Genomic DNA, 55513 nt, shown 5'->3' on the forward strand with positions numbered 1-55513 from the left:
AGCGAGAACGCGATGATCGCGAGCCCGGTGCCGCCGATCACCATGCGCATGACGCCGATCGACAGGGGAGTGGTGCCCTCGGGGCCGAGCGCCTGCGAGGTGCCGGTCGTGCCGAACAGCAGCGCGGCGGCGAGGACGGCGAGCACATGCACCCTACTGTTCTATCCCGACTCGGCGCCTGCGCCCGTCCACCCGTCTCTCAGGGGTCGTCCCGGTGCCCGCCGGTAGGCTGGTGCGGTGACGGTTCAGCTGTACGACACCAAGGCGCAGACCCTGCGCGATTTCGTGCCCCTCGACCCCGGAAACGTCACGATCTACGTGTGCGGTCCGACCGTTCAGTCCGGCCCTCACATCGGGCACCTGCGGGGCGCGCTGAGCTTCGACATCCTCCGACGATGGCTCACCCATCGGTACGGCCGCGTCACCTTCGTGCGCAACGTCACCGACATCGACGACAAGGTGCTCGCGAACGCGACCGACGGCGAGCCGTGGTGGGCGCTCGCGTACCGCATGGAGCTCGAGTTCACCCGCGCCTACACCGCGATCGGCATCCTCCCGCCGACGTACGAGCCGCGCGCGACGGCGTCGATCCCGCAGATGCAGGAGCTCATCCAGCGGCTCATCGAGGCGGGTCACGCATATGCCGCGCCGGAGGGAACGGATGCCGCGGGCGACGTATACTTCGATGTCCGGTCCTGGGCGGACTACGGGTCGCTCACGAACCAGTCGATCGACGCGATGGAGCCGGCCGCCGACGCCGACCCGCGCGGCAAGCGCGACCCCCGCGACTTCGCGCTCTGGAAGGGCGCCAAACCCGACGAGCCGGCATCGGCCACGTGGGCATCGCCGTGGGGCGCCGGGCGCCCCGGCTGGCACATCGAGTGCTCTGCGATGGCGCGGCGCTACCTCGGTGCCGACTTCGACATCCACGGCGGCGGGCTCGACCTCCGCTTCCCCCATCACGAGAACGAGCTCGCGCAGTCCACCGCGGCCGGCGACGGCTTCGCGCGGTACTGGGTGCACAACGGCCTCGTGACGGTCGGCGCGCAGAAGATGTCGAAGTCGCTGTTCAACTTCGTCCTCGCCGAGGACCTGCTCCGCGAGCGCGACGCTCTCGTGGTGCGCTACGCGCTCGCATCGGCGCACTACCGGTCCAGTCTCGACATCACGACGTCGACATTCGACGAGGCCGAGGCGGCGCTCGAGCGCATCCGCACCTTCCTCGAGCGCGCGATCCGCATGTTGCGCGGAGCGGAGGATGTGAGGGTGGATGCCACGGTCCCGGCCGCGTTCGCCGCGGCTCTGGACGACGACCTCGGCGTGCCCCAGGCGCTCGCGGTGCTGCACGAGACCGTACGCGACGGCAACACCGCGCTGGACGCGGGCGACCGCGCCGGCGCGCTGCGTGCATTCGCCGACGTCGCCGTGATGGCGGGCGTGCTCGGCATCGACCCCCTTGATCCGCACTGGCGGTCCACGAACGCCTCGGCCGAGGCATCCGCTCTCGATGCACTGGTGCAGACCATGATCGCCCAGCGCGCCGACGCGCGCGCAGCCAAGGACTGGGCGGCCGCCGACCGCATCCGCGACGCGATCGCGGCGGCCGGCATCGCCCTCGAAGACGGTCCCGACGGGACGCACTGGAGTGTCGCCGACGCTCCTCGTCCGGTGGAGAGCAACTGACGGGCCGCGGCCCGCACGAAGGAGAACTGATGGCAAAGCCAGGACGCCCCGGCGCCAGCAAGAGCAGCAAGAAGGGCCCCACCAAGGGCACCGGCGGCAAGAACAAGCGGTCCCTCGAGGGTCGCGGGCCGACGCCCAAGGCGGAGGACCGCGCGTGGCACCCGGCCGGCAAGCGCAAGGCCGCCGCTGAGCGGTACGCGGCGGCCGGCGGCAAAGGAAAGCCCGGGCAGCCCGCGCCCCGCACGTCGCGCCCGGCGAAGAAGGACGACGACACCGAGACGGTCACCGGCCGCAATTCGGTGCTCGAGGCGCTGCGCGCCAAGATCCCCGCGACGGCGTTCTACATCGCGCAGCGCGTCGAGATGGATGACCGGGTCAAAGAGATGCTGGCGATCGCCACGCACCGTGACATCCCGGTGCTCGAGGTGACGCGTCCCGAACTCGACCGCATGGCCGGCTTCGACGGCGTGCACCAGGGCGTCGCGCTCAAGGTGCCGCCGTACGAGTACGGCCACCCGCAGGATCTGCTCGAGCAGGTGATCGAGTCGGGTCAGACCCCGCTGTTCGTCGCGCTCGACGGCATCACCGACCCGCGCAACCTGGGCGCGATCCTCCGCTCGACCGCCGCCTTCGGCGGCCAGGCGGTCATCGTGCCGCAACGCCGCTCGGCCAGCGTCAACTCGGCCGCGTGGAAGACGAGTGCGGGCGCGGCGGCGCGCGTGCCCGTCGCCCTCGCGTCGAACCTCACGGCGATGCTCAAGGACTTCAAGAAGCAGGGCGTGTTCGTGCTCGGCCTCGACGGCGGCGGTGACGTGTCGCTTCCGGAGCTTCAGCTCGCCGATCGCCCCGTCGTGATCGTCGTCGGCTCGGAGGGCAAGGGTCTCTCGCGCCTGGTGACGGAGACGTGCGACCAGATCGTGTCGATCCCGATCTCGTCGGCGACGGAGTCGCTCAACGCCGGGATCGCGGCATCCGTCGCCCTGTACCAGGTGTCGACATCGCGGGCCCAGGGCGCCGCGGGAGGGAAGTGACATGGCACGCATCGCCGTCATCGGAGGCTCGGGGTACGCCGGCCGTCACATCGTCGCCGAGGCGGTGAGCCGGGGGCACAACGTGCTGTCGATCGCCCGCCGCCTCCCCGCCGAGCGCCACGAGGGGGCACTCTACGTGGAGGGCTCGCTCACGGACGTCCCCGACCTCCTCGCGCAGATCGAGGGCGTCGACGTCGTCGTCTCGGCCGTCGCACCGCGCGGCGAGATGCAGGGCCTGGTGCGGCCGAACATCGCTGCGCTCGCCTCGCTCCTGCCTGAAGGGGTCCGCCTGGGAGTGATCGGCGGAGCCGGCGGCAGCCTCGTCACAGAAGACGGCGAGCGGGTCGTCGACCTTCCCTCCTTCTCCGAGGACTACAAGGCGGAGGCGCTCGAGGCGATCGGCGTTCTGGACGACCTCAAGGAGGCGCCCGAGTCGCTGGACTGGTTCTACATCCACCCGGCCGGCGGCTTCGGAGCGTACAACCCGGGGGAGCGGACCGGCGAGTATCGCACCGGCGGCGACGTGATCGTCACCGACGCCGAGGGCGAGTCATACATCTCCGGCGAGGACCTCGCGGTGGCGATCGTCGACGAGATCGAGAACCCGCAGCACCCCCGCAAGCGGTTCACCGTCGGGTACTGACGAGCCGGGGTCAGACCAGGTCGCGCCAGTCGATGTCGTCCTCGTCGTCGTCGATCACGGGGTTGGGCGACGTGATGATCGAGAGCGACACGGTCTCGGTCGGGGGTCCCATGAGGGTCGCCTCGTCGCGGCGGTGGCGGAGCACGTTGTCGACGTAGCTCGTCAGCGCCTCGGCGATGGGCACCGACTTGCCCTTGGCTTGCGACAGGTACCAGCGGTGCTCGAGCAGCTGGTGGAACACCTCGGCCGGCTCGAGCTTCGAGCGCAGGTCCCACGGGATCGCCTTGACGACCGGCTCGAAAACCCGGGTGAGCCACTCGTGGGCGACCATCTCCTCGTCGTCGCCCAGGCGCGAGATGCGCACGCGGTACTCGTCGAGGTCGTTGAGCAGGCGCCGCGCCTGGTTCTCCTCGACGTCGAGGCCCGTGAGACGCAGCAGGCGCCGCTGGTGGTGGCCGGCGTCGACGACCTTCGGCTGGATCGACACGCGGGTTCCGTCGGTGGTGGCCTGGATCGACATCTCGCCGATGTCGAACCCGAGGTCGTTCAGCCGCTGCACGCGCTCGGTGAGCCGGTACGCCTCGTCGGCGCGGAACGTCTCCTCGTCGGTGAGCGCGGCCCACAGCGAGTGGTACGACGACACGATCCCGTCGGCGATCGCGATGGCGTCGACGCCGCCCTCGAGGCGTCCGCCGGCTTCGAGGTCCATGATCTCGCCGGCGATGTTGGTGCGGGCGACGTCCAGGTCGTGCGCACGCTGGCCCGGCGTCAGGCCGCTCTCGTGCAGCTCCCCCGTCTCGGCGTCGACGAGGTAGGCGGCGAAGGCGCCCGCATCGCGACGGAACAGCGTGTTCGACAGCGACACGTCGCCCCAGAAGAACCCGACGTTGTGGAGGCGCACGAGGAGCAGCGCGAGCGCGTCGACGAGGCGCGTGGCGGTGTCGGGGCGCAGCACCTGCGTGAACAGCGCGCGGTAGGGGAGCGAGAACTTCAGGTGTGCGGTGACCAGAGCTGCCGGGAGAGGTTCGCCCGCGGCATCCGCTCGACCGGCGATCACGGCGACGCGCTCGACGCACGGCACATCTAGGCGGGCGAGGTTGCCGAGCATGTCGTACTCGCGTTGCGCCATCGCCTTCGTGGTCTCCTTGATGGCGACCACCCGGCCTGAGAGGTTGGCGAACCGCACCAGATGGCGCGATATGCCCTTCGGCAGGAACACGATGTGGCTCGACGGCCACTCACCGAGCGGCGTCGACCACGGCAGCGTCAGCAGTCCCGGATCGACGCTCGAGGCGGTGATGCTCAGGGCGTCAGGCACGGTCCCCTCCTGGAGAAACGAGCGACGGCGCGGGGGAAGAGTCTCCCACCCGCGCCGTCGCGAACGAATCAGCGTTACGCCGCAGCGATGGCCTTGTCGGTGAGGCGCTCGCCCGACTCGATGTCGAACACGTGGACGTGTCCGGGGACCGGGGCCAGCATGACCTTGTCTCCCGCAAGCGGGTGACGGCGGCCGTCGACGCGGGCGACGATGTCGGTGCGCTTGCCCGCGACATCGGCGTGACCGTACAGGTACCCGTCGGCGCCGAGCTCCTCGACCAGGTCGACGACGACCTCGAGGCCCTTGCCGTCGGCCGGAGCGACCTGGATGTCCTCGGGACGGACGCCGATGGTGACCTCGGAACCGTGCGCCTTGCCGAGCGTGTCGGCCTCGACGCCCACGACCGTGTCGCCGAAGCCCACGCCGCCCTCGGCGATGTGCGCCGGGAACAGGTTCATGGCCGGCGAGCCGATGAAGCCGGCGACGAACACGTTGTTCGGCTTCTCGTACAGGTCGCGCGGGGTGCCGACCTGCTGGAGCAGGCCGTCCTTGAGGACCGCGATGCGGTCGCCCATGGTGAGCGCCTCGGTCTGGTCGTGCGTGACGTAGACGGTGGTGACACCGAGACGGCGCTGCAGCGACGCGATCTGGGTGCGGGTCTGCACGCGGAGCTTGGCGTCGAGGTTCGACAGCGGCTCGTCCATGAGGAACACCTGCGGCTGACGGACGATCGCGCGGCCCATCGCGACGCGCTGACGCTGACCACCCGAGAGGGCCTTCGGCTTGCGGGTGAGGTACTGCTCGAGGTCGAGGAGCTTGGCGGCCTCGAGGACGCGTGCAGCGCGCTCCTCCTTGCCGACGCCGGCGATCTTGAGCGCGAAGCCCATGTTCTCGGCGACCGTCATGTGCGGGTACAGCGCGTAGTTCTGGAAGACCATCGCGATGTCGCGGTCCTTCGGGGGGACGTCGGTGACGTCGCGGTCGCCGATGAGGATGCGGCCGGCGTTGACCTCTTCGAGGCCGGCCAGCATGCGCAGCGACGTGGACTTTCCACAACCCGACGGGCCGACGAGAACGAGGAACTCCCCGTCACCGACCTCGAGGTTGAGCTTGTCGACGGCGGGGCGAGTGCCCCCGGGGTACAGACGAGTTGCGTTGTCAAACGTGACGGACGCCATGTTCTCTTCTCCTTCACCGGCAGGTACGTGCCGGACGATCCGTAGTGAGGAATGAGCGGGGGCTTACCCGCACGCCCGCCATCGGGCGCAAGGAACAGTATGACACGGCGCGCGCGGAGCTTGCGTCTGGGCATTTCCCAGGGTGGCTGACTAGCATCGTGGACGGCCGATTTCCCGTCTGGCCCCGCCGGATCACCGGCCCACTTTCCGCCCCGAGAGGTTCCATGTCGAGCGACGAGTCACAGAACGCCGCGCCCAGCGAGCGCCGCGACGCCGTGCGTGAGAAGGCGCAGCAGGTGAAGGCGCGCCAGTCCCGAGCGCGCCTGATCCGCCGCACGTCGCTCGTCGCCGTCGCGATCGCGTTCGTGGCGGTCATCGCCGTCGTGGTGTCCTGGACCGTCTCATCGAGCGCCTCGAAGCCGACCATGAGTCCCGCGAAGGGCGTCGACGGCGGGTTCGTCGTGACCGACGTCGCCGGAGCAGGCGTCGCCGCCGACCCCGGCGCCGGCGGCCTCGTCGAGGGCGAGGCGTCGACGACCCCCGAGACCGAGCCGACTCCCACCGCGACCCCGACGGAGGCGCCGGCGGTCGACATCCGGGTGTACGTCGACTACCTGTCGACGGGTTCGCGCGAATTCCAGCTCGCGAACATGAAGCAACTGTCAGAGTGGGTCGACGACGGCGCGGCGACGCTGACGTACTACCCGGTCGCCATGCTCACGGCGAAGTCGAACGGCACGAAGTACTCGCTGCGCGCCGCCGGCGCCGCCGCCTGCGTCGCCCAGCACGCGCCGGACTACTTCTTCGCCTTCAACGACGCGCTTCTGCGCCAGCAGCCCGAGGTCGACTCCGACGGTCTCACCGACACTCAGCTTGCGGACGTGGCGCAGGCGACGGGGCTCGACGGCCCGAAGGTCGTCCGCGCGTGCATCGAGGAGCAGTCGTACGCATCGTGGGCGAAGTCGGCGACCGAGCAGGCGCTCAAGGAACTCCCCGGCACCGACGGCGCCGCCCTCACCGGCACGCCGATGGTGCTGGTGAACGGCACGCAGTACGTCGGCGAGCTCGGCGACCCGAAGGAGTTCGCGCAGTTCGTGCTGACGATCGCGAGCGACGCGTACTACAAGGCCACGCCGACCCCCACGCCGACTCCGACGGCCCCCTGAACGGGTCCTCGCGCGGGCGCCGCTAGACTGGGCGCTCTGCCGACTTGGCGCAATTGGTAGCGCACCGTACTTGTAATACGGGGGTTACGGGTTCAAGTCCCGTAGTCGGCTCCAGATTCCCGGGACTCGCCGCCACCGGTCCGCGCCACGCGGTCGGCTCCAGCCCTCGGGCGGGAGAGGATGGATCGGGTGACCGCACGCCGCCTGCCCGTCTGGATCGGCCTCGGCGGCGCCGCGCTCATCGGCGTGCTCACGGCCGTGCAGGCGCGTGTCAACGGCCAGCTCGGCGTCCGCATCGGCGACGGGTTCGCCGCCGCCGTGATCTCGTTCGCTTCGGGGTTGCTCGTCCTCGTCGTGCTGTCGGCGGCGCTGCCGCAGGGGCGCCGTGGATTCGGCGCCCTGGTCTCGGGGCTGCGCGCCCGCAGCATCCCGATCTGGATGCTGTGCGGCGGCGTGGCCGGCGCGCTCTCGGTCGCTACCCAATCGCTCGCGGTCGGGATCATCGGCGTCGCATTGTTCACGGTGGGCGTCGTCGCCGGCCAGACGGTGAGCGGTCTGCTGCTGGATCGTGCCGGGATCGGCCCGGCGGGAATCGTCGCGGTGACCCCTGCCCGCCTCGTCGGCGGCGCGCTCGCGGTGCTCGCCGCGGGGGTCTCGCTCGCCGGAGGCGTGCATGCCCCGCCGGTGCTCCTCGTGCTGCCGTTCCTCGTCGGCGCGGGCATCGCGTGGCAGTCGGCGGTCAACGGCCGGCTGCGTCAGCGCGTCGGCACGCCCCTGACGGCGACCTTCGTCAACTTCATCGGCGGTACGGCGGTGCTCGGCGTCGCCGAACTCATCCACACCGCGATCGCCGGGCCGGCGACCTCGTTTCCCTCCGACCCGTGGCTGTACCTCGGCGGCGTGATCGGGGTGACCTACATCTTCCTGGCGGCGGCGCTCGTGCCCTACACCGGCGTCCTGCTCCTCGGCCTCGGCACGGTCGTGGGCCAGGTCGTCACCTCGGTGCTGATCGACGCGATCTGGCCGACCGAAGCCGCGCCGACGCTCGGCCCCTCCCTCCTCATGTCGACGCTCGCGATCCTGTCGGTGGTCGTGGCTGCCACGCCGTGGGGATGGATGCCGCGCCGCGGCCGCTGACGCCGGACCACGCGATTGCGCATCCCGCGTCGCGCCGCGGGATGGCATGCTGAGACCGTGCCGAAGGGGTCGCCGCCGCACCGCACCCTCCCGTCGCGCGCCGACGACGGCGCCCGACCGGAAGAGCGCGCGGTGACGGGACCGGTGGTGACGCCCGACGACCTCGCGGGCATCGACCGCCTCTTGGCACCCACCGACCGGCTCCTCGCCGACGGCTATCCGGGCGACGACGGCGCCCGGCAGCCCGTGCACACGGTCTACGTGTCGGCCGACCGATACGCCCCGGCCCTCCCGCGCGAGTGGGGCGCTGCGGCGCTCGCGGCCGTCGCCGTCCAGGGCGGTATGGACGCCGTCGTCCGGGACCTGGGCGTGCCCGATGAGTTCGCCCGCGATGTCTCAGCCCTCGTCGCGGCGAAGCTCGCGTCGGAGCCGATCGAAGACCTCCGCCTCGACCTGGAGGACGGCTATGGCGACCGCGGCGACGAGACGGAGGACGCCGACGTGCGCCGGGCGGCGGGGCTGCTCCTCGACGCTCTCGCGAGCGGCGAGGCGCCCGCGTTCTTCGGGATCCGCATCAAGGGGCTCGAGCGTGCGACGCGGGGACGCGGCATCCGTTCTCTCGATCTGTTCCTGGCGACGCTGCTGCACGCCGGCGATCTGCCCGACGGCCTCCGGCTCACCCTCCCGAAGGTGACCACGGTCGCGCAGATCGAGGCGATGGCGCGGCTCTGCGACCGCCTCGAGCAGCATCACGGGCTCCCGGCCGGGCGGCTGCGGTTCGAGATGCAGGTCGAGACGGCGCAGATCGTGCTCGGCGCGGACGGGACCTCGCCGCTGGCGAGGGCGATCCACGCCGCTGAGGGTCGCGTGAACGGGCTGCACTACGGCACCTACGACTACAGCGCCGCGTTGGGCATCGCCCCGGGATATCAGTCGCTGGACCACCCTGCGGCCGACCACGCCAAGAACGTCATGCAGGTGGCTGCGGCGCAGACCGGCGTGCGGCTGTCGGACGGCTCGACGAATATCCTCCCGGTCGGCGATGCCGACGCCGTGCGCGCGGCGTGGCGCCTCAGCGCCCGGCTCACGCGGCGGTCGCTGGAGCGCGGCTTCTTCCAGGGGTGGGACCTTCATCCGGCGCAGCTCGTGCCGCGCTTCGTGGCGAACGCCCGGTTCTACCGGGAGGGGTTCGCGGATGCCGCCATGCGCCTGCGCGCCTACGTGGGCCGTGCCGACGGCGGCGCGGTGCTCGACGAGCCCGCGACCGTCCGCGCGCTCTCGGCGTTCGTGGTCCGCGGCGTCGCCTGCGGTGCCCTCACCGAGGCCGAGCTGACGGATGCCGCGGGCCTGAACCTCGCCGCGCTGGCCACGCTCGCGCATCCGGCGTCCGTCAGGAGCGAGGAGAACGCATGAGCTACTACACGCCGCGAGGCGGACTGCCGCCGCAGACCGCACTCCTCACGGACCGGGCCGTCGTGAAGCAGGCGTACACGTTCATCCCGAAGGGAGCGCTGCGCGACATCGTGACGAGCAGCCTGCCCGGCTTCACGAACACTCGCTCGTGGATTCTCGCACGCCCGGTCGCGGGGTCGGCGACGACGTTCGCGCAGCTGATCGTCGAGATCGGCCCGGGGGGCGCAGCCGAGGCGCCCGAGCGCGAGACGAGCGTCGAGGGCGTCGTCTTCGTCACGGCGGGCGTGCTCGCGCTCACTCTCGACGGCGAGCGGCACGCGCTCGAGGCGGGCGGGTACGCGTTCCTCGCGCCGGGGGTGGACTGGTCCCTCGCCAACGAACACGGTGAGCCGACGACGTTCCACTGGATCCGCAAGGCCTACGAACCGGTCGACGGCATACCGGTGCCCGCGTCGTTCGTCACGCGCGAGCAGGACATCGAACCGCGCGCCATGCCCGACACCGACGGCGCGTGGGCGGCCACCCGCTTCGTCGATCCCGACGACCTCGCGCACGACATGCACGTCAACATCGTCACGTTCCAGCCCGGCGGGTCGATCCCGTTCGCCGAGACCCACGTCATGGAGCACGGCCTCTACGTCTTGCAGGGCAAGGCGGTGTACCGGCTCAACGAGGACTGGGTCGAGTGCGAGGCCGGCGACTACATGCTTCTCCGGGCCTTCTGCCCGCAGGCCTGCTACGCCGGCGGCCCCGAGCCGTTCCGGTACCTGCTCTACAAGGACGTCAACCGTCAGATCCGTCTCACCTGACGCCGGTGACCCCATGAGAGAACGGACCCACAGCACGACCTCGTCGTGCGCGGCCGGCGGGTGCCGACCGGCGGCGAACCCGCGATCGGCTCTGGGCGGGGCTCCTCGACGGCACGATCGACAGCATCGTCAGCGACCATTCGCCCGCGACCCTCGACCTTATCGACCTGGACCAGGGCGACTTCGGCGTCGCGTGGAGAGGCGTCTCGCCGCTCCAGCTCGGGCTGCCCATCGTCTGGACCGATGCCAGGCGACGAGGCATCTCCCGCGAGAAGGTGGTGGAATGGATGTCGGCGCGTCCGGCGGCCCTGGCAGGTTTCAACCGCAAGGGCAGGATCGCGCTCGGCTTCGACGCCGACCTGTCGGGTGTTCGCACCCGACGCCGGGTTCGTCGTCGACGTCGCCCGCCTGCACCACAAGAACCCGCTCTCGCCGTACGACGGCCGCGCCCTGACGGGCGTCGTCCGCGAGACCTTCCTGCGGGGTGAACGGGTCGACTTCGCCGAGCCCCGCGGTCGCCTGCTGCGCCGCGACGCGGCCTGAGCGCCGACACCGGCCGCCCCGGCCGGGTAGACGTGACGATACGGAAGAAGAGTGAGATGTCGGCAGATCCCTATGGCGGCGGCGCAGAGGTCCTCGACGCGGAGGACGACCTGCGGTCGCTGATCCCGTCGCGCCCCGCGCGCCACCGCGCGGTGGACCCATCGATCGCGCGTTCGTGGCTTCTCGTGCCGGGAACCCGCCCTGCGTCCTTCGACGACATGGCGGCGTCGCGTGCCGACGCCGTCGTGCTCGACATCGAGGACGCGGTCGACCCCCGCAACAAGCAGCAGGCGCGCCAGGACGTCGCCGACTGGCTCCGCGGCGGCGGCCGTGCGTGGGTCCGCGTCAACGACGCGCAGAGCCCGTTCTGGGCCGACGACCTCGCCGCCCTGGCGGGCATCCCGTCGCTCGAGGGCATCATGCTCGCCAAGACCGAATCGCCCGACCAGGTCACGAGCTCGTTCGACCGCCTCGGCGGCAGCGTGCCGGTCGTCGCCCTCGTCGAGTCGGCGCTGGGCATGGAGGATGCCGCCCACATCGCGCGCGCCCGCGGTGCGTTCCGCCTCGCGTTCGGCAGCGGCGACTTCCGTCGCGACACCGGCATGAGCGCGGATGCCGAGGCGATGGCCTACCCGCGCGCCCGACTCGTCGTCGCCAGCCGTGTGGGCAACCTGCCCGGGCCGATCGACGGCCCGACCGTGGGCAACAGCATGCCGACACTGCGCGACCACTCCGCCATCACGGTGTCGATGGGCATGACCGGAAAGCTGTGCCTCGCGGCCGAGCAGGCGCCCGTCATCAACGAGGTCATCTGCCCCACCCCGAGCGAGGTGCTGTGGGCGCTCGACTTCCTGGCCGATTTCGAGGGTCGCGGTCGCGTGGTCCGAGACGGCAGCGACTTGCCACGCCTCGGCCGGGCGCAGAAGATCGAGAAGCTGGCTCTCGCGTTCGGCGTGCACCCGACCTCGTGACCGGCTCCTCACGACGAACCATCGAAGGGACACGCGACATGGCAGACGAGCCGCAGCTGAACCAGGGCGACCGGAACCCCGGCTTCGCGCTTCCCGACTCCACCGGCGCGGTCGTGCGGCCCGAGGACTTCGCCGGCCGCCGTCTCGTCGTCTACTTCTACCCGGCCGCGTTCACGCCCGGCTGCACGACCGAGGCTTGCGACTTCCGAGACAATCTCGCGTCGCTGCAGGCGGCGGGAGTCGCCGTGGTCGGCGTCTCGCCCGACTCCGTCGAGCGCCTGGCGGAGTGGGCCGAGGCCGAGCAGCTGCAGTTCCCGCTCCTCTCGGACGAGGACCACGCCGTCGCCGAAGCCTGGGGCGCGTGGGGCACGAAGCTCGTGAACGGCGAACAGCGCGTGGGCCTCATCCGTTCGACCTTCGTGCTGGATCCCGACGGCACGGTGCAGTCCGCCGAGTACCGGGTGGATCCCCACGGCCACGTCGACCGCCTCCGCGCGCAGCTCGCCGCCTGAGTCCGACGGCGCTCGCTGCAGCGATGGAGCTCGATGCGTTCAACCGCCTCGACGCCGAGGCCGCACGGGCGGTCGTGCGCCCCTGCGTCGACATCGACCGATGGGTCGACGCCGTCGTCGAGGGGCGTCCGTACGCGACGACGGCAGAGCTCCTCGAGCTTGCGCGCACGAGCGCCGCGCCGTGGACGCCGGCCGAGATCGACGGCGCGCTCGCGCATCATCCCCGCATCGGCGAGCGGCCGGGCGGCGACGGTGCCGAGGCGTCCTTGTCGCGGGCCGAGCAGGCGGGGATCGGGATGCCGTCCGCCGACGTCGTGACCGCGCTCGCCGCAGGCAACCGCGCTTACGAGGAGAAGTTCTCGCGCGTCTTCCTCATCCGGGCGGCCGGGCGCAGCGCCGACGAGATCCTCGATGCACTGAACGCACGTCTGGCCCACACTGAGGAGCAGGAGATCCCGGTCGTGGCGGAGCAGCTGCGTCAGATCGCCCTCCTCCGACTGGAAGGGATCATCGGTTCATGAGCCAGATCACGACGCATGTGCTGGATGCTGCGCTCGGAGGCCCTGCGCGTGGCGTCGGCGTGGTGCTCGCCACGGCGGCCGGCGTCGAGGTGGCGTCCGGTGTCACCGACGAGGCGGGCCGGATCGCCGATCTCGGCCCCGAGCGGCTCGACGCCGGAACGTTCCGGCTCACGTTCGCCACCGGCGAGTACTTCGCCGCCACGGGACGGGACACGTTCTACCCGGTTGTGTCGATCGATTTCGCGGTCGCTGACGACGGGGAGCACCACCACGTGCCGCTGCTGCTCAGTCCGTTCTCGTACTCCACCTACCGGGGGAACTGACATGACCGAGCCCGGCATCGTGCTCGGCGCGAACCAGTACGGCAAGGCCGAGGTGCGGCTCGTCAGGATCGACCGGGACGGTCCGCGGCACAGGGTCACCGACCTCGCCGTGACCTCGCAGCTGCGCGGGGACTTCACGGCGGCCCACACCGAGGGCGACAACGCCCGCATCGTTGCGACCGACACCCAGAAGAACACGGTGTTCGCCTTCGCGCGCGACGGCGTCGGTGCGCCGGAGGATTTCCTGCTGCGGCTGGGGCGGCATTTCACCGGCGAGTTCGCATGGGTCACGGGCGGACGCTGGGAGGCCGAGCAGTACACCTGGAACCGCATCCCCGTCGACGGCGAAGGGCACGACCACTCCTTCGTACGCGGCGGCACCGAGATCCGCACGGCCGTGGTCACGTTCGTCGGAGCCGAGGCGACCGTCATCTCGGGGCTGCGCGACCTCGCGGTGCTCAAGTCCGCGGGCTCCGAGTTCCACGGATTCGTCCGCGACCGCTACACGACCCTCGCCGAGACGGACGACCGCATCCTCGCGACCTCTGTCACCGCGCGCTGGCGTTACCGCAGCCTCGACGTCGACTTCGACGAGGCGTTCGCCGACGTGCGGCGGCTGCTGCTCGTGGCGTTCGCCGAGACCTATTCGCTGGCCCTGCAGCAGACCCTGTACGAGATGGGCCGGCGCGTGCTCGAGGAGCGCACCGAGATCGACGAGATCCGGTTCTCGATGCCCAACCTGCACCATTTCGCGGTGGACCTCACGCCGTTCGGACTCGACAACCCGAATGAGGTCTTCTACGCCGCCGATCGCCCGTACGGGCTGATCGAGGCCACCGTGCTGCGCGAGGGCGTCACGGGGGACCACCCGGCGTGGCACGGGATCGCGGGCTTCTGCTGACGCCGCTGCGCCGACTCCGATCCCGCGCCGATCAGCGGCGGGGGCTCGGGCGCGGCATCCGTGTTCAGGCCTTCGGCATGCGGCTGACGAAGCGGGTGGCGTCGACGCCCTTGCGCCGGGTCGGACGCGAGCGCTTCGGCTTGCCGCCGACATAGAGCCAGCCGAGGAGCTCCTCGTTCTTCTTGAGGCCGTGAGCCTTCGCGACGGCCTTCGACCGCGTGTAGTCGCCCGTGCGCCAGAAGACGCCCCAGCCGGCCTCGTCGAGCACGAGGCTCAGCACGTGCGCGACACCGGAGGCGACGGCCTCCTGCTCCCACCGGGGAACCTTGTGCGTCTTGCTGTAGCTCGCCACCACCGCGATGAGCAGCGGTGCGCGCATCGGCTTCGACGACGTGCCCTTGTCGCCCTCGGCCTTGCTGATCGCCCTGCCCAGGCGCCGGCGGTCCGCGCCGCGCAGCTCGATGAGCCGCCACGGGTGCAGCGACTTGTGGTCGGCGACGCGACCGGCGGCGGCGACGAAGTCGAGGAGCGCCTCGTGCGTCGGCGCCTCGTCGGTGACCTTCGACCACGACCGTCGTGCCAGCGCGGCGTCGAGCGCGCCGGACATCACCCCGCTCCCGCCTCGTCGCCCGGCGTGAATTGGAGGGAGATCGAGTTCATGCAGTAGCGGTCGCCCGTCGGCGTGCCGAAGCCGTCGGGGAAGACATGGCCGAGGTGCGAGCCGCAGTTCGCGCACCGCACCTCGGTGCGCACCATGCCATGACTGTTGTCCTCGATGAGCTCGACCGCCTCCGGGCGGATCGACTCGTAGAAGCTCGGCCAGCCGCAGTGCGAGTCGAACTTCGTCCCGCTCCGGAACAGCTCGGCGCCGCACGCCGCGCAGGTGTACAGTCCGGCGCGGCTCTCGTCGAGCAGCTCGCCGGTCCACGGCCGCTCGGTGCCCGCCTGTCGCAGGACCGCGTACTGGTCGGGGGTCAGGTCTTCGCGCCACTGGGCGTCGCTCTTGTCGACGGCGTAGGTCATGGTTCCTCCTCGTCCGCAGAATGCGGCACCCTCCATTCAACCCCAGCGGCCTGCGCGGTGGGGCGGCCGGCCATGCGCGAGGATGGCGGGGTGGCGGACCAGACCGATGGTGACGAGACCGACGCGGTCGTCGAGCGGTACGCCCGCTTCGCGCGCGACGAGGCGCCGGGTCGCTCCGCGCTCTACGCCGAGTGGGCGGACGGGGTCGCCGCCGATTCAGAGCTCGCCGCGCTGCTCGCGCGCATTCCGGCGACGCGCCGGCAGCCGCCCCTCGTGTTCGCGGTCACCCGCATGCTCGGCGCACCCGAGGACGCGTTCCCGGCCTGGGCAGGGTGGCTGCGCGAGCACGCCGACGAGGTCGTGACCGCAGCATCCGTCCGCCGCCTCCAGACCAACGAGCCGCACAGGTGCGCGGCTCTCCTGCCCGCCCTCGCCACGATCGACGGGCCGATCGCGCTGCTCGAGCTCGGGGCGAGCGCCGGGCTGTGCCTGTACCCCGACCGCTATTCGTACCGCTACCGGGAAAGCGGCCGCGTCGTGGCGCTCGACCCCGAGGACGGCACCTCCACGGTGGTGCTGGACTGCGAGGTCACCGGCGGGCCGACGCTGCGGCTGCCCCACGTGGTGTGGCGCGGCGGAATCGACCTCGACCCGCTGGATGCCACGGACGCGGCCGACCGGAGGTTCCTCACGAGCCTCGTGTGGCCGGGCGAGAGCGGGCGCGCCGACCGGATCGCGGCCGCCCTCGACATCGCGGCGGCGGATCCGCCGACGCTGCTGGCCGGCGACGCGTCCGACCCGGACGTGCTGCGCGCCGCCGCCGCGCGCGCGCCGGCCCGCGCGACCCTCGTCGTCACGACGCCGGGTGTGCTGCCGCACATCCCGCGCGCGGGCCGCGAACGCCTTCTCGACACCCTGCGCACCATCGAGGCGGTGTGGATCACGATCGACCCGCCGGCGCTGCACGATCGATGGGATCCGCCCGTCGACGCGGCGTCGTGGGGCGGTTTCGTGCTCGGCCGCGACGGCGCGGCGCTCGCCGCGGTGGACCCGCTCGGCTCGTTCGTGCACTGGCGCGCGTGGCGCACGGGAGGAACGGATGCCGCGGGCTAGCGTGGACGCGTGCCTCTGACCGACCGCGACCGCGCCATCCTCGATTTCGAGGCCGAGTGGCGCCGGCACGCGGGGGCCAAGGAGGAGGCGATCCGCTCCGATCTCGGGCTGTCGCCGGCGCGGTACTACCAGCTGCTCGGCCGTCTCATCGACACGACCGACGCGCAGGAGCACGACCCCATGCTCGTGAAGCGGCTGCGCCGCCTGCGCGAGGTGCGTCTGCCCGAGGGCGCGGGGCGGGCCGCCGACGCGCGCTGACCTCCCGCTTCACGCCACACGGGTGGGCCCGCGCGGGACGCTCAGGCTTCGACCGGTAGCATCGACGGGTGCCGACCACCAGCTTCCCCCGGGATCGTTTCGACGATGTGCCGGAGACGGACCGCGTCGGCGCCCACCGGGCCGAGAATCCGCGCATGCGCGGATGGGTCGTGCTGCTGTGGGCGGCGCTGGCGACGGTCGTGCTCATCGTCGTCGGCATCTTCGGCACCCTGCTGGCGTCCGGCCGCATCGAGCTGGTCCCCACGCCCACCCCGACCGTCGAGCCGGTCCCCGAGGTGACTCCGGTGATCGACGTGAACTACGACGTCATGATCCTCAACGCGACTCCCGAGCAGGGACTCGCGACGCAGATGAAGGACGTCGTCGTGGGTGCGGGCTGGACAGACGACAAGGTGACTGCGGGCGAGGCGGGCTCGCAGGACTTCCCGACGACCACGGTCTTCTACGTCGATCCCGCCGATCAGGCGGCTGCCGCGGGCCTGGCAGGAGTCATCGGCGGCGCTGAGATCGAGCAGAGCGAGGCGTACCCGGCGACCACGGAGGGCGTGCCGCAGCTCACGGTCGTGATCGGCCTCGACCGCACGGCGGCGGGGCAGTCGCCGGCTCCTACGCCCTGACCCGCCGGTGGCGTGTTTCGCGCCGGTAAACACTTGTGTGCCTGCATGTCAACAAGTGACGAAACGGCCGGATGCCGCGATTTCGCCTGCATACGATGAAGCCCTGCACCGCCGGCAACAGGAGAGACGCATGACCCAGGGCACCGTGAAATGGTTCAACGCCGAGAAGGGATTCGGCTTCATCACCGTCGCCGACGGCCAGGATGTCTTCGTCCATTACTCGAACATCGACATGTCGGGCTTCCGTGTGCTGGAGGAGGGGCAGACCGTGGAGTTCACGGTCGGCTCCGGCCAGAAGGGACCCCAGGCCGAGTCCGTGCGCGTCGTCTGAACGCCCGGCTCAGCGCCCGGCGCTGAACCGACACCGGAGACGGGATGCCGAAAGGCGTCCCGTCTCTTCGTGTTTCCGCATCCGTCATCGCGGCTTGCACTCGATAGGGTCGAGTGCCAGAATGAGTTAGCACTCGTGTTTGTTGAGTGCTAATACCCAGAAGCCAACGTTCCGGAGGGACGACACACACATGGCAAAGATCATCGCTTTCGACGAGGAGGCCCGTCGTGGCCTCGAGCGCGGCCTCAACACGCTGGCCGACGCCGTCAAGGTGACGCTCGGCCCGCGCGGTCGCAACGTCGTGCTCGAGAAGAAGTGGGGCGCCCCCACGATCACGAACGACGGTGTCTCGATCGCCAAGGAGATCGAGCTGGACGACCCGTACGAGAAGATCGGTGCGGAGCTCGTCAAGGAGGTCGCCAAGAAGACCGACGACGTCGCCGGTGACGGCACGACCACCGCGACGGTCCTCGCCCAGGCGCTCGTGCGCGAGGGCCTGCGCAACGTCGCGGCCGGCGCCGACCCCATCTCGCTCAAGAAGGGCATCGAGAAGGCCGTCGCCGCCATCACCGCCGAGCTGCTCGAGTCCGCCAAGGAGGTCGAGTCCAAGGACCAGATCGCCGCCACGGCGTCGATCTCGGCCGCTGACCCGGAGATCGGCCAGCTCATCGCCGAGGCCATCGACAAGGTGGGCAAGGAGGGCGTCGTCACCGTCGAGGAGTCGCAGACCTTCGGCACCGAGCTCGAGCTCACCGAGGGCATGCGCTTCGACAAGGGCTACATCAACCCCTACTTCGTGACGGACCCGGAGCGCCAGGAGGCGGTCTTCGAGGACCCGTACATCCTCATCGCGAACCAGAAGATCTCGAACATCAAGGACCTTCTGCCCGTCGTCGACAAGGTGATCCAGGACGGCAAGGAGCTCGTCATCATCGCCGAGGACGTCGAGGGCGAGGCTCTCGCGACGCTCGTGCTCAACAAGATCCGCGGCATCTTCAAGTCGGTCGCCGTCAAGGCCCCCGGCTTCGGCGACCGTCGCAAGGCGCAGCTGCAGGACATCGCGATCCTTACGGGTGGCCAGGTCATCACCGAGGAGGTCGGTCTCAAGCTCGAGAACGCCACCCTCGACCTGCTCGGCCGTGCGCGCAAGGTCATCGTCACCAAGGACGAGACCACGATCGTCGAGGGCGCCGGCGAGGCGTCGCAGATCGAGGGCCGCGTGACCCAGATCCGCCGCGAGATCGACAACACCGACAGCGACTACGACCGCGAGAAGCTGCAGGAGCGCCTCGCCAAGCTCGCCGGCGGCGTGGCCGTCATCAAGGCGGGCGCGGCTACCGAGGTCGAGCTCAAGGAGCGCAAGCACCGCATCGAGGACGCCGTCCGCAACGCGAAGGCTGCGGTCGAGGAGGGCATCGTCGCCGGTGGTGGCGTCGCGCTCATCCAGTCCGGCAAGAAGGCGCTCGACTCGCTCGAGCTCTCGGGTGACGAGGCGACCGGTGCCAACATCGTGCGCGTCGCGATCGAGGCTCCGCTGAAGCAGATCGCCCTCAACGCCGGTCTCGAGCCGGGCGTCGTCGCGAACAAGGTCTCGGAGCTCCCGCTGGGTCACGGCCTCAACGCCGCGACCGGTGAGTACGGCGACCTGTTCCAGCAGGGCATCATCGACCCCGCCAAGGTGACCCGTTCGGCGCTGCAGAACGCCGCGTCGATCGCCGGCCTGTTCCTCACGACCGAGGCCGTCGTCGCCGACAAGCCCGAGAAGGCCGCCGCTCCTGTCGGCGACCCGACCGGTGGCATGGACTTCTGATCCAGAACTCCACGACCGCGTAACGCGTTCACAGAACGGCCCCTCCTCGCGGAGGGGCCGTTCTGCGTTCCCGGGGTCAGCGGAACAGGCTGGTCGTCGCCACTTCGGTCTCGGCATACTGGCGGCCTGCCGCCGCGAGCGAGGCATTGATGCTCGCCAGGGACTCCTCGACCTGACGCTGCGTCGCGCGCCACTGCTCGACCACGCCCGCGAAGGCTGCCGAGGCGGAACCGGTCCACGAGGACTGCAGCTGCGTGAGCTGCGCCAGCATCGCGTTCGACTCGGCCTGCAGGCGGTCGATCGTGCCGCGCACCGTGGCGGTCGAGGTGAGGATGGTGTCGCTGTCGACGGTGAAGACGGCCATTCGTGGCTCCTGATCAACGTGCGGCGGCCGGATGCCGAACCGCGGTGAAGCCACGCTAGGCGTCCGACGGGGCGGGGTCGCGGCATCCGTCGTCCGTTGTGCACGATGCGGAGCGAGCGGCGACTGGGGAGGAGGCGATCACTCCGGACCGTCGGCGAGCCTCGCCATCGGCTGGGTCGCGAGGTCGAGGTGCTCGGCGGCGTCGCGGACGTCGGCGAGCGGGAACGCCACACGGAAGGTCGCACCGCCGCCCGGCGTGTCGACGACGCCGACGGATCCGTGCAGCGCCTCGACGATCGAGGCGACGATCGACAGGCCCAGTCCCGACCCGCCGGTCTCGCGCGTGCGCGAGGTGTCGGCCCGCCAGAAGCGCTGGAAGATCTTGTCCTTGATCTGGTCGGGGACGCCCTCCCCGTGGTCGATCACCTCGATCCATCCCATGCGGTCGCGCACATCGACGCCGACGCGCAGTTCGACGGGGGAGTCCTCCGACGAATAGCGCCGGGCGTTGCCCAGCAGGTTCGTGACGACCTGGCGGATGCGGTTCTCGTCGCCGAGCACGACCGGCGGCAGGCCGCTCGCCGGCGGCTGCTGCTCCTCGTCGGGAAGGATCGGCGGGAGCGCGGCGCTGGCGGCGCCCGCCGCGGGCACGGGCTTCGGGCGGCGGCGCAGCAGCGACAGCGTCGCACCGGCTCGCGACCTCGCCGACGGCGCGCCCGCGCGGCGCTTCGGCTCGGGCCGCTCGGACGCCTCTTCCTCGGGCGGCAGCGCGGGCTCGTCGATCGTGGTGTCGATGACCGCGACCGAGCGCATCGGCGACGCGGCGCGCACATCGAGGGCAGCGTCCCGTGCGATGGGCCGCAGGTCGACAGGTCCGATGACGACATCGCGGCGCTCGTCGAGCCGGGCGAGGGCGAGAAGATCCTCGACGAGGACGCCCATGCGGATCGCCTCCTTCTCGATGCGCTCCATCGACTGCGCCACGTCCTCGTCGCCGCGGATCGCGCCCATGCGGTACAGCTCGGCGTAGCCGCGTACGGTGACCAGGGGAGTGCGCAGCTCGTGGCTCGCGTCGCCCACGAACCGGCGCATCTGGCGCACGGTCGAATCGCGTTGCGAGAGTGCCGCGTCGACACGGTCGAGCATCGCGTTGATGGCGGTCTTGAGGCGGCCGACCTCTGTCGTCGTCGGCTCGATGTCGGTCATGCGCAGGCTGAAGTCGCCGCCCGCGATGGCGTCGGCGGTGGACTCGACCTGCCCGAGGCTGCGGAACGTCAGCGTGACGAGGAAGCGGGTCGCCACCGCGCCGGCGATGAGCACCACGAGCGCGAGGATCGAGTAGATGCCGATGTACTGCGCGATCGTGCGGTTGACGGCGGCCAGCGGGACCGCGACCAGCTGCGGGTAGAGGATCCCGGTGTCTTCGGACTGCTGGTTCGACACGGTGGCCAGGAACTCGGCCTCGCCGTCCTCCGACATGAGCTGCTGGATCTGCAGCTCCTCCGTGACGGCACGCTCGGGGGTCAGGGTGGTGGGCACGTCGGGGGAGGGGCCGCCTCGACCACCGACGAGGGCGAGGAGGTTGTCCTCCTTCTGGGTGGGCTCGTAGACGGCGACGAAGTAGTCGGCTCCGGCGGTGCCCTCCTTCTCCTCCACCTCGAGGCGTCCGTCGACCGACGAGAACTCGAGCAGCGGTGCGGCGGCCTCCTGGCGTCCGAGTGCGATCAGCTGGGTCTCGACCCCGTCGATCAATGAGTTGCGCAGGAAGAGCGCCGTGCCGACGCCGGCGGCGATGAGCCCGATCCCGAGGAGCGCGACGGTGACCCCGGTGACCTTCGCGCGCAGACTCGTGCCGCGCCACCACCGGGTGATCGCGTCGGGCTTGTGCGCCAGATCGTCCCCCTCGCTCGCTCCCGCGTCAGGCGGTCTTGCCGGCCTTCAGCATGTAGCCGAAGCCGCGCTTGGTCTGGATGAGCGGCTCGGACGAGTGCGGGTCGATCTTGCGGCGCAGGTACGAGATGTAGCTCTCGACGATGCCCGCGTCGCCGTTGAAGTCGTACTCCCACACGTGGTCGAGGATCTGGGCCTTCGACAGCACGCGGTTGGGGTTGAGCATGAGGTAGCGCAGGAGCTTGAACTCGGTGGGACTGAGGTCGATGGAGGCGTCGCCCACCTGAACGTCGTGGGTGTCCTGGTCCATCGTGATCTCGCCGGCGCGGATCATCGACTCCTCGTCGGCCTGCATCGTGCGGCGCAGGATCGCCTGGATGCGGGCGACGATCTCGTCGAGGCTGAAGGGCTTGGTGACGTAGTCGTCGCCGCCGGCGTTGAGCCCGGTGATCTTGTCTTCGGTCTCGTCCTTCGCGGTGAGGAACAGGATCGGCGCGGTGTAGCCGGCGCCGCGGAGGCGCTTGGTGACGCTGAAGCCGTTCATATCGGGCAGCATCACGTCGAGGATGATGAGGTCGGGCTCCTCCTCGAGCACCGCCGAGATCGTCTGGGCGCCGTTGGACACGGCGCGTACCTGGAATCCGGCGAATCGCAGGCTCGTGATCAGCAGGTCGCGAATGTTCGGTTCGTCGTCCACGACGAGGATGCGCGGTGCGGTCATGCCCTCATTATGTCGGCGGAACCGATGCGGCGTCTGGATATCCTGCGACGCGGCCGAGAATCGATCAGCCGGCGCCGCGGCGTATCTCGACGCAGCAGCGGCCCGCCGCGGGCGCGAGAACGGGTGTCCGGGCGTCGCCGGCAGCGGTCGCGAGACCCCGGACGAGCTCGAGGTTCGCCCCGCAGATGAGGGTGGTGTGCCGGGTCGCCAGGGCGTGGAAGGGGCAGTTCTCGAGCACGAGATCGGCGGTGGATGCTGCGTCGCCCTCGCCGTCCGCAGCGGCCGCGTCCTTCGCGCGCGGTGCGTAGCCGCACATCGTGAGCGCCTCCTCGAGATCGGCGCACCCGGCGCCGATCACGGCGCCCGCGGCGAAGGCGCCGGCATCGAGCGCGTCGCGGACGGGCACCCCGCGCTCGTCGGCCTCCTCCGCCGCGGCGGCGAGCAGCTCACCCGCGAGCTCGTAGTGACGCTCCGGGATCGTGGCGGCGAGTTCGCCTGCTACGGCCCGGTACAGCTTCGCCGGGCGCCCGGCGCCGGGGCCGGTGCGACCCGATCGCCGCTCGTACGAGACGGTCAGGAGCCCGGCCTCCGCCAATCGATCCAGGTACATCGCCGCTGTGCTGCGCGGCATTCCGAGCGCGGCCGCGGCCTCGTCGCGGCCGATCGGGCGTTCGGTCGCGAGGCGGTACAGTTCGCGGCGATGCGGGTCGGCGAGTGCCGCGACCGCCTCGGCGCGGTTGGGGGTGAGGGTGCTCACGGCACGAGTCTACCTCTAAAAGCAGAAACCTTGACAAAAGAATCTGAGAGTTCTAGCGTCGGGGTCAGGCGAGCCGATCGTGCTCAGGACGAAGGAGTGGGGATGATGTCGCCCCCGGCGCACGCGACGGCGCTGCACGTCCTGCCCGACGAGGCGCCGATCGATCGCGACGCGGCGATGGTCGCCGTCGCCGATCTGCTCGCGGCGCTCGGCTTCGATCCGGACGAGGGCGATCTCGTGGAGACGCCGCGGCGCGTCGCCGACGCCTTCATCGAGATGATGACACCCGAGCCCTTCGAGATGACGACCTTCGCGAACGAGGACGCCTACGACGAGCCGGTCGTGGTGCGCGGCATCCCGTTCGTCTCCCTCTGCCGGCACCATCTCCTGACCTTCCGCGGCACCGCCACCGTCGGCTACGTGCCCGGGGAGCGGCTCGTCGGCCTCTCGAAGCTCGCGCGCGTCGTCGCGCACCACGCACGCGGGCTTCAGGTGCAGGAGGCCCTGACCATGCAGATCGCGCGCACTCTCGAGCGCGCATTGGAGCCGCAAGGCGTCGGCGTCGTCATCGAGGCCGAGCACCTGTGCATGTCGGCGCGGGGTGTGCGCACCGAGGGAGCGCTCACCACGACCACGGCGTTCCGGGGAGTGCTGGCCACCGACACCGCGCTGCAGGGGCGATTCATCGGAGCGCGCCCCGTCTGACGCACCGAGAGAGACGAGAGGAGTCGTCATGAGCCACATGCTGATCATCGGGGGAGGCCTCGCCGGCGGAACGGCCGCGGAGGCGCTCCGAGCCGAGGGGTTCGACGGCGACATCACCGTCGTGGCCGCCGAGGCGCATCCGCCCTATCAGCGGCCCCCGCTGTCGAAGGGCTACCTCGCGGGTGACGAAGGGCTGGATGCCGTCATCCTGCACCCCGCCGAGTGGTACGCCGAGCGCGGCATCCGCCTCCTCACCGGCGTCGCGGTCACCTCGCTCGAACCCGCCGCGCACGCGGTGGAGCTCGAGGACGGCGAACGGCTGACCTACGATGCGGTGCTGCTCGCGACCGGAGCCACCCCGCGCACGATCCCGCTGCCCGGTCACGATCTGCCCGGAGTCTCGACGCTGCGACGCCTCGACGACTCCGACGCCCTGGCGGCGCAGCTTCGCGACGGCGGACGGCGGCTGGTGGTGATCGGTGCGGGCTGGATCGGCATGGAGGTCGCCGCCACGGCGCGCGGATTCGGCAACGAGGTCGCGATGGTCGAGCGCGACGCCGTGCCGCTCGCGACGGCGCTCGGCAGCGAGATGGGGGAGGTCTTCCGCAAGCTCCATCTCGAGCACGGCGTCGACCTCCGCACGTCGGTCGGCGTGGACCGGATCATCGGCGACGGCCGCGCCGAGGGCGTCGTGGTCGACGGCGAGACGCTTCCCGCGGATCTCGTGCTCGTCGGCGTCGGGGCGTCGCCGAACACGGCGCTCGCCGAGGAGGCGGGACTCGACATCCTCAACGGCGTCCTCACCGATGGGGCCCTGCGCACCAGCGCGCCCGACGTGTACGCCGCCGGCGACGTCGCGAACGCGTACCACCCGGTGCTGCAGCGGCATCTGCGCAGCGAGCACTGGGCGAACGCCCTGAATGCCGGCAAGGTCGTGGCGAAGTCGATGCTCGGGAAGCCGGCATCCTTCGACGGCATCCCGTACTTCTACACCGACCAGTACGACCTCGGCATGGAGCTCTCGGGCTACCCGCCGCTGATGGCGGATGCCGAGATCGTGGTGCGCGGCGATCTCGACGCGCGCGAGTTCATCGCCTTCTGGACCGACGACGGCCGTATCGTCGCGGGCATGAACGTCAACGTGTGGGACGTGAACGACGAGGTGCAGGAGCTCATCCGCTCGGGAGCTCGAATCGACCCGGACCGGCTCCGCGACTCCGACGTGCCCCTGGAGGATCTCGCGCCGTGACGCTCGCTCCCGACACCGCCTCGGCCCTGGCCGCTCCGGTGCTCGACCTGCCAGGGGGTGCGCTCGACCTGTCGCGGCACATCGCCGTGATGGCGATCGTGAACCGTACACCCGACTCGTTCTACGACCGGGGGTCGACGTTCGCGCTCGACGCGGCGGTCGCCGCCGGTTTCGCTGCGGCCGAGGCCGGCGCCGAGATCATCGACGTCGGTGGCGTGAAGTTCGCGCCAGGGCCGGCGGTGCCGGTCGCCGAGGAGATCGCGCGCGTCGTGCCGGTCGTGCGGGAGCTCGCGCCGGTCGCACGTGTGAGCGTCGACACGTTCCACGCCGAGGTCGCGCGCGCGGCGATCGAGGCGGGCGCAGCGATCATCAACGACACGACGGGCCTGCACGATCCGGCGATGGCCGACGTGGTCGCGCAGGGCGGCGCCGGGGTGGTCATCGCCCACAGCCTCGCGGCGCCTCGCACGCAGCATCCGCTCCCGTACTACGACGACGTGATCGGCGACATCGCCGAGTTCCTCGTCGCACGGCGGGACCGGGCAAGAGAGCGCGGCGTGCCCGACTCGCGCATCGTGCTCGACCCCGGCCACGACCTCAACAAGAACACGCGTCAGACGCTGGAGCTCACTCGACGGCTCGGCGAGCTCGCCGGACTGGGCGCGCCGCTGCTCGTGGCGCTCTCGAACAAGGATTTCGTGGGCGAGACGCTCGACCGCGAGAAGGGCGACCGCCTCCCGGGCTCGCTCGCCGCGGCGGTCTTCTGCGCCCTGAACGGCGCGCGCATCGTGCGCGCGCACAACGTGCGCGAGACGGTCGACGCGATGCGCATGGTGGAGGCGATCCTCGGCTGGCGCGATCCTGCCTACGAGCTGCACAACACCCGACCCGAGGGGAACGACTGATGCCCACGCACTCCGAGCTCTTCGACGCCTATGCGCTCCACGGCCGCGACGGCACGCGGGTCCGCATGAACTTCGTCTCGAGCGCCGACGGCGCCGTCACGCTCGGGGGCCAGAGCGGCGCGCTCGGCGGCGACACCGACCGCGAGCTCATGCAGGTGCTGCGCGCGATGGCCGACGTCGTGCTCGTCGGAGCCGGAACCGTGCGCGCCGAGGGCTACGGCGGGCTGAAGGTCGATGAGGGGGATGTCGAATGGCGTCGCGCGCGAGGCCTCGACGACCAGCCCGCGCTCGCCGTGCTCAGCGGCCGTCTGCACCTCGATCCGGCCGACTCCGTCTTCACCGAGGCCGTGCGCGCGCCGGTGATCGTGACGACGGATGCTGCGGCCGCCGCAGACGGAAGGCGCTTCGAATCGGTGGCCACGGTGCTGGCGTGCGGCGAGGACGAGGTCGATCTCGCCGCCATGCTGGACGCGTTCGCGCGGCGGGGCTGGACGCAGGTGCTGTGCGAGGGCGGCCCGCACCTCTTCGGCGCACTGCTGCAGGCGGACCTCGTCGACGAGGTCTGCATCACGCTGGCGCCCCGGTTCGTCGGGGGAGAGGCCGGGCGCATCGTGCAGGGCGCCGCCGAGGCCGACCGGCGCTTCCACCTGGCGGGGGTCGTGACCGACGACGAGGGATTCGTGTTCTTCCGCTACGTCGCGTCCTGACGCGGCGCGGGTGCGATCGGTCAGTTGAGGCACGCGCGCACAGCGCGCTCGACGATCGGCCGGATCTCGGCATCCGGATCCACGGTCACCCGATGCAGGGCGAGCCCGTCGCCCGCGGCCATGAGGGCACGCGCCGCCTCATCGGGAGAGCGGGCGCCGATCCGCCCCAGCAGGCCGATCGTCCACTCGACGAAGAGCCGGCGCTGGGCGAGGAGCGGGGCGAGCAGCTCGGGATCGCCCGCGCCCTCGAGGAACAGTGCGTAGCGCGCTCTCGTGCGGGAAGCGCGTGGCCCGGTCTGAAACGCGATCATGCTGCTGAGCGCCTCGATGAACTGCTCGGGCGTCTCGACCGGGGGCGCGTCTGCGGCCGCGAACTCGGCCCGCTCGCCTTCTGCGAGCCAGGCGACCACCCCGGCGACGAGCGCATCGCGGGTCCGGAACCAGTTCGAGGTCGACCCCTTCGGCAGACCGGCGCGTTCGTCGACCCGAGCGTGGGTCAGCGCGCGGATGCCCTGCTCGCCCACGAGCGCGAGCGCGGCGTCGAGCGCGCGATCGCGGGTGGATGCCATGCATCGACAGTAGGTGAAGAGTGGATACTGCAGAAGTAGTGGCGTTCTCGGCCGCCTGCATCGTTCCGGTTTCATGAAGTTCACCGATCTCCCCTGTCGCATCCGCAGGGCCTGTATTAGGTTTCTCGTGATCGCGCCCACGAGGACGCGTGCATCTCGGCGGGCAGAGCCGCCCGCCAGAAAAGGGAGGGTTCTGTGCACATGCGCAAGACATCGACGGCTCGGCTCGCGGGAGGCGCGGTCATCACCGCCGCCGCGGTCGCGCTCGCCCTGGTCGGGTCAGGGGCCGCGTCGGCGGCACCGCCGACGGGGCCCAACAACGGGGGCAACACGCCCAACGGACCGACGATCGACATCCAGCTGCTGTCGTTCAACGACTTCCACGGCAACCTCGAGCCGCCCACCGGGTCCAGCGGCCGCCTCAACCTTCCGGGTGGCGTGACCACGGACAGCCTCACCCCTCCCGGAGTCGGCGGGGTGGAGTACCTCGCCACGCACCTCGCACAGGCGCGCGTGGGACACGAGTACTCGCTCACCGTCGCCGCGGGCGACCTCATCGGCGCATCCCCGCTGCTGTCCGGGGCGTTCCACGACGAGCCGTCGATCGAGGCGATGAACGCCCTCCACCTCGACGTCTCCGCCGTCGGCAACCATGAGTTCGACGAGGGTTTCGTCGAGCTGCAGCGCATGGCGGACGGCGGTTGCCTCGACGACGGCGACGGCGCGAACAACCAGAACTCGTGCCCTGATGGATCATTCGACGGTGCCGACTTCGATTACCTCGCCGCGAACGTGGTGTACGAGGGTACGAGCGAGACGATCCTTCCCGCGTACTCCATCGAGAACATCAAGGGCGCCAAGATCGGCTTCATCGGCATGACGCTCGAGGAGACGCCCGACATCGTCACCGCCTCCGGCGTCGCGGGCCTGGAGTTCAAGGACGAGGTCGAGACGGCGAACGCGCTCGTTCCGGTGCTGAAGGCCCAGGGCGTCAACGCGATCGTGGTGCTGATCCACCAGGGCGGCACGCCTCCGTCGAGCGCGGCGTACAACGCGGCGTGCGGCAACGGGGCGGAGATCGCGGCCAACAGCCCGATCATCCCGATCGCGCAGAACCTCGACCCCGCGATCGACCTGATCGTGTCGGGGCACACCCACGCGCCGTACATCTGCAACATCAAGGACCCGGCAGGTCAGGACCGCCTGGTCACGTCCGCGTCGTCGTTCGGCCGGCTGTACACCGACACGAACCTCACGTACGACCGCCGCACCCAGGACATCGTTCGCACCTCGGTCAAGAGCGCGAACATGCTCGTGACGCGCAACGCCGACAGGGACCCGGTGCAGACCGACCTGATCGCCAAGTACAAGGTTCTGGTGGCGCCCATCGCGAGCGAGGTGATCGGCTCGATCACCGCCAACATCGACCGGACGCCGAACGCCGGAGGAGAGACGGCGCTCGGCGATCTGATCGCCGACGCCCAGCTGGCAGACCCGAGTGTGGTCGGCCCGTACTCGCAGCCGGTGATCGCACTGATGAACCCCGGCGGCATCCGCACCGATCTCACCTATGCGAGCTCCGCGTGGGGGGAGCTCCCGGGCCAGATCACGTACGAGGAGGCGTTCAACGTCCAGCCCTTCAACAACTATCTGGTCTCGCTCGACCTCACGGGCGCCGAGATCAAGAACCTGTTGGTCCAGCAGTGGTCGGGCGCCAACACGGCTCAGCCCAAGATCCTGCAGGTGAGCGAGGGCTTCTCCTACACCTATACGGGCACCACGGTCACCTCGGTCACGCTCAACGGTGTGGCACTCGACGACACCGCGACCTACCGCGTGGTGACGAACAACTTCCTCGCGGGAGGCGGGGACGGATTCTCGACCTTCGCGGAGGGCGGCGAGAACGTCTACTACGGCGGGCTCGACATCGACGCGTTCGCCGCGTACCTCGAGGCGAACAGCCCGTACTCTCCGACACCGCTCGATCGCATCATCAAGAACTAGTCGGACGGAGACGAGATGCCCGGCGCTGCACCGCAGCGCCGGGCATCTTCGCGTCTCTCAGGCCGCGAGCGAGTGGGCGTCGAGGATCGTGTACGCGTAGCCCTGCTCGGCGAGGAAGCGCTGGCGGTTCTGCGCGAAGTCCTGGTCGACGGTGTCGCGCGCGATGAGCGTGTAGAAGCTCGCGGTGTGGTTCGACTGCTTCGGGCGCAGCAGGCGTCCGAGCCGCTGGGCCTCCTCCTGGCGCGAGCCGAACGATCCGGAGACCTGGATGGCGACGGATGCCTCGGGCAGATCGATCGAGAAGTTCGCGACCTTCGACACCACGAGCACCGAGATCTCGCCGACCCGGAACGCCTGGTACAGCTCCTCGCGCTCGTCGACAGGTGTCTGACCGGTGATCTTGGGGGCGTCCAGCGCCTCGGCGAGCACGTCGATCTGGTCGAGGTACTGGCCGATGATGAGGATCCGCTCGCCCTCGTGGCGCTCGACGAGCTGGCGCACGACGCCGATCTTCGCCGGTGCGGTCGCGGCCAGGCGGTAGCGCTCGTCGTCGGCCGCGGCGGCGTACTCGAGGCGGTCGCCGGCAGGCAGGTCGACGCGCACCTCGTAGCAGACGGCGGGGGAGATGAAGCCCTGGGCCTCGATCTCCTTCCACGGCGCGTCGAACCGCTTGGGGCCGATGAGGCTGAACACGTCGCCCTCGCGGCCGTCCTCGCGCACGAGGGTGGCGGTGAGGCCGAGGCGGCGCCGCGCCTGAAGGTCGGCGGTCAGCTTGAAGACGGGCGCGGGGAGCAGATGCACCTCGTCGTAGACGATGAGGCCCCAGTCGAGGGCGTCGAGTAGGGCGAGGTGCGCGTACTCCCCCTTCCGCTTCGCGGTGAGGATCTGGTACGTCGCGATCGTGACCGGCTTGATCTCCTTGGTCTGACCCGAGTACTCGCCGATCTCCTCGGCCGTGAGCGACGTGCGCTTGAGAAGCTCGTCACGCCACTGCCGGGCGCTGACGGTGTTGGTCACGAGGATGAGCGTCGTGGTCTTGGTGTCGGCCATCGCGGCCGCGCCGACCAGCGTCTTGCCGGCGCCGCAGGGCAGCACGACGACGCCCGAGCCGCCCTGCGTGAAGATGTCGACCGCCTGTCGCTGATAGGGACGCAGGTGCCAGCCGTCCTCCGCGAGGTCGATCGGGTGCGGCGTTCCCGGCGTGTAGCCGGCGAGGTCCTCGGCCGGCCAGCCGATCTTCAGCAGCTCCTGCTTGATCTGGCCGCGCGCCCACGCGTCGATGACGTACGAGTCGGGGGAGGGGTGGCCGATCAGCAGCGGCTGGATGCGCTTGTTCTTCGACACCTCGGTGAGGACCGCAGCATCCGTCGAGCGCAGGACCAACTCGCCGTCGCCGCCCTTGTCGACGCTGTTGCGCTCGATGACGAGGCGGCCGTAGCGGCCGACCGTCTCGGCGATGTCGATCGACACCGACGGCGGCACGGGGAAGCGCGACCACCGGTCGAGGGTCGCCAGCATGTCTTCGGCGTCGTGGCCGGCGGCGCGCGCGTTCCACAGTCCGAGCCGCGTGATGCGATACGTGTGGATGTGCTCGGGGGCACGCTCGAGCTCGGCGAAGATCGCGAGTTCGTGCCGCGCGCTCTCGGCGTCGGGGTGCGCGACCTCGAGGAGCACGGTGCGGTCGCTCTGGACGATGAGGGGGCCGTCAGCCATAACGGATCAGTCTACCGGCGCAGACGGAGGACGGATGCTGCGGCCTCAGCCCCCGCGGACGCTCACGATGCTCGACACGGGCAGCGTGCGCTCGATGTCGGCGGCGCGGTCGCGCCCGCGCAGGCGCCCGCCGCCGAGACCGGCGGCCTCGAGGGTGAACGACCGCTCGGAGCCGTCGGGCATGCGCACGACCACCACGATCTCGGCGCGGGCGCGCACCGCCTGCTCCAGCTCGCGCTCGAGCCAGCCGGAGTCGCCGTCCGTGCCGTGTCCGCCGCGGAGCGTTCCGATGAGGCGGGCGTAGGCGTGCTGCGGGGTGGCGGCCGGTTCGGACGCCGTCGCGGCGGTCCGGCGGTGGATCGATTCGGGTACGCCCCGGGCGTCGACGGCGATGACCGGGTACCGCGCGTCGGCGAGGGTCCAGTACACCGCGTCTCGGGGGACGCGCGACGAGAGCGCGTCGTCACCCTCGAGCATCAGCAGACCCAGCGGCCGCAGCGCCTGGTCGACCGTGATCGCGTCGAGGAGGCCGGCGTCGGGGCTCTCGACGCGGGTGCGGCCGGTGGCCTCGTCGGCGCGCACCCGCACCAGGCCATGCCGGGCCGCCGTGCTCTCGATGAGGTAGGCGAGGGGCTGCGGAATGCCGGTGAGCGACAGGCCCGCGAGGAAGTCGCGGATCGACTGGGCCGTCTCGCCCTCGGTCATGCCGGCGCCGATCGACTCCGCCGTGAAGCGATAGGTCGATGCCTGGGCGCGCGATTCCCGCAGCGCGATGGAGCGCAGGCGCAGGTCGAGGGCGGGCGCGAGCGGCCCGGGGGCGATCGCGGTGAGATCGGCCTGCAGGTAGACCCGGTCGATCTCGGCGGGCAGGTACGGCCCCATGGTGGCGGCATCCGCACGCCCTCCGGCGCGAAGCGCCGCCGTCCATGGGAACTCGGCAGGGGAGCGGTCGGGGGCGAACAGCCCCCAGCGCACGCCGATGCGGTGCAGTCGTTCCGCACGCGCTGGCCACTCGGGGTCGAGGGGATACATGCCCGGCCACGCGTCCGGCGGGAGGAAACCATGCGACGACGTGCGCAGCCCGCGCGGAAGGCTCGCGCGGAAGCCGGCGGCGATCGCTTCCCACCGATCCGCGGTCGGGGCCTTCAGCCACCTCTCGCCGGCCGTGGTGACGGTCCACTCGCGCTCGTGCGCGGTCGCCAGGTCCGCGCCGGCCGCCGAGGCGAGCAGTTCCTCAAGGTCGTCGGCGAACTCGAGGGCTCCCGCGTCCATCAGACGCCGGCGGTCCGCCGCGCTCACCGGTCCCGCGCCGGTGCGGGCCAGAGGCGTGTGCGAGCACAGGAGCAGGACGTCGGCGAGCGAGCCCGCGGTGGTGAACGCGCGCTCCGCAGCGGCGGCGGCCGCGCGGGCGTCGGCGGGAACCGGATCCGCGCTCGCCGGCGCAGCGGCGAACGCGTCGGGTGCGGCGGCGGCGGCAGCGGCCACCCGCTCCGCGACCGCCCCGTACGGCGTGCCGTCCGCGGCGGTGAGAGCGAGCCGTGCGGGTTCGCCGTCGACGCCGGCATCGCGCGCGACGAGGGCGAGGAGGTCGTCGCGGTCGAGGTGCGTCAGGGCCCGGTCGATCGACGCGGGATCGAGTAGGCCCTCGGCGGCGTCGAAGAAGTCGTGCCAGCCCGCCTGCGGCGAGACCCCGCGCGCCGCGAGCGTCGTGGCGAGCGCGGCATCACCGAGCTCGGCGAGCCGCGTCGCCAGGGCGCGCGCGTCGGAGACCAACCGGGTCAGCCCCCTCGGTTCGCCCGTGCCCTCCGCACGAAGCTCATGATGAGGACGGCGAGCAGCAGTGCGAACGCGACGATGGGGGCGATGTACACGAGTACGCCGACGAGCGGCCAGATGCCGGCGCTCATGTCGGCACCGGACGCCGAGGCGATCATGATCGCGAAGAAGCTCACGATCGAGAGCACGAGCAGGCCCAGCGACATGAAGGCCAGGATGCGGTCGATGCGGCGGACGGGAACGTCGCCGGAAGGGTTCGTGCTCATCCGCACCAGCCTACTCGCTGACGCCCGCGCCGCGGTCAGCGCGCGCGGCCGTGATCGTGGATGACGGATGCTGCGCCATGGGGTCGCGGCGGACGCCGTGCCGTTAGGCTGGTAGGTGGGGTTGGAAGACCCCGGTTTCGTCATGCTCTGTTTCGTCCGCGACGCGTCGCGGACGCCGATCCAGCGAGGTTTCCATGCCCACCGGCAAGGTCAGGTTCTACGACGAGGAGAAGGGGTTCGGCTTCATCTCCTCCGAAGACGGTCAGGACGTCTTCCTGCACGCCACTGCCCTTCCGCCCGGCACACCCGCGCCCAAGGCGGGGACCCGCCTCGAGTACGGCATCGCCGACGGCAAGCGCGGCCCGCAGGCCCTCTCGGTGCGCGTGCTCGAGGCTCCGGTGAGCCTGGCGAAGCGCGCCCGCAAGCCCGCCGACGACATGGCGATCATCATCGAGGACCTCGTGAAGCTCCTGGACGGCATCGGCGGAGACCTCCGTCACGGTCGCTACCCGAGCGGCGCGCACGCCAAGAAGGTCGCCGCGGTCCTGCGCAAGGTCGCCGATGAACTCGACGCCTGACCCGATCGAGGGCGTCGTCGACGCCGACGCGGCTGCAGACGGCGTCGAGGAGGCTCCGGAGAGCGTCGACGAGGTCTCGGAGAGCTCGGAGACCGCCGAGAGTGTCGACGTCGTCGCCGTCGTCGAGGCATCGGAGACTGCGGAGGTCGTCGAGGTCGTGGAGGCCGTCGTGCCCGTCGATCCCGATCCTCAGCTCCTGGCGGCGCACGATCTGGCGCTCGCCGCGCTCCGCGAGATCACGCCCGAGGCGACGATCGGCGACCCCGCGGGCTACCGCGTCGAGGCCGACGGCGTCGTCTCGCTGCGCTTCGCGAATCGCCTCGCGGGCTACCCGGGCTGGTTCTGGACCGTCAGTCTCGCGCGGGTCTACGACGCCGAGCCCACCGTGCTCGAGGTCGAGCTCCTTCCGGGCGACGGCGCGCTGCTCGCCCCCGACTGGGTGCCGTGGGCGGTGCGACTCGCGGATTACCACGCCGCCCAGGCCGCCCTGGCGGAGGCCGCGCACGCCGACGAGGACGAGGACGCCGACCACGACGAACTCGAGGACGTCGACGACCTCGACGTGTCGGACTTCGACGAGGACGGCTCGCCCATCCTCCACGCCGGCGACGTCGACGGCGTCGACATCGACGAACTCGCCGACGCCGCGGCCGGGGACGACTCGGATGAGGACGACGACTATTCCGAGGACGACGACTCAGACGACGAGGATGAGGACGACGAGTACGACGAGGGCGAGGACGAGGAGGATTCCGACGAGGACTACTCCGACGAGGACCCCGACCTCGAAGACGCCTGACCTCCTCCAGACATGACGAAAGGGTGGATCCCGCCGCCCGCAGCGCGGTGGGATCCACCCTTTCGCGTTCTCTCAGCGGCGCTCGACCGCGGGTTCCGCACGTCCCGCCGGGAGCACCGCCGCGTCGGCGACGTGGAAGCGTGCGCTGAGCAGCACGTCGTCGCGCGAAGACGGACCCGCGAGCAGCTCGAACTCGCCGGCTTCGACGAGCCGGCGGCCCGCAGCATCCACGATCGAGCACTCCGCGACGGGGAGCGACAGCTCGACCGTCGCCGTCTCGCCCGGCTGCAGGTCGACGTGGCGGTACGCCTTGAGCTCCTTGTCGGCCCAGCTGACCGAGGTGACACTGTCGCGGATGTAGACCTGGACGATCTCGTGTGCGGGCCGGTCGCCCGTGTTGCGCAGTTCGACGAGGGCGCGCACGGTGTCGGCTTCGCCCACCTCGGATTCGACGAGGCGCAGGCCGGAGTACTCGACCGTGGTGTACGACAGGCCTCATTGCTCCTCCTTGATGTGAGCACGACATCGTGTCTCCCGGGGGGTGACGACGGCGTCTGGGTGATTGCCAAATTAACTTGCAATCAAGTAAGTAACTCTTGCAAGTATGGTGATCCAGAGCGCACGGGCAGGCTGTGCGTAGACTCACAGGCGCCGGCGAGGACGCATCCGCGACGCCGGTGAAGAAGGGGGCGCCGAGCGATGACCGCACAGCGTCGGCAGCCGCGTTCTCGGCCCGAGACGCTCGCCCGCAGGCGCGAGATCCTCGACGCCGCGGTCGAGATCTTCGGCAGCAAGGGATTCGCCGGGGGCACGCTCCAGGAGATCGCCGACCAGGTCGGCATGACCCACGCCGGGATCCTGCATCACTTCGGCTCGAAGGACCAGCTGCTGATCGAGGTCCTCCGGCACCGGGACGAGACCGACGTCGCCGATCTCGAGGAACAGCACATCCCCGACGGCATGCCGCTGTTCCGTCACCTCGTGCGCACGGCATTCGTCAACGCGCATCGCGCCGGCATCGTTCAGGCGTATGTGGTGCTCTCGGCCGAGTCGGTCACCGACGACCACCCGGGCCGCGACTTCTTCGAAAAGCGCTACAGGACTCTGCGATCGGAGGTCGCCCACGCCTTCGAGATCGTGTGCGCCGAACGCGGCATCACGGCACCCGAGACCGTCGCCAACGCGTCGGCGAGCATCCTTGCCGTCATGGACGGCCTGCAGGTGCAGTGGCTGCTCGACCCCACCGCCGTCGACCTCGCGCGCGCGTCGGAGTTCGCCATCGAGGCGCTGGTGTCGGCTGTGCTGTCACCGGCCCCGTCGCCGCTCGCGGACGGGGCCGACGGGCCGCCTCAGCCCAGTCGCTCGACCGTGTAGTCGATGCAGCGGATGAGCTGACGCACGTCCTCGGGGTCGATCGACACGAACGTCGCGATGCGCAGCTGGTTGCGTCCGAGCTTGCGGTACGGCTCGGTGTCGACGATGCCGTTGGCGCGGAGGCTCTTCGCCACGGCCGCAGCATCCACCGACTCGTCGAAGTCGATCGTGACGACGACGGGGGAGCGGTCGCCGGCGTCGGCGACGAACGGCGTCGCGAAGGCGGATGCCTCGGCCCAGTCGTACAGCGCCTGCGACGACTCGTGGGTGCGGGCGTCGGCCCACTGCAGGCCGCCCGAGGACAGGATCCAGTCGAGCTGCTTGTCGAGGAGGAACAGCGTCGCCAGCGCCGGGGTGTTGAGGGTCTGGTTGAGCCGCGAGTTATCGAGCGCATTCTTGAGGCTCAGGAACTCGGGGATGTAGCGACCCGACGCCGCGATGCGCTCGATGCGCTCGATCGCGGCCGGCGACACGAGGGCGAACCACAGTCCGCCGTCCGATCCGAGGTTCTTCTGCGGCGCGAAGTAGTAGACGTCGGCCTCGTGGACCGAGAAGTCGATGCCGCCCGCCGCGCTGGTCGCGTCGATGACGGTCAGTGCGCCGTCGTCGCCCTGCACACGCGCGACCGGGGTCGCGACGCCGGTCGAGGTCTCGTTGTGGGGCCAGGCGTACACGTCGACGCCCTCGACGGCCTCGGCGGCCGTACGGGTGCCCGGCTCGGACTTGCGCACGTCGGGGGCATCGAGCCACGGGGCCTTGGCCGCGGCGGCGAACTTCCCGCCGAACTCGCCGAACACCAGGTTCTGACTGCGCTTCTCGATCAGCCCGAAGGCTGCGGCATCCCAGAACGCGGTGGACCCGCCGTTGCCGAGGATGACCTCGTAACCGTGCGGCAGACGGAACAGCTGTGCCAGCTCGGCGCGCACCTGGCCGACGAGATCCTTGACCGGGGCCTGGCGGTGCGAGGTGCCCAGGAGCGTCGATCCGGGTCCCGCGAGCGCTTCGATGTGCGCGGGTGCGATCTTCGACGGCCCGCAGCCGAACCGTCCGTCGGTGGGCAGGATGTCGCGGGGCAGAAGGACGTGTGCCATGCGTCGATTCTAGAGACGCGCGCACCGCGGCCCCGTTCCCGTGACGCGTCGTGACGCCGTGCGGCCGCGGCCGCCGGCCCGGCCTCGGCGCCGAGAGCAGAGGATAGGCTGTCCTCAGCCCCTTGAGACCCCTGAGGACACCGCGATGACCGACCTGATCGACACCACTGAGATGTACCTGCGCACGATCCTCGAGCTCGAGGAGGAGAACATCGTGCCGTTGCGGGCGCGCATCTCGGAGCGCCTGGGCCACTCGGGTCCCACGGTGTCGCAGACGATCGGGCGAATGGAGCGCGATGGACTCGTCGTCGTCTCCGAGGACCGCACCCTCGAGCTCACCGACGCCGGCCGACAGAAGGCCGTCGACGTCATGCGCAAGCACCGGCTCGCCGAGCGTCTGCTGTCGGATGTCATCGGCCTGGACTGGGCGTACGTCCACGAAGAGGCCTGCCGCTGGGAGCACGTCATGAGCGAGCAGGTCGAACGCCGCCTCGTCGAGCTGCTCGGCCACCCCACCGAGTCGCCGTACGGCAACCCGATCCCGGGGCTCGACCAGCTCGGCGACGTGCCGACGAACGGCTTCGAGCAGGGTGTGGTGGGCCTGGTGCGCCGCCTCAACGACGCGGGTGAGCCCATCACCGGCACCGTCCGCCGGCTCGCCGAGCCCGCGCAGGTCGACCCCGAACTGCTGCAGCAGCTGAAGGGCGCCGGCGTCGTCCCGGGCGCCTTCGGCGACTATCGCTACAACGAGGGCTACGTGCTCGTCCAGATGCAGGGCAGCGACGAGGGCCTCGAGCTGCCGGTCGAGATCGCCTCGCACATCTTCCTCGTCGACGACGTCCGCTGAGGCGGGTGCGTTCCGCCGGATGGGACGCCCGCCAGGGTGTTTGCGCGCTCCTGGCGCCGTGCGAGGACACCGGATGCCGCATTCCGCAAGCCCTCGTGACGCACTGTGCGGAGATTGCCAGGCGCGGAGCGTGACATAAACGTGACCTTCGGGTAGCCTCGAACAGTCCACCAGGCCAGAAGCCCGCCGACAGGACCCCGCGTGGATTGCCTCTCCGGCTCGTCGTCCACATGTGGTGAAGCCCGCACATCGTGCCCCGACATCGAGTGCTGACGAGCCAGGCGCCCCGGCGCAGAGGCGCCGGAGGACCAGTTTGGCTGAAGAGATCGAGTCGCACGCGAACGTGCCCGAGCACGCCGCGGCGGACCAGAACCGTCGCGCGCGCAATCGGAAGACCCCCGTGCGACGCTTCGGCGCCGCCGCGCCCGCGAAGCCGACGGCAGCACGGGCGCAAGCCCGCCCCGCCGCATCGGCGGCCTCGTCGAAGAAGGGCCGCGTGGCGAAGCCGCTGCGCAGCCTCGTGGTGCTCACGATGGTGGGCGGTCTCGTCGCAACTGTCGCGATCCCGGGCTTCGCCGCCGGCGCCACCGCCGTCGCGGAGGATTCCAAGACGATCCAGCAGATGGCCGTCGACGACGCGCAGACGTTCGTCGCGGCATCCGACGCGAATGCCAGCGAGCTGTCGCGCGAGAGCTACGCGGCCACCACCGCGGAAGAGATCGAGAAGAAGAAGGCCGAAGAGGCCGCGGCCGAGCGTGCCCGTCAGGTGGCGGCGGCTGCCGCCTCGGCGGCGAAGTCGCGGTCCACGGTTCCCACCAACATCGCCCTCACGTCGCCGGGCACCGGCGAGGTGCGCTGGCCCCTCCTCAACTTCACCAAGGGCCGCGGCCTCTGGGATTCGGGCTATCACCAGGGTGTGGACCTCTTGGCGTCGTGCGGCACGCCGATCTACGCGACGGCCGCCGGCGTCGTCAAGGTCTCGCAGGAGAGCTACGGCGGCTACGGTGTCGGGGTCTCGATCGATCACGTCATCGGCGGTCAGCAGGTCAATTCGCTCTACGGTCACATGACGTACGGCAGCCGTCAGGTCTCGGTCGGCCAGTCCGTTTCGGCCGGTCAGCTGATCGGCTTCGTTGGCAGCACCGGCAGCTCGACCGCATGCCACCTGCACTTCGAAATCCACATCAACGGCTCGGTCGTCGACCCGTGGGCGTGGCTGCAGGCCAACGCAGGCTGACACACAGACCCTCTGCAATCACAGAAGCGAGCGGATGCCCCGAGCCGGGGCATCCGCTCGCTTTCTCGTTACCCGACACGCCATCAGCCGTTCAGTCTCGCCGCGCCCCGGGCGTGTCGCGGTGGGTTACCCTGGGATTCGACGCTGAGAGAGCGGAGGGAGCCGATGGGCTGCACACCACGCATCCGAACCACGGATGCGCTTGGACGCCTCGTCCTTCGGCATTGCACGAGCGGATGCCGCGGCACTGCCGTGGCGCCAGGGCGCTGTCTGTAGACAGCGCCTTTTTTCATGCCCCTGCGCCCTTGATCGTCGCGCAAGTCGAATACCGAGAAGCCGTCCCGGCCATTCGAGAGGATGATCAATGCGCACTCTGGTGCTGAACGCGGGCTACGAGCCGCTCGCCGTCGTGTCGTTCAAGCGGGCGCTCGTGCTCGTGATGAACGAGAAGGCCACCGTGGTGGAACACACCGAGACCGATCCGGTGTGGGGCACCCGACGATCGTACGAACGCCCGGCTGTGATCATCCTGACCCGCTATGTGCGGGTGCCGGGCGGTCGCCACGTGCCGGTCACCCGGCGGGGCGTGCTGCGTCGCGACAACCATCACTGCGCCTACTGCGGCAAGGCGGCGTCGACGATCGACCATGTGCTGCCGCGCTCGCGCGGCGGCGCCGACTCGTGGGAGAACCTCGTCGCCTGCTGCCTGCGCTGCAACAACATCAAGAGCGATCGCACCCCGCAGGAGATGCACTGGGAGCTGCGCTTCACGCCGCACCCGCCGCGCGGCGCGCAGTGGACCGTCCGCGGCACCGAGCGCACCGACCCGCGGTGGGAGCCGTATCTCGCCCTCGCCGCGTGATCGCACACCGCGTCAGCGGGTGAGGATCGGCTCGAGGGGGGCGCGCGTCAGCTGCCGTCGGCGTCCAGGAGCCTGGATGCCACGTCGGGCACGTAGTTCTCGAGGTTGCGCGGAGGGCGTTCATATCCGCGGGACGCTGGACGGGGCGGGATGACGACCTCCTCGCGCTCGACCATGCTGTAGGGGACCTGCGAAAGCAGGTGGGCGAGCATGTTCAGGCGGCTGCGACGCTTGTCGACCGAGGGCACCTCGAACCACGGAGCCTCGGGGATGTCGGTGTGCACGAACATGCTGTCCTTGGCGCGGGAGTAGTCCTCCCATTTGGTGATCGACAGTACGTCGTTGGGGCTCAGCTTCCAGCGGCGCATGGGGTCGTCGGCCCGTGATCGGAACCGTGCTTCCTGCTCGTCCGGGGAGACGCTGAACCAGTACTTGAGCAGCAGGATGCCGTCTTCGACGAGCATCCGCTCGAAGATCGGCGCCTGGTGGAGGAAGCGGTGATACTCGGCGTTGGTGCAGTAGCCCATGACGTGCTCGACACCGGCGCGGTTGTACCACGACCGATCCATGAGCACGATCTCGCCGGCGGCGGGCAAGTGCGGCACATAGCGCTGGAAGTACCACTGGCTGCGTTCCCGCTCCGTCGGCGTGGGGAGTGCGACGATCCTCGTGACGCGCGGGTTGAGGTACTCCGACACGCGCTTGATCGTCGAGCCCTTGCCTGCGGCATCGCGTCCCTCGAAGATCACCACGATGCGCGCGCCGGAGGCCTGCACCCACGCCTGCATGTCGACGAGTTGAGCCTGCAGTCGACGCAGCTCCTTCTCGTAGGCCCGTCGAGGAATCCGCGACTCGCTCATGGAACCCGAGGCTACACGGCGAATCACCGGCGGCAGAGAGATCATCGAACATAATTGTCGGAACCCGGCGTTACGCTGTTCTCCTGCGATTGAAATACTAGAACATCTGTTCTAGCCTGTGGGAATGAGGGCGATCGTGCAGCTCACGGCACAGCACGTGCACGAGGTCGTCGGCCAGGCGCCGACGGGCACGCAGCCTGCCGCCCTCGGCGCGGTGGGCTCGTCTGCGGGCGGGTCGTCTGCGGGCGGGTCGTCTGCGGGAACCGTCGCGCAGCTGCGGGCGCAGGTCGAGCGGGTGCAGGGCCGCCGGCTCGATGCGCCGGTGCTGCCGGTGCATCCCGCGCTCGCCTCTCTGCTTCCCGGGGGCGGTCTGCGCCCGGGATCCGCCTATTCCCTGCCGCGCTCGACGTCGGTGCTGCTGGCGCTGCTGGCCCAGCCGTCGCAGGCCGGGTCGTGGTGCGGGGTGATCGGCATGCCGCGGCTCGGCGCCGAGGCGGCCGATGGTCTCGGGGTCGATCTGTCGCGTCTCGTGCTCATCCCCGATCCGGGTGCGCGCTGGCTCGCGGTGACCTCGACCGTCGCCGAGGTCCTGCCGGTGGTCGCGGTGCGCCCGTCGGGGCGGGCAGCCGACGGTGAGATCTCTCGCCTGGCGGCACGGCTGCGCGATCGCGGCGCGGTGCTGCTCGTGCAAGGACCCTGGCCGCAGGCCGAGGCCGTGATCGAGGTGGGCGAGCCGACGTGGGAGGGCGTCGGCCGCGGGCACGGCTACCTCTCCGGTCGCGAGGTGACGCTCACCTCATCCAGTCGGCGATGGCCGCGTTCGCGACGGGCTCGCGTGATGCTTCCGGATGCTGCGGGGCACGTCTCCGCCGCGCCCGAGCGCATGCGCTCCGTCGAAGCGCTGCCTGCGGAATCCGCGGAATCCTTCCCGCATCTGATCAGGGCGGTGGGGTGACATGTCGCCGGGCACGCCGGTGCGGAGCCTCGTGCTGTGGTTCCCCGACTGGCCGGTCACGGCTCTCGAGCGGGAGGCGGGCGCGGCCGCGGCGGAATCGGAGGACGCGGTCGGAGAGCGGCCGGGCACTCGGACGCACGCGCCGCAGGAGAAGTCCGAGGCGAAGCTCCCGGTCGCCGTCGTGGAGCGCAACCTCGTGGTCGCGTGCTCGGCGTCCGCGCGTGCGGAGGGGGTGCGCAGGGGGCAGCGCCGGCGCGACGCCCAGGCGCGGTGCCCAGGGCTGACGCTGGTGAACGCGGACGCTGCGCGCGATCACCGCGCGTTCGCCCCGATCGTGTCACTGATCGAAGAGAAGGCGCCCGGCGTGCAGCTGGTGCGCCCGGGACTGTGCGCGCTGCGCGCCCGTGGTCCGGCGCGCTACTACGGCGGCGAGATCGAGGCCGCCCGCATGCTGATCGGCACCCTGCGAGACGCAGGGGTCGACGGGGTGCGGGTGGGCATCGCCGACGGTCCGTTCACCGCGGAGCAGGCGGCGCGCGCCGGCACGAGCGTCGCCGATCCGGTGTTCGTCGTGCCCGCGGGCGGTGCAGCCGGCTTCCTCGCACCGCTGTCGGTCTCGGTGCTCGACGCCTCGGCGATGCTGGGCACCGGTGCGGCGGGTGCGAAGGAGGCTACGGACCTTGTTGGCCTGCTCGCCCGGCTGGGCGTGCAGACCCTCGGCGGGTTCGCCGAGATGCAGACCGATCGCGTGCGCGAGCGGTTCGGCGAGCGGGGCGTCCGGCTCCACGCGCTCGCCGCGGGGTGCGACTCGCGACCGGTGCAGCCGCGCACCCCGCCGCCGGAGCTGCAGCGCGAGGTCGCGTTCGAGCCGCCCCTCGAGATCGCCGACCAGGTGGCGTTCGCCATGCGCGTCACCGCCGACGACTTCGTCTCGGGGCTCGGCGCGGTGGATCTCGTCTGCACCGAGCTGCGGGTCGAACTCGTGGGCGACCGCGGGGAGCGCAGTGAAAGAGTGTGGCTGCATCCGGGCTCATTCGACGCCGCGGCGGTCGTGGACCGGGTGCGGTGGCAGCTCGCGGAGGACGTCGGCGCCGGCGACGCGGCCGGGCGCGGGCTGCGCAGCGGGGTGACGCTCGTGCGGATCTCGCCGGAGGCGGTGGATGCGGCATCCCATCACGCTCCTGCGCTGTTCGGCGGCGGACCTGAGGAGCGGGTGCACCACGCGCTGTCGCGTGTGCAGGCGATGCTGGGGCACCGCGGCGTGCTGACCCCCGCGATCGGCGGCGGGAGGTGGCTGGCCGAGCGCCAGGTGCTCGTGCCGTGGGGTGACAAGGACGAACGCGACAGGACGGCGACCGGAGCGGGGGGCCTCGCGGCGCAGCGTGCGCGCCCGTGGCCGGGGAGCCTGCCCGACCCGCTGCCGACGACGGTGTTCGCCGATCCGGTGCCGGTCGACGTGCGGGCGCTCGGTGGCGAGTTGGTCGACGTCGACGAGCGGGGCAACGTGTCGGCCGTGCCCGCGCTCTTCATCGAGAGCGGTCGCCGGCGCGCGATCGAGGCGTGGGCGGGGCCGTGGCCGGTGGTGGAGCGCGGATGGGATGCTGCGCGCTCGCGTCGCGCGCATCGGTTCCAGGTCGTCGACGCCGACGGGTCCGCGTGGCTGCTGGTGTGCGAGGGCGACGCCTGGACGGCGGAGGCGACCTATGACTAGGGGGCCGGGCTGATGGGCTTCAACAACCCGGGGGTCCCGTGGTCCGAGATGGAGCGCGTGCTGAGCGGTCGTCGCCGGCCAGACGCGCCGCCGGCCGGCGCGGACGGCGGCGACAGTCCCGCATGGTCGCACAAGCGGGGGCCGTACGTCGCGCCCGAGATCGAGCGCCCGGCCGATGCGATCCCGTACGCCGAGCTGCACGCGCACTCGTCGTACTCGTTCCTCGACGGGGCATCCTCGCCCGAGGAGCTCGCCGAGGAGGCGGAGCGCCTGGGGCTGCATGCCCTCGCGGTAACCGACCACGACGGGTTCTACGGCATCGTCCGGTTCGCCGAAGCCGCCGAGGCGCTCCAGCTCAAGACGGTGTTCGGCGCCGAGCTGTCGCTCGAGCTGCCGAAGCCGCAGAACGGGGAGGCCGATCCGGTCGGCGCGCATCTGCTGGTGCTCGCGCGGGGTGAGGAGGGATACCACCGGCTGGCGGGCGCGATCACCCACGCGCAGCTGCAGGGCGCTGAGAAGGGCCGGCCGGTCTACGACCTCGACGAACTCGCCGCGCAGGCGGCAGGGGAGTGGGCGGTGCTCACCGGATGCCGAAAGGGCGCCGTGCGCCGCGCGCTCGCCGAGAGCCCCGCCGCGGCCGCCGGCGAACTCGACCGTCTCGTGACCCTGTTCGGGAAAGACAACGTGCACGTCGAGCTCATCGATCACGGCAATCCGCTCGACACCCGCGACAACGACGTGCTCGTCGGGCTCGCGCGGGAGCGCGGCCTTCCGCTCCTGGCGACCAACAACGTCCACTACGCGGTGCCGAAGCGGCAGCTGCTCGCGGCGGCGGTCGCCGCCGTGCGCGCGAATCGCGGTCTCGACGAGCTCGACGGCTGGCTGCCCGCGCATGCCGGTGCGCATCTGCGGTCGGGGGCCGAGATGGCGGAGCGCTTCGTGCGGTTCCCGGATGCGGTCGCCCGGACCGTGACGCTCGCCGACGAACTCGCTTTCCCGCTGCGCAAGGCCAAGCCGGCGCTCCCGAAGCAGAAGGTGCCGGAGGGGCACACGCCGATGTCGTGGCTGCGGCACCTGGTGTGGGAGGCAGTGCCGCGCAAGTACCCCGACCTGACGGAGGAGAACCGGGCGCGCATCGAGAAGGAGCTCGGAGTCATCGAGATGAAGGATTTCCCCGGCTACTTCCTGATCGTCCACGGCATCGTGCAGTTCGCGCGGAGCCAGGGCATCCTCTGTCAGGGGCGCGGCTCCGCCGCCAACAGCGCCATCTGCTACCTGCTCGACATCACCGCCGTCGACGCGATCGGGTACGACCTGCCGTTCGAACGGTTCCTGTCGAGTCTGCGCGAGGAGGAGCCCGACATCGACGTCGACTTCGACTCCGACCGCCGCGAAGAGGTCATCCAGTGGGTGTACCGGGAGTACGGGCGCGATCGTGCGGCACAGGTCGCGAACGTCATCCAGTACCGACCCAAGAACGCCGTGCGCGACATGGCGAAGGCGCTGGGGCATTCGCCGGGCCAGCAGGACGCCTGGTCGAAGCAGATCGAAGGCTGGGGAGCGCTCCTCGAGACGGGAGCCGGGCACGACATCCCCGATCAGGTGCTGGAGTTCGCCTCCGAGCTGCTCAAGGCGCCGCGGCACCTCGGCATCCATTCCGGCGGCATGGTGCTCACCGACCGCCCCGTGGGCGAGGTCGTGCCGATCGAGCACGCCCGCATGGAGAACCGCACGGTGATCCAGTGGGACAAGGACGACGCCGCCTGGATGGGGCTCGTGAAGTTCGACCTGCTAGGCCTCGGGATGCTGGCAGCCCTGCAGTACTGCTTCGACATGATCCGTGCTTCGACCGGGGAGGACTGGGAGCTGTCGACCCTCCCGAAGGAGGAGAAGGCGGTCTACGACATGCTGTGCCGCGCCGACTCGATCGGGGTGTTCCAGGTCGAATCGCGTGCGCAGATAGGCCTTCTGCCGCGCCTGCAGCCGCGCCGGTTCTACGACCTCGTGATCGAGATCGCGCTCATCCGCCCCGGCCCCATCCAGGGCGGTGCCGTGCACCCGTTCGTCAAGCGCAAGCTCGGGCAGGAGGACGTGACCTACCCGCATCCCAAACTGGTGCCGGTGCTGGAGCGAACGCTCGGAATCCCGGTGTTCCAGGAGCAGCTCATGCAGATGGGCATGGCCGTCGGCGGGCTCACCGGAGAGGACGCCGACCTGCTGCGACGCGCCATGGGGTCCAAGCGGGGGATCGAGCGCATCGACTCGCTGAAGAAGAAGCTGTACGCCGGCATGGCCGAGAACGATCTCGTGGGCGAGGAGGCCGACGCGATCTACGCCAAGATCCAGGCGTTCGCGAACTTCGGCTTCGCCGAGTCGCACTCGCTGTCGTTCGCGCTGCTGGTCTACGCCAGTTCGTGGATCAAGCTGCACTATCCGGCGGCGTTCCTGGCCGGCCTGCTGCGGGCGCAGCCGATGGGCTTCTACTCGCCCGCGACGCTCGTGGGCGACGCGCGCCATCACGGGGTCGAGGTGCGTCGCCCCGACCTGCACCTGTCCGGCAGCGAGGCGGTGCTCGAGCCCGTCGCCGGCGCTTCGACAGATTCAGCGACCGGAATCGAAGGGCCTACCGGCCTCGACTCGTGTGCGGAGCGCAAGCAGCCGCCCGTCGGTCTCTTCGACATCGACGCGCCTGACGAATCCGCGGCGCACCGTCGCGACGGGAGGTTCGCGGTGCGGCTGGGTCTGGCGGGGGTGAAGGGGATCGGCGCGACGGTCGCCCAGCGCATCGTCGCCGCGCGCGAGTCGGGCGGGCTGTTCCGCGACCTTCGCGATCTCGTGCGGCGCACCAGCATCACCGCGGTCCAGGTCGAGGCGCTCGCCACCGCGGGGGCGTTCGAATGCCTCGGGCTCAGCAGACGCGAGGCGATCTGGCTCGCGGGGTCGGCGGCGCAGGACCGCCCTGAGTTCCTGCCGGACTCGCTCATCGCGGTGCAGCCGCCGCTGTTCGCCGACCCCACCAGCTACGAGCGCCTCGCCGCCGACCTGTGGGCGACGGGCATCTCCACCGACGACCACCCGATCACCCACTACCGCTCCGGGCTCGACGCGCGTGGCGTGCTGACGTCCCGCGAACTGCGCAGCCACGAGGTCGGCCGCCGCGTCGAGGTCGCAGGCCTCGTCACTCATCGGCAGCGGCCGGCCACAGCATCCGGAATCACATTCCTCAACCTCGAAGACGAACACGGCCTCGTCAACATCGTGTGCTCGCTCGGCGTCTGGAACCGGTATCGCCGCATCGTGCGCGACTCGCCCGCGCTCATCGCGCGCGGCATGCTCGAGCGTTCGGCCGAGGGTGTGACGAACCTCATCGCCGACGCGTTCGAAGACCTCCGCGTCGGCGTGCAGCATCGCACCAGGGACTTCCGCTGAGGATGCCGGTCAGATCTCGTCTTCCCATCCGACCTCGGCAGACGGGGCGGGGTCGACGGTGGCGATCGGGTGCAGACGTCTCTGGATCGACTTCATCCGCTCGATCGCACCCTCATCGACGAGCTCCCCGTTTTCGTCGTGGACGTCACGCGCGACCATCTGGCTCGCCGGCCCGATGAGCACCGTCACCTCACCGACGGAGCCGTCCGGCTCCCTCGTCGGAAGCGTCACCGCCTCGGCCTCGCCCGCTTCGGCCAGCGCCTGGCTGCAGCGCAGAAGTGTGGCGGCGAGGTCGTCACCCGTCACGAACTCGCTTCCCGCATAGATCACCCGCTTCACGAGTTCCTTTCTACTTGAGGACTCGCCGTCGCTCTCGGGGGTTGCAGCCCGGCGCCGAAGGGGCTACAACCCGCCTCGACCGATGTGGGCCTGCATCCTCGAGACGCGTGTGCGAGGCCTACTCGACCAGCTTCCCGGCAACGGACACCTCGCGCATCAGCGCGGCGATCTCAGCGGGGATCGGCGGGATCTGCTCCCGTACGACTCCGGTCGAGGGGGACCACACCAGGTTGACCTGCAGTTCGGGATCGATGTCCGGGTAGTCGCTGCGGTTGTGGCATCCGCGGGTCTCCCGCCGTTCGAGCGCGGCTTCGAGCGTCGCCCGTGCGGCGAGGGCCGCCGATTTGAGGTCGAACGCATGTGCGAGATCGTGATACCCCGCGATGTCGGGGTGCACGCCGATGTCTGTCATCCGCGCTTCGATCGCGTCGAGTTCGGCGAGACCGGCGAGAAGCCCCTCCTCGTCACGCACGACACCGGCGTGTTCTGTCATCGTGTCGCGGATGGCGCGCTGGAGAGCCCGGACGTTCTCGGTTCCGGATGCCGCGAGAAGGACGTCGATCTCCGCGCGGGCCGTCGCGACGGCCGACGTCGAACGCGTCTGGGCGGGGAGCGCGGCCGAATACGCGGCGGCAGCCTGTCCGACGATGCGACCGAACACCAGGAGCTCGATGAGCGAGTTGCCGCCGAGCCGGTTGGCGCCGTGGAGGCCCGAAGACGCCTCGCCGATGGCGTAGAGTCCCGGCACGTCGGTGGAGTGGTCCGACGAGCGCACCCAGACGCCGCCCATCGAGTAGTGCGCCGTCGGTGCGATCTCGATCGGCTCCTTGGTGATGTCGAGCATCTGCAGCTCGAGCATCGTCTGGTACACGCGCGGGAGGCGGGTCATGATCGTCTCGCGCGGGAGGTGCGAGACGTCGAGCCAGACGCCGCCGTTCGGGGTGCCGCGGCCCTCCTTGATCTCGGTGTAGCAGGCCAGGGCGACACGGTCACGTGTCGACAGTTCGAGGCGCTCGGGGTCGTACTTGTGCATGAAGCGCTCGCCGAGGCCGTTGCGCAGGATGCCGCCTTCGCCGCGTGCCGCCTCCGAGATGAGGGTGCCGGCCGCGTTCTCGGGCTCGATGATGCCGCTCGGGTGGAACTGCACGAGCTCCGGATCACGAAGCCGGCCGCCTGCCTCCACCGCGAGGCGGAAGGAGTCGCCGGTGTTCTCGTCGCGTCGCGACGACGTGCGCCGCCAGATGCGGTTGTGCCCGCCCGCGGCGAGGATCACGGCGTCCGCGTGGATGAGGTAGCGCGTGCCGTCCTCGAGGTCGAAGCCATACGCGCCGAAGACAGCCCCGTCGTCGTTCACGAGGATGCGCGTCACGTAGACGGTGTCGAGGATCGGCACGTGCAGCTGCGCGGCCCGGTTGATCAGCGTGCGCTGTATCTCGAGTCCCGTGTAGTCGCCGGCGAACGCGGTGCGACGGTACGTATGCGCGCCGAAGAATCGCTGCGAGATGCGGCCGTCGTCCTCGCGGGCGAACGGCATGCCGTAGCGCTCGAGGTCTTCGATCCCGCGAGCGGCGCCCGACGTGACGATCTCGACGGTGTGCGGGTCGGCGAGCAGGTAGCTCTCCTTCAGCGTGTCCGCGGCGTGCTGCTGCCAGCTGTCGTCGGCATCCATGGTGCCGAGGGCGGCGTTGATGCCGCCGGCCGCGAGGGAGGTGTGGGCGTCGGACTTCGGGCGCTTGCCCAGCGCGAGCACGTCGACGCCCGCTTCGGCGAGTTCGATGGCCGCACGGAGACCGGAGCCCCCGGTGCCGATCACGAGGACGGTGGTGGAAAGCCGGCGTTCTGAGGGGATCACATCAGATACGCTAAGCAGTTCGCATCGATTACTCCAATGCATATACGTGGTCGCATCGATAGCAATAGGCTATCTATATGAATCTCGAGCAGCTCCGCGCGTTCGTCACTGTGGCTCAGCTCGGCAATTTCACCCGCGCCGCCGAGCAGCTCCACCTTGCGCAGCCGTCGCTGAGCCGCCAGATCTCGACACTCGAGCAGAGCCTGGGTGCGGAGCTGTTCCATCGGGCTCGCGCGGGCAGCACACCGACCGCGGCGGGTGAGGCGTTGCTGCCCCTCGCCCGCCGGATGCTCGCCGACGCAGCATCCGTTCGACGCGAGATCGACGAGCTCGCCGGCCTGCGGCGCGGCCGCATCCGTCTCGGGGCGACGCCCACCCTCTGTATCAGCCTCGTCGCCGAGGTCCTGAGTGCGTTCCACGCCGAGCATCCCGGGATCGAGCTGCACATCACCGAGAGCGGGTCGCGCGGTCTGCTCGACGATCTTGCGGGAGGCGAACTGGACCTCGCGCTGATCACCACCTCGGACGCGGCATCCGCCGAGCGATTCACCGTCACGCCGCTCCTCGTCGAAGAGCTCGTCGTCATCTCGTCGAGCGGTACGCCTCCGCTCACGTCGCGGAAGAGCATCGGCCTCGGCGACGTCGCCGCGCTGCCGCAGGTCGTCTTCAGCTCGACGTACGACCTGCGCGCCACCACCGATGCCGCGTTCGCGGCGGCGGGACTGACGCCGCACACGGTCATCGAGGGTGCCGAGATGGACGCCGTGCTGCGCTTCGTCGAGCGCGGGATCGGCGTCGCGATCGTGCCCGCGATGGTGCTCATCGAGCGTTCCGGACTGCGATCGGTCCGCCTCTCCCACCCGACCCTGACGCGTACCATCAGCATCGCGCGGGTCAGCGACATGGCTCCGGCAGCGGCCGTCGAGGTGATGCAGCGGACGATCGAGCGCACAGCGGCCGGGCTCGCCGCACTGCCCCAGGCGACGATGCGGCTCGCGTAGTGCAGAGAGCGGGAACCGGACGGAAGCTGCGGGTCGCGCGTTCGGTCATCGAGGCGGCCGAAGCTGTTCACTGCAGGATGGACGCGATATGGTGAGCCGCGGGCAGCTCGCCGTGATCCTGGGAAACGATCACAGCGCGGCCGTCCGGTCTGGGGATCTCTGGGGCTGGGCCGCTGATTTCCCCTGCGCTCCCCCCGCGCAAGGACGGTCCCTCGGACGTTGCAGCTAGATCCTGTAGCGTCCGAGGGACCTCAGCCTGTCCCGCGAGCATCACGCGCCCTTGGGGGAGGGCTCGGCACTGGGGATGCCTGTGCGACGCCGCCGAAAGGTGTGGGACCCGGCTTGCTGCCACCCTAGCCGGTCACGATGTCGCAGGCGGCGAGGGCCACGCCGCTCCTTCGTCTGACCTCGCCGGCGAGGTTCGCCAGGCGCAGTTCGACGGTGGAACACACCACCTCGAGGTCATCCTTTCGCGAGTCCGGGCGGGCGGATCGGCCGAGCGCTGGGCAGGGTAGCGCGTGAGCGCGGTCGCGTCGACCCCCACGACGCGCGCTCGGCTCGCGCGGAGGGTGGGTGCTCCACCGCCAGTTCGAAGGAGCATCATGTACTTCCACCTGCAACAGCTCATCAATCCGATCGAGCAGGACGAGCCCGATCCCGCCGCGGCCAACGCGTTGCAGGAGGGGTTGGGCGGCCAATTCGGCGAGATGCGCACGATGATGCAGTACCTGTTCCAGAGCATCAACTTCCGTGGGCCGGAGGGCAAGCCCTACAAGGATCTCCTCCAGGGGATCGGCACCGAAGAGATCGGCCACGTCGAGCTCATCGGCACGACGATCGCGCGGCTGCTCGACGGCTCGCCCCGTTACAAGGGGCGCCCCGACGATCCGGTCGACGAGCCCGGCGCCGGCGGTGCCGTTCCGCTGAACATCGCGCTGTCGGAGAGCAACATCCATCACTACCTGGTGGGAGCTCAGGGTGCGCTGCCGGTGGACGCGGCGGGGAACCCGTGGAGCGGCAGCTACGTGTACAACTCGGGCAACCTCGTGCTCGACCTGCTCTACAACCTGATGCTCGAGTCGACCGGGCGGCTGCAGAAGTGCCGGATCTACGAGATGACCGCGAACAAGACCGCGCGGTCGACGATCTCGTATCTGATCGTGCGCGACCAGGCCCACGAGAACGCGTACGCCAAGGCGCTCGAGACACTCGGTGTGAACTGGAGGACCGCGCTGCCGATCCCGAAGACGAGCGCCGAGCAGTTCCCCGAGGTCAAGCGCCTGCTCGATCTGGGGCTGCAGAGCAAGCAGTACTCGTTCGATCTCGACGATCAGTCCGAGGCCGGCAAGATCTTCCAGGGGCTGTCGCCGTCCGGTGACGGAACCATGTTGGATGCCTCGCAGCAGGCGCCGGAAGGGGCTCCGATCACCATCGCCCCCGAGCGCCGCGAGGAGTTCTCGCCAGGTGCCGACGCCGAACTGACGGCGCTGATCGCGGCCACGGCCGAGATGGAGATGGCCGACATGGAAGCGACGTTCGGACGCCTGTGAGAGAAGTCAGGCCGTCGGTGACGGTCGTGATCCCGGTGCGCGACGACGCGGCGCTGCTGCGCCGGTGCCTCGAGGCGCTGGCGCGGCAGACGTGGGCCCCGGACGAGGTGATCGTCGTGGACGACGGCTCGCGCGACGGCTCCGCCGCCGTGGCCGCGGAGCACGCAGCGACCGTCGTGTGCGGCCCGCCGCGTGGCATCGCCAGCGCGGCCGCCGCCGGATACGACCTGGCGAGGGGCGAGATCATCGCCCGCCTCGACGCGGACTCGCTGCCTCCCGACGACTGGCTCGAGCATCTCCTGCCACCGCTCGTGCGGGACCCGTCGCTGGGCGCTGTCACGGGCGATGCGCGGTTCTTGGACGGTTCGCCGCGGGTGCGCCGCTTCGGGGCCGCTGCGTACCTGAGCGCCTATCGCGCCGTGCTTCTTCCCACCCTCGGGCACATGCCGTTGTTCGGCTCGAACATGGCGATGCGGCGCGAGGCCTGGTCGCGGGTATCCGCCGAGGTCCACCGCGACGACGATCTGCTGCACGACGACCTGGACCTCTCGTTCCACCTCGGCAGGACGCACCGCATCCGGCGCGTGCGCGGGGCCGAGGTCGGCATCTCGGCACGACCGCTGAACGTCGACTCGGCGATGCTGCTGCGCGTTCGCCGGGGATTCCACACGGTGCTCCTCCATTGGCCACGGGACTTCCCGCCCCGGAGATGGATGACACGTGCACGCTCGCTGCTCGGTCAGCGCGCCGCGCCGCGGCTCCGATTCAGTGGAGCGGGCATCGAGGCTGTGCCGCCGAGGCACGCACCCGCCCGCCGGACCGCGGCTTGGTCGGAAGACGTCGTCGATTGACTCCCAGTCCGGCGTCGGAGATTCGGAGCCGGGGATCGCTCAGAACGGTGATCGCGGCGGCGAGTCCTGCGATGGCGAGCTTCTCACCAGGGCATCGATGGCCGGTGCGCACGTCCGCGCCCCCGTGAGGAATGAACGCGGGCAGCGCCTCGTAGTCCTCGACGCCGGCGAAGCGGCCGGGATCGAAACGGTCGGGATGCTGCCACCAGGATTCGTCGGTGTCGGTCCCGAGAATGTCCAGCACCACGCGGCCCCCGGCGCGCAGCCGCACTCCGTCCAGCTCCACGTCGGTGATCGCCCACCCTGGGAGGATCGGGACGAACGGGGCGGTGCGGCGGATCTCCTGCGCGAACGCGACGGCCAGGGGGCCCGGTGCAAGCGTCTGCCGCTCGGCGGATTCCGTCGCGATGCGCGTCCGCCACTCCGGGCGGTCGTGCAGCTCTTTGGCGGCGAATGCGACGAACCTGGCCACAGCGATCATCGGCCGGATCGTGTTCTGCAGCTCCACCCCGGCGGGCCGAGCGTCGAGCAGCCGCCCGTACTCATCCCGATGCTGCGACCAGGTCTCCAGGGCGGATCCGGGCGCGGTCGCGAGGCGCCCGTCGCGCGCGGCCTGGATCAAGCGTTCCGCGTGGGCGTCCGACCAGCGGCGGTCCACGAGCGCCACCACATATGCCGGCGAGTACGGCGACCCGAAACCGTCGACGATCCGTGCAAGGCGGGCGGCCCACCTGGTCTGTGCTGACGGCGTGCCGGGAAGGCCTGCCCACCGCATCACCGAACGCCCGAACGCTCCCACCGCGGCGTCGTAGGCCGAGCGTCTCCCGCCGTCGACCCACGCCGCGAGCTCCGCGCGCCACTCCTCGTCCAGCAACGGCCTGAGGCGTTCCACGTGTGCGTCTTCGTACGCGATGTCCACGAATGCGGCCTTGCGATGGCGGTGCTCCGGCCCGTCCAGGCTGTGCACCGATTCATGCCCGAACAGCGTCTCCTGCACGATCGCAGGCATCGCGCCGTGCCGCGCGATCGCGTCGGCGTCGTAGAACAGGCCCACCCCCTCGGCTCCGCGCACGAGCATCGCATCGCGGAACATCAGCCGCATGGGCGCGGCCCGCGCCCCAGGACGTGCGCGCCGCCAGATGCGGGCGCCGAAGTCGTAGCCCTTGGTCAGAAGGGCGGGCGCGTCGTCGAGGAGCCGCGGCCGGCGATCTGCGGTCACCCGCACGCGGTTCAGGGCTTGAGGACGACCTTGATGCATCCGTCCTCCTTCTTCTGGAACGTCTCGTACAGGGCAGGCGCCTCATCGAGCGGCACGCGGTGGGTGACGAGGTCCATCACCCCGAAGGGGTCGGTCGGTTCCTCGACGAGCGGCAGCAGCTCATCGGTCCACCGCTTCACATTGCATTGACCCATCCGCAGCGAGATCTGCTTGTCGAAGAGCGTCTTCATCGGCATCAGGTCCGCTTCTCCTGCGTAGACGCCGCTGATGGACACTGTCCCACCGCGACGGACGAGGTCGATGGCGCTGTGCAGAGCGGCGAGCCGGTCCATGCCTGCGGTGTCCATGACCTTCTGCGCAATGGGGTCGGGGAGGAGGCCCACCGCCTGCTGCGCGAACTTCACCGCGGGGTTGCCGTGGGCTTCGAGCCCGACCGCGTCCACGACGGCGTCCGCCCCTCGGCCGTCGGTGAGGTCACGCAGTCTGTCGATCACGTCGTCCGTCAGCTCGAAAGTGTCGACGCCGTGCCGTTCCGCCATCGCGCGTCGCTCTGCGACGGGGTCGATGGCGAGCACGCGGTAACCGCGGTGCACCCCGATCCGGGCCGCGAACTGACCGACCGGGCCGAGGCCCATCACCGCCAGCGTGCCGCCCTCGGGCACCTGCGCATACTCCACGCCCTGCCAGGCGGTCGGCAGGATGTCGCTGAGGAACAGATACCGCTCGTCCGGCAGATCGACGCCGACCCGCACCGTGTTGTATTCGGCGAACGGCACCCGCAGCAGCTCGGCCTGACCGCCCGGGACCTGTCCGTACAGTTTCGTGTAGCCGAAGAGCGCGGCACCGGTGCCGTATTCGCGGACCTGTGTCGTCTCGCACTGCGACTGCAGGCCCGAACGGCACATGAAGCAGTGTCCGCACGCGATGTTGAAGGGCACCACGACCCGGTCGCCGACGGCGAGTGTCGTCACGTCCTTTCCGACCTCCACGACCACACCCATCGGCTCATGGCCGAGGATGTCGCCCGCGTCGAGGAAAGGACCGAACAGTTCGTACAGATGCAGATCGGAGCCGCAGATCGCCGTGGAGGTGATCCGCACGATCGCGTCGGTGGGCTCCTCGATTCTCGGGTCGGGCACCGTCTCGACACTGATGCTGCGCTTGCCCTGCCATGTGACTGCTCTCATCGCACTGCCCTTCTCGGCCTGCTCGTGTCGGAGCTCTCGAACCCCGAATCGCTCACCTGCCGAACGTATGCGGGGGCCATCGACGCCGCGCGTGGGTTGACGAGATCCCGCGCGAGTGCGACCATGCCCCGGTTCGTGTTGCGGTCGACCACGTCCCGTCGGCTCACGCGTGCGACGGAGGCGATGCCGGCGATGAAGGCGCGCGCTAATCGTCTTTCTCGGCGACCCGCACGAGCAGCACCAGTGCCCGGTCGACGGTGGCTCGAAGCACATCATCGGGTTCGCCGTCGAAGTGGAACAGCTCGGCCCCCGCGCCCGTGGCATCGGCCCAGCCCACGAACACGGTGCCAGGAGGATGACCGTCCTCGCTGTCAGGGCCGCCCACACCGGTCGTCGCGACGGCGATGTCAGCCTTCAGCAGGGAACGTACTCCGCGCGCCAGTCGGCTGGCGCATTCGGCTGAACACGGGTCGAGTCCATCAGGCAGTCCCAGAACCTGCACCTTCACCGCCGTCTGGTAGGCCACCACCGCGCCGGAGAACCAGTCGCTCGCGTTCTCGCCCTTGCCGATCTCGCTCGCCAGCAGACCGCAGGTGAGCGATTCCGCGACGGCAACGGTGAGCGCACGCTCGGTAGCGAGCTCGCTGAGACGCTCGATCGGACTCTTCACGGGACCACCCTTCCACGCAACTGTCGACGCCCGCCCCGGGCGGCAGAGATCAGAGCAGTGCCTTGCGGAGGAAGACCTGCTCGATGCCGTCGTCACCGTCGACGCGCTGTGATTCGCGGTAGCCGAGGCGTTCGTACAGTCGCAGGTTCGCCT

General features: G+C 70.4%; 55 protein-coding genes, 1 tRNA gene and 2 pseudogenes (2 of these 58 only partly in view). 36 read left to right on the forward strand and 22 right to left on the reverse strand.

Annotated features, from left to right (window positions below; translation table 11 throughout):
- On the reverse strand, nucleotides 1–152 hold the 5' end (the start) of the coding sequence (locus MRBLWH7_RS20265) for an EamA family transporter (RefSeq protein WP_341997793.1). The gene continues 778 nt to the left of window position 1, outside the view; the window shows 152 of its 930 coding nt (coding positions 1–152); its start codon is at nucleotides 150–152; its stop codon lies beyond the left edge, outside the window.
- Nucleotides 153–237: 85 nt separating this feature from the next.
- Between MRBLWH7_RS20265 and cysS the strand changes: the two genes are divergently transcribed.
- From cysS to MRBLWH7_RS20280, 3 genes are read left to right on the forward strand one after another with little or no spacing between them, the layout of a single operon-like run.
- Entirely contained in the window at nucleotides 238–1683 is a 1446-nt protein-coding gene (cysS, locus tag MRBLWH7_RS20270; protein ID WP_341997795.1) for a cysteine--tRNA ligase, read from the forward strand.
- A 29-nt stretch (nucleotides 1684–1712) separates the two neighbouring features.
- Nucleotides 1713–2714, forward strand: a complete 1002-nt coding sequence (gene rlmB, locus MRBLWH7_RS20275; RefSeq protein WP_341997797.1) for a 23S rRNA (guanosine(2251)-2'-O)-methyltransferase RlmB — start codon at nucleotides 1713–1715, stop codon at nucleotides 2712–2714.
- A gap of 1 nt (nucleotide 2715) precedes the next feature.
- Nucleotides 2716–3357, forward strand: a complete 642-nt coding sequence (locus tag MRBLWH7_RS20280) for an NAD(P)H-binding protein (RefSeq protein ID WP_341997799.1) — start codon at nucleotides 2716–2718, stop codon at nucleotides 3355–3357.
- A 10-nt stretch (nucleotides 3358–3367) separates the two neighbouring features.
- Here the strand turns inward: MRBLWH7_RS20280 and MRBLWH7_RS20285 are convergent, their stop codons facing one another.
- Nucleotides 3368–4675, reverse strand: a complete 1308-nt coding sequence (locus tag MRBLWH7_RS20285) for a DUF4032 domain-containing protein (RefSeq protein WP_341997801.1) — start codon at nucleotides 4673–4675, stop codon at nucleotides 3368–3370.
- A 74-nt stretch (nucleotides 4676–4749) separates the two neighbouring features.
- Complete coding sequence (gene ugpC, locus MRBLWH7_RS20290) at nucleotides 4750–5853, reverse strand: sn-glycerol-3-phosphate ABC transporter ATP-binding protein UgpC (protein ID WP_341997803.1); 1104 nt, start codon at nucleotides 5851–5853, stop codon at nucleotides 4750–4752.
- Nucleotides 5854–6077: 224 nt separating this feature from the next.
- Here ugpC and MRBLWH7_RS20295 point away from each other — a divergent pair, with 224 nt between their 5' ends.
- The 11 genes and pseudogenes from MRBLWH7_RS20295 to pucL all read left to right on the forward strand — a co-directional run bounded on the left by MRBLWH7_RS20295 (nucleotide 6078) and on the right by pucL (nucleotide 14149).
- Complete coding sequence (locus MRBLWH7_RS20295; RefSeq protein ID WP_341997804.1) at nucleotides 6078–7019, forward strand: thioredoxin domain-containing protein; 942 nt, start codon at nucleotides 6078–6080, stop codon at nucleotides 7017–7019.
- Nucleotides 7020–7057: 38 nt separating this feature from the next.
- A tRNA-Thr gene (locus MRBLWH7_RS20300) sits at nucleotides 7058–7133 on the forward strand.
- Nucleotides 7134–7199: 66 nt separating this feature from the next.
- On the forward strand, nucleotides 7200–8156 hold the full coding sequence (locus MRBLWH7_RS20305) for a DMT family transporter (RefSeq protein ID WP_341997806.1): 957 nt from the start codon (nucleotides 7200–7202) through the stop codon (nucleotides 8154–8156).
- Between the two features lie 132 nt (nucleotides 8157–8288).
- The gene (locus MRBLWH7_RS20310) at nucleotides 8289–9569 is read left to right on the forward strand and encodes an aldolase/citrate lyase family protein (protein WP_342002159.1); all 1281 of its coding nucleotides are present in this window, start codon (nucleotides 8289–8291) and stop codon (nucleotides 9567–9569) included.
- Entirely contained in the window at nucleotides 9566–10378 is an 813-nt protein-coding gene (locus tag MRBLWH7_RS20315; protein ID WP_341997808.1) for a bifunctional allantoicase/(S)-ureidoglycine aminohydrolase, read from the forward strand. Before MRBLWH7_RS20310 ends, MRBLWH7_RS20315 begins: the two co-directional genes overlap by 4 nt.
- Before the next feature lie 80 nt (nucleotides 10379–10458).
- Nucleotides 10459–10921: pseudogene (locus MRBLWH7_RS20320) on the forward strand (amidohydrolase family protein); the annotation flags it as partial.
- Nucleotides 10922–10977: 56 nt separating this feature from the next.
- Nucleotides 10978–11892: an aldolase/citrate lyase family protein gene (locus MRBLWH7_RS20325; protein WP_341997810.1), complete on the forward strand. Its 915-nt coding sequence runs from the start codon at nucleotides 10978–10980 to the stop codon at nucleotides 11890–11892.
- Nucleotides 11893–11930: 38 nt separating this feature from the next.
- The gene (gene bcp, locus MRBLWH7_RS20330; RefSeq protein WP_341997812.1) at nucleotides 11931–12404 is read left to right on the forward strand and encodes a thioredoxin-dependent thiol peroxidase; all 474 of its coding nucleotides are present in this window, start codon (nucleotides 11931–11933) and stop codon (nucleotides 12402–12404) included.
- A 23-nt stretch (nucleotides 12405–12427) separates the two neighbouring features.
- A complete protein-coding gene (uraD, locus tag MRBLWH7_RS20335) occupies nucleotides 12428–12925 on the forward strand; it encodes a 2-oxo-4-hydroxy-4-carboxy-5-ureidoimidazoline decarboxylase (RefSeq protein WP_341997814.1) in 498 nt (165 codons plus the stop codon).
- Entirely contained in the window at nucleotides 12922–13248 is a 327-nt protein-coding gene (gene uraH / locus MRBLWH7_RS20340; protein ID WP_341997816.1) for a hydroxyisourate hydrolase, read from the forward strand. Before uraD ends, uraH begins: the two co-directional genes overlap by 4 nt.
- Nucleotide 13249: 1 nt before the next feature.
- Nucleotides 13250–14149, forward strand: coding sequence for a factor-independent urate hydroxylase (gene pucL / locus MRBLWH7_RS20345; RefSeq protein ID WP_341997818.1), 900 nt, complete (start codon nucleotides 13250–13252; stop codon nucleotides 14147–14149).
- Nucleotides 14150–14213: 64 nt separating this feature from the next.
- On the opposite strand, the gene MRBLWH7_RS20350 is transcribed toward pucL, so the two are convergent.
- Together MRBLWH7_RS20350 and msrB are read right to left on the reverse strand one after the other, a co-directional pair.
- Entirely contained in the window at nucleotides 14214–14756 is a 543-nt protein-coding gene (locus tag MRBLWH7_RS20350) for a nitroreductase family protein (RefSeq protein WP_341997820.1), read from the reverse strand.
- Entirely contained in the window at nucleotides 14756–15172 is a 417-nt protein-coding gene (msrB, locus tag MRBLWH7_RS20355) for a peptide-methionine (R)-S-oxide reductase MsrB (protein WP_341997823.1), read from the reverse strand. The genes MRBLWH7_RS20350 and msrB overlap by 1 nt, the downstream gene beginning before the upstream one ends.
- Nucleotides 15173–15262: 90 nt before the next feature.
- Here msrB and MRBLWH7_RS20360 point away from each other — a divergent pair, with 90 nt between their 5' ends.
- From MRBLWH7_RS20360 to groL, 5 genes are all read left to right on the forward strand, one after another.
- Nucleotides 15263–16285: a DUF2332 domain-containing protein gene (locus tag MRBLWH7_RS20360; protein ID WP_341997825.1), complete on the forward strand. Its 1023-nt coding sequence runs from the start codon at nucleotides 15263–15265 to the stop codon at nucleotides 16283–16285.
- Between the two features lie 9 nt (nucleotides 16286–16294).
- A complete protein-coding gene (locus MRBLWH7_RS20365; protein ID WP_341997827.1) occupies nucleotides 16295–16543 on the forward strand; it encodes a DUF3263 domain-containing protein in 249 nt (82 codons plus the stop codon).
- Nucleotides 16544–16611: 68 nt separating this feature from the next.
- On the forward strand, nucleotides 16612–17181 hold the full coding sequence (locus tag MRBLWH7_RS20370; RefSeq protein ID WP_341997829.1) for a LytR C-terminal domain-containing protein: 570 nt from the start codon (nucleotides 16612–16614) through the stop codon (nucleotides 17179–17181).
- Nucleotides 17182–17311: 130 nt separating this feature from the next.
- Complete coding sequence (locus MRBLWH7_RS20375; protein WP_045298154.1) at nucleotides 17312–17512, forward strand: cold-shock protein; 201 nt, start codon at nucleotides 17312–17314, stop codon at nucleotides 17510–17512.
- Nucleotides 17513–17702: 190 nt separating this feature from the next.
- On the forward strand, nucleotides 17703–19322 hold the full coding sequence (gene groL, locus MRBLWH7_RS20380) for a chaperonin GroEL (protein WP_341997834.1): 1620 nt from the start codon (nucleotides 17703–17705) through the stop codon (nucleotides 19320–19322).
- A gap of 76 nt (nucleotides 19323–19398) precedes the next feature.
- On the opposite strand, the gene MRBLWH7_RS20385 is transcribed toward groL, so the two are convergent.
- From MRBLWH7_RS20385 to MRBLWH7_RS20400, 4 genes are all read right to left on the reverse strand, one after another.
- Nucleotides 19399–19686: a WXG100 family type VII secretion target gene (locus MRBLWH7_RS20385; protein WP_341997836.1), complete on the reverse strand. Its 288-nt coding sequence runs from the start codon at nucleotides 19684–19686 to the stop codon at nucleotides 19399–19401.
- Nucleotides 19687–19824: 138 nt separating this feature from the next.
- Entirely contained in the window at nucleotides 19825–21438 is a 1614-nt protein-coding gene (locus MRBLWH7_RS20390; protein WP_341997837.1) for a HAMP domain-containing sensor histidine kinase, read from the reverse strand.
- A 166-nt stretch (nucleotides 21439–21604) separates the two neighbouring features.
- Complete coding sequence (locus tag MRBLWH7_RS20395) at nucleotides 21605–22297, reverse strand: response regulator transcription factor (protein ID WP_116196168.1); 693 nt, start codon at nucleotides 22295–22297, stop codon at nucleotides 21605–21607.
- A gap of 64 nt (nucleotides 22298–22361) precedes the next feature.
- Nucleotides 22362–23054 (reverse strand): helix-turn-helix domain-containing protein, encoded by a 693-nt coding sequence (locus tag MRBLWH7_RS20400; protein ID WP_341997840.1) that lies wholly within the window; start codon nucleotides 23052–23054, stop codon nucleotides 22362–22364.
- A 102-nt stretch (nucleotides 23055–23156) separates the two neighbouring features.
- Here MRBLWH7_RS20400 and folE point away from each other — a divergent pair, with 102 nt between their 5' ends.
- The 4 genes from folE to MRBLWH7_RS20420 all read left to right on the forward strand — a co-directional run bounded on the left by folE (nucleotide 23157) and on the right by MRBLWH7_RS20420 (nucleotide 26620).
- The gene (folE, locus tag MRBLWH7_RS20405; protein WP_341997842.1) at nucleotides 23157–23759 is read left to right on the forward strand and encodes a GTP cyclohydrolase I; all 603 of its coding nucleotides are present in this window, start codon (nucleotides 23157–23159) and stop codon (nucleotides 23757–23759) included.
- 28 nt (nucleotides 23760–23787) lie between these two features.
- Nucleotides 23788–25008, forward strand: a complete 1221-nt coding sequence (locus MRBLWH7_RS20410) for an FAD-dependent oxidoreductase (RefSeq protein ID WP_341997844.1) — start codon at nucleotides 23788–23790, stop codon at nucleotides 25006–25008.
- Between the two features lie 89 nt (nucleotides 25009–25097).
- The gene (gene folP / locus MRBLWH7_RS20415; protein WP_342002161.1) at nucleotides 25098–25913 is read left to right on the forward strand and encodes a dihydropteroate synthase; all 816 of its coding nucleotides are present in this window, start codon (nucleotides 25098–25100) and stop codon (nucleotides 25911–25913) included.
- On the forward strand, nucleotides 25913–26620 hold the full coding sequence (locus tag MRBLWH7_RS20420) for a pyrimidine reductase family protein (protein WP_341997846.1): 708 nt from the start codon (nucleotides 25913–25915) through the stop codon (nucleotides 26618–26620). The genes folP and MRBLWH7_RS20420 overlap by 1 nt, the downstream gene beginning before the upstream one ends.
- 20 nt (nucleotides 26621–26640) lie before the next feature.
- Here MRBLWH7_RS20420 and MRBLWH7_RS20425 read toward each other — a convergent pair whose 3' ends face one another.
- A complete protein-coding gene (locus tag MRBLWH7_RS20425; protein WP_341997848.1) occupies nucleotides 26641–27189 on the reverse strand; it encodes a TetR family transcriptional regulator in 549 nt (182 codons plus the stop codon).
- A gap of 201 nt (nucleotides 27190–27390) precedes the next feature.
- Here MRBLWH7_RS20425 and MRBLWH7_RS20430 point away from each other — a divergent pair, with 201 nt between their 5' ends.
- Nucleotides 27391–29193 (forward strand): bifunctional metallophosphatase/5'-nucleotidase, encoded by a 1803-nt coding sequence (locus MRBLWH7_RS20430; RefSeq protein WP_341997851.1) that lies wholly within the window; start codon nucleotides 27391–27393, stop codon nucleotides 29191–29193.
- A 57-nt stretch (nucleotides 29194–29250) separates the two neighbouring features.
- On the opposite strand, the gene MRBLWH7_RS20435 is transcribed toward MRBLWH7_RS20430, so the two are convergent.
- Genes MRBLWH7_RS20435 through MRBLWH7_RS20445 form a run of 3 tightly spaced genes read right to left on the reverse strand, consistent with a single transcriptional unit; the run spans nucleotide 29251 to nucleotide 32948 of the window.
- On the reverse strand, nucleotides 29251–30906 hold the full coding sequence (locus MRBLWH7_RS20435) for a DNA repair helicase XPB (protein WP_341997852.1): 1656 nt from the start codon (nucleotides 30904–30906) through the stop codon (nucleotides 29251–29253).
- A 45-nt stretch (nucleotides 30907–30951) separates the two neighbouring features.
- Nucleotides 30952–32679 (reverse strand): helicase-associated domain-containing protein, encoded by a 1728-nt coding sequence (locus MRBLWH7_RS20440; RefSeq protein WP_341997853.1) that lies wholly within the window; start codon nucleotides 32677–32679, stop codon nucleotides 30952–30954.
- Between the two features lie 5 nt (nucleotides 32680–32684).
- Nucleotides 32685–32948 carry a multidrug ABC transporter ATPase gene (locus MRBLWH7_RS20445; RefSeq protein ID WP_341997855.1) on the reverse strand — a complete coding sequence of 88 codons (264 nt, stop codon included), beginning with the start codon at nucleotides 32946–32948 and terminating at the stop codon, nucleotides 32685–32687.
- 194 nt (nucleotides 32949–33142) lie between these two features.
- On the opposite strand from MRBLWH7_RS20445, the gene MRBLWH7_RS20450 reads away from it, so the two are divergent.
- Nucleotides 33143–33526 carry a cold shock domain-containing protein gene (locus MRBLWH7_RS20450; RefSeq protein ID WP_341997857.1) on the forward strand — a complete coding sequence of 128 codons (384 nt, stop codon included), beginning with the start codon at nucleotides 33143–33145 and terminating at the stop codon, nucleotides 33524–33526.
- Nucleotides 33527–33683: 157 nt separating this feature from the next.
- Nucleotides 33684–34325: a DUF3027 domain-containing protein gene (locus MRBLWH7_RS20455; protein ID WP_342002163.1), complete on the forward strand. Its 642-nt coding sequence runs from the start codon at nucleotides 33684–33686 to the stop codon at nucleotides 34323–34325.
- A gap of 72 nt (nucleotides 34326–34397) precedes the next feature.
- On the opposite strand, the pseudogene MRBLWH7_RS20460 reads toward MRBLWH7_RS20455, so the two are convergent.
- Nucleotides 34398–34820: pseudogene (locus MRBLWH7_RS20460) on the reverse strand (fibronectin type III-like domain-contianing protein); the annotation flags it as partial.
- 204 nt (nucleotides 34821–35024) lie between these two features.
- On the opposite strand from MRBLWH7_RS20460, the gene MRBLWH7_RS20465 reads away from it, so the two are divergent.
- Complete coding sequence (locus MRBLWH7_RS20465) at nucleotides 35025–35699, forward strand: TetR/AcrR family transcriptional regulator (protein ID WP_341997859.1); 675 nt, start codon at nucleotides 35025–35027, stop codon at nucleotides 35697–35699.
- On the opposite strand, the gene serC is transcribed toward MRBLWH7_RS20465, so the two are convergent.
- Entirely contained in the window at nucleotides 35675–36790 is a 1116-nt protein-coding gene (gene serC / locus MRBLWH7_RS20470) for a phosphoserine transaminase (protein ID WP_341997860.1), read from the reverse strand. The genes MRBLWH7_RS20465 and serC overlap by 25 nt on opposite strands.
- 145 nt (nucleotides 36791–36935) lie before the next feature.
- Here serC and MRBLWH7_RS20475 point away from each other — a divergent pair, with 145 nt between their 5' ends.
- From MRBLWH7_RS20475 to MRBLWH7_RS20485, 3 genes are all read left to right on the forward strand, one after another.
- On the forward strand, nucleotides 36936–37637 hold the full coding sequence (locus MRBLWH7_RS20475; protein WP_341997862.1) for a metal-dependent transcriptional regulator: 702 nt from the start codon (nucleotides 36936–36938) through the stop codon (nucleotides 37635–37637).
- Between the two features lie 313 nt (nucleotides 37638–37950).
- A complete protein-coding gene (locus tag MRBLWH7_RS20480; RefSeq protein ID WP_341997863.1) occupies nucleotides 37951–38874 on the forward strand; it encodes a M23 family metallopeptidase in 924 nt (307 codons plus the stop codon).
- A gap of 364 nt (nucleotides 38875–39238) precedes the next feature.
- A complete protein-coding gene (locus tag MRBLWH7_RS20485) occupies nucleotides 39239–39736 on the forward strand; it encodes an HNH endonuclease (RefSeq protein ID WP_220289569.1) in 498 nt (165 codons plus the stop codon).
- Nucleotides 39737–39783: 47 nt separating this feature from the next.
- Here MRBLWH7_RS20485 and ppk2 read toward each other — a convergent pair whose 3' ends face one another.
- On the reverse strand, nucleotides 39784–40596 hold the full coding sequence (ppk2, locus tag MRBLWH7_RS20490; RefSeq protein WP_341997867.1) for a polyphosphate kinase 2: 813 nt from the start codon (nucleotides 40594–40596) through the stop codon (nucleotides 39784–39786).
- A gap of 124 nt (nucleotides 40597–40720) precedes the next feature.
- On the opposite strand from ppk2, the gene MRBLWH7_RS20495 reads away from it, so the two are divergent.
- The 3 genes from MRBLWH7_RS20495 to MRBLWH7_RS20505 are packed head-to-tail and all read left to right on the forward strand — an operon-like array spanning nucleotide 40721 to nucleotide 46691.
- On the forward strand, nucleotides 40721–41551 hold the full coding sequence (locus MRBLWH7_RS20495; RefSeq protein ID WP_341997869.1) for a hypothetical protein: 831 nt from the start codon (nucleotides 40721–40723) through the stop codon (nucleotides 41549–41551).
- A 1-nt stretch (nucleotide 41552) separates the two neighbouring features.
- A complete protein-coding gene (locus MRBLWH7_RS20500) occupies nucleotides 41553–43262 on the forward strand; it encodes a DNA polymerase Y family protein (protein ID WP_341997871.1) in 1710 nt (569 codons plus the stop codon).
- A gap of 12 nt (nucleotides 43263–43274) precedes the next feature.
- The gene (locus tag MRBLWH7_RS20505) at nucleotides 43275–46691 is read left to right on the forward strand and encodes an error-prone DNA polymerase (RefSeq protein ID WP_341997873.1); all 3417 of its coding nucleotides are present in this window, start codon (nucleotides 43275–43277) and stop codon (nucleotides 46689–46691) included.
- A 9-nt stretch (nucleotides 46692–46700) separates the two neighbouring features.
- On the opposite strand, the gene MRBLWH7_RS20510 is transcribed toward MRBLWH7_RS20505, so the two are convergent.
- Both MRBLWH7_RS20510 and MRBLWH7_RS20515 read right to left on the reverse strand, forming a co-directional pair.
- Nucleotides 46701–47030 carry a hypothetical protein gene (locus tag MRBLWH7_RS20510; protein ID WP_341997875.1) on the reverse strand — a complete coding sequence of 110 codons (330 nt, stop codon included), beginning with the start codon at nucleotides 47028–47030 and terminating at the stop codon, nucleotides 46701–46703.
- Between the two features lie 118 nt (nucleotides 47031–47148).
- Complete coding sequence (locus MRBLWH7_RS20515) at nucleotides 47149–48882, reverse strand: FAD-dependent oxidoreductase (protein ID WP_341997877.1); 1734 nt, start codon at nucleotides 48880–48882, stop codon at nucleotides 47149–47151.
- A 77-nt stretch (nucleotides 48883–48959) separates the two neighbouring features.
- On the opposite strand from MRBLWH7_RS20515, the gene MRBLWH7_RS20520 reads away from it, so the two are divergent.
- From MRBLWH7_RS20520 to MRBLWH7_RS20530, 3 genes are all read left to right on the forward strand, one after another.
- Entirely contained in the window at nucleotides 48960–49883 is a 924-nt protein-coding gene (locus tag MRBLWH7_RS20520; RefSeq protein ID WP_341997879.1) for a LysR substrate-binding domain-containing protein, read from the forward strand.
- Nucleotides 49884–50485: 602 nt separating this feature from the next.
- The gene (locus MRBLWH7_RS20525) at nucleotides 50486–51433 is read left to right on the forward strand and encodes a manganese catalase family protein (RefSeq protein WP_341997881.1); all 948 of its coding nucleotides are present in this window, start codon (nucleotides 50486–50488) and stop codon (nucleotides 51431–51433) included.
- Between the two features lie 17 nt (nucleotides 51434–51450).
- Nucleotides 51451–52284 (forward strand): glycosyltransferase family A protein, encoded by an 834-nt coding sequence (locus MRBLWH7_RS20530; protein WP_341997883.1) that lies wholly within the window; start codon nucleotides 51451–51453, stop codon nucleotides 52282–52284.
- Here the strand turns inward: MRBLWH7_RS20530 and MRBLWH7_RS20535 are convergent.
- The 4 genes from MRBLWH7_RS20535 to MRBLWH7_RS20550 form a co-directional block, all read right to left on the reverse strand.
- Nucleotides 52199–53542: a cytochrome P450 gene (locus MRBLWH7_RS20535; protein WP_341997885.1), complete on the reverse strand. Its 1344-nt coding sequence runs from the start codon at nucleotides 53540–53542 to the stop codon at nucleotides 52199–52201. The two genes, MRBLWH7_RS20530 and MRBLWH7_RS20535, sit on opposite strands and share 86 nt — an antisense overlap.
- Nucleotides 53515–54690, reverse strand: a complete 1176-nt coding sequence (locus MRBLWH7_RS20540) for a zinc-dependent alcohol dehydrogenase (RefSeq protein ID WP_341997887.1) — start codon at nucleotides 54688–54690, stop codon at nucleotides 53515–53517. Before MRBLWH7_RS20540 ends, MRBLWH7_RS20535 begins: the two co-directional genes overlap by 28 nt.
- 205 nt (nucleotides 54691–54895) lie before the next feature.
- A complete protein-coding gene (locus MRBLWH7_RS20545) occupies nucleotides 54896–55360 on the reverse strand; it encodes a CinA family protein (RefSeq protein WP_341997889.1) in 465 nt (154 codons plus the stop codon).
- Nucleotides 55361–55409: 49 nt separating this feature from the next.
- On the reverse strand, nucleotides 55410–55513 hold the end of the coding sequence (locus tag MRBLWH7_RS20550; RefSeq protein WP_341997891.1) for a GNAT family N-acetyltransferase. Its footprint extends 382 nt past the window's final position; only the last 104 of its 486 coding nucleotides appear in the window; its start codon lies off the right edge, out of view — the gene reads right to left on this strand; its stop codon occupies nucleotides 55410–55412.

Source organism: Microbacterium sp. LWH7-1.2 (assembly GCF_038397755.1).
Lineage (GTDB): Bacteria > Actinomycetota > Actinomycetes > Actinomycetales > Microbacteriaceae > Microbacterium.

Excerpts from the sequence above, each read along its gene's own strand:
- MRBLWH7_RS20325 (WP_341997810.1), top strand. The coding sequence starts at position 10,978 with ATGTCGGCAGATCCCTATGGCGGCGGCGCAGAGGTCCTCGACGCGGAG.
- MRBLWH7_RS20280 (WP_341997799.1), top strand. The coding sequence starts at position 2,716 with ATGGCACGCATCGCCGTCATCGGAGGCTCGGGGTACGCCGGCCGTCAC.
- MRBLWH7_RS20395 (WP_116196168.1), bottom strand. The coding sequence starts at position 22,297 with ATGACCGCACCGCGCATCCTCGTCGTGGACGACGAACCGAACATTCGC.
- MRBLWH7_RS20450 (WP_341997857.1), top strand. The coding sequence starts at position 33,143 with ATGCCCACCGGCAAGGTCAGGTTCTACGACGAGGAGAAGGGGTTCGGC.
- MRBLWH7_RS20445 (WP_341997855.1), bottom strand. The coding sequence starts at position 32,948 with ATGAGCACGAACCCTTCCGGCGACGTTCCCGTCCGCCGCATCGACCGC.
- MRBLWH7_RS20425 (WP_341997848.1), bottom strand. The coding sequence starts at position 27,189 with ATGGCATCCACCCGCGATCGCGCGCTCGACGCCGCGCTCGCGCTCGTG.
- msrB (WP_341997823.1), bottom strand. The coding sequence starts at position 15,172 with ATGACCTACGCCGTCGACAAGAGCGACGCCCAGTGGCGCGAAGACCTG.
- folP (WP_342002161.1), top strand. The coding sequence starts at position 25,098 with ATGGCGATCGTGAACCGTACACCCGACTCGTTCTACGACCGGGGGTCG.
- MRBLWH7_RS20420 (WP_341997846.1), top strand. The coding sequence starts at position 25,913 with ATGCCCACGCACTCCGAGCTCTTCGACGCCTATGCGCTCCACGGCCGC.
- ppk2 (WP_341997867.1), bottom strand. The coding sequence starts at position 40,596 with ATGAGCGAGTCGCGGATTCCTCGACGGGCCTACGAGAAGGAGCTGCGT.
- MRBLWH7_RS20385 (WP_341997836.1), bottom strand. The coding sequence starts at position 19,686 with ATGGCCGTCTTCACCGTCGACAGCGACACCATCCTCACCTCGACCGCC.
- MRBLWH7_RS20410 (WP_341997844.1), top strand. The coding sequence starts at position 23,788 with ATGAGCCACATGCTGATCATCGGGGGAGGCCTCGCCGGCGGAACGGCC.
- MRBLWH7_RS20375 (WP_045298154.1), top strand. The coding sequence starts at position 17,312 with ATGACCCAGGGCACCGTGAAATGGTTCAACGCCGAGAAGGGATTCGGC.
- MRBLWH7_RS20465 (WP_341997859.1), top strand. The coding sequence starts at position 35,025 with ATGACCGCACAGCGTCGGCAGCCGCGTTCTCGGCCCGAGACGCTCGCC.
- groL (WP_341997834.1), top strand. The coding sequence starts at position 17,703 with ATGGCAAAGATCATCGCTTTCGACGAGGAGGCCCGTCGTGGCCTCGAG.
- rlmB (WP_341997797.1), top strand. The coding sequence starts at position 1,713 with ATGGCAAAGCCAGGACGCCCCGGCGCCAGCAAGAGCAGCAAGAAGGGC.
- MRBLWH7_RS20315 (WP_341997808.1), top strand. The coding sequence starts at position 9,566 with ATGAGCTACTACACGCCGCGAGGCGGACTGCCGCCGCAGACCGCACTC.
- MRBLWH7_RS20485 (WP_220289569.1), top strand. The coding sequence starts at position 39,239 with ATGCGCACTCTGGTGCTGAACGCGGGCTACGAGCCGCTCGCCGTCGTG.
- MRBLWH7_RS20435 (WP_341997852.1), bottom strand. The coding sequence starts at position 30,906 with ATGGCTGACGGCCCCCTCATCGTCCAGAGCGACCGCACCGTGCTCCTC.
- MRBLWH7_RS20350 (WP_341997820.1), bottom strand. The coding sequence starts at position 14,756 with ATGTCCGGCGCGCTCGACGCCGCGCTGGCACGACGGTCGTGGTCGAAG.
- serC (WP_341997860.1), bottom strand. The coding sequence starts at position 36,790 with ATGGCACACGTCCTTCTGCCCCGCGACATCCTGCCCACCGACGGACGG.
- MRBLWH7_RS20535 (WP_341997885.1), bottom strand. The coding sequence starts at position 53,542 with ATGCATCAAGGTCGTCCTCAAGCCCTGAACCGCGTGCGGGTGACCGCA.
- MRBLWH7_RS20295 (WP_341997804.1), top strand. The coding sequence starts at position 6,078 with ATGTCGAGCGACGAGTCACAGAACGCCGCGCCCAGCGAGCGCCGCGAC.
- MRBLWH7_RS20430 (WP_341997851.1), top strand. The coding sequence starts at position 27,391 with ATGCGCAAGACATCGACGGCTCGGCTCGCGGGAGGCGCGGTCATCACC.
- uraH (WP_341997816.1), top strand. The coding sequence starts at position 12,922 with ATGAGCCAGATCACGACGCATGTGCTGGATGCTGCGCTCGGAGGCCCT.
- MRBLWH7_RS20525 (WP_341997881.1), top strand. The coding sequence starts at position 50,486 with ATGTACTTCCACCTGCAACAGCTCATCAATCCGATCGAGCAGGACGAG.
- folE (WP_341997842.1), top strand. The coding sequence starts at position 23,157 with ATGATGTCGCCCCCGGCGCACGCGACGGCGCTGCACGTCCTGCCCGAC.
- MRBLWH7_RS20495 (WP_341997869.1), top strand. The coding sequence starts at position 40,721 with ATGAGGGCGATCGTGCAGCTCACGGCACAGCACGTGCACGAGGTCGTC.
- bcp (WP_341997812.1), top strand. The coding sequence starts at position 11,931 with ATGGCAGACGAGCCGCAGCTGAACCAGGGCGACCGGAACCCCGGCTTC.
- uraD (WP_341997814.1), top strand. The coding sequence starts at position 12,428 with ATGGAGCTCGATGCGTTCAACCGCCTCGACGCCGAGGCCGCACGGGCG.
- MRBLWH7_RS20305 (WP_341997806.1), top strand. The coding sequence starts at position 7,200 with ATGGATCGGGTGACCGCACGCCGCCTGCCCGTCTGGATCGGCCTCGGC.
- MRBLWH7_RS20475 (WP_341997862.1), top strand. The coding sequence starts at position 36,936 with ATGACCGACCTGATCGACACCACTGAGATGTACCTGCGCACGATCCTC.
- MRBLWH7_RS20500 (WP_341997871.1), top strand. The coding sequence starts at position 41,553 with ATGTCGCCGGGCACGCCGGTGCGGAGCCTCGTGCTGTGGTTCCCCGAC.
- MRBLWH7_RS20520 (WP_341997879.1), top strand. The coding sequence starts at position 48,960 with ATGAATCTCGAGCAGCTCCGCGCGTTCGTCACTGTGGCTCAGCTCGGC.
- MRBLWH7_RS20540 (WP_341997887.1), bottom strand. The coding sequence starts at position 54,690 with ATGAGAGCAGTCACATGGCAGGGCAAGCGCAGCATCAGTGTCGAGACG.
- MRBLWH7_RS20505 (WP_341997873.1), top strand. The coding sequence starts at position 43,275 with ATGGGCTTCAACAACCCGGGGGTCCCGTGGTCCGAGATGGAGCGCGTG.
- ugpC (WP_341997803.1), bottom strand. The coding sequence starts at position 5,853 with ATGGCGTCCGTCACGTTTGACAACGCAACTCGTCTGTACCCCGGGGGC.
- pucL (WP_341997818.1), top strand. The coding sequence starts at position 13,250 with ATGACCGAGCCCGGCATCGTGCTCGGCGCGAACCAGTACGGCAAGGCC.